The sequence below is a fragment of the Hymenobacter koreensis genome, from assembly GCF_039541855.1.
Classification (GTDB): Bacteria; Bacteroidota; Bacteroidia; order Cytophagales; family Hymenobacteraceae; genus Solirubrum; species Solirubrum koreensis.
In genome coordinates, this window is the sequence record NZ_BAABHA010000011.1 from 1 (window position 1) to 57,671 (window position 57,671).

Below are 57,671 nucleotides of genomic sequence, written 5' to 3' on the forward strand. Positions count from 1 at the left end.
CCCGGATGCTGACCCCGGCCAACCGCGTCGGGTTCCTCTTGCAGTGGGGCTACTTCCAGATTAGCCAGCGCTTCTACGTGGCCACCCGCTACCACGCGGCCGATATCGCCTATGTCGCCCAGCAGGTAGGCCTGGGGCCCGCCGACTTCGACCCGCTACGCTACGCCGATGCCCGGTACTACGCCCACCAGCAGCTCGTGTGCGAGCAACTGGGCATTGCGCGGTTCGACGCGGCAGCAGCCGACCGGCTCTACCAGGAAGCCGTGCGCCTGAGCAGCCAGCACCTCAAGCCGTCGGCGGTCTTCGACTACCTGGTGCTGTTTCTGCACGAGCACCGGCTGGAGCTGCCCACCTACAACACGCTGGCCGACCTGATCACGCGGGCCCTGCTCGCGTTTGAGAAACGGTTGCTCCACCGCTTGCAGCAGCACCTGCAGCCCGGCGAGCAGCGCTTGCTGGACCGGCTGCTGGCCGCCGACGACCCCGACGCCCGCGAGACGGACGCCGACCGCCGCTACCCGCTCACCTTTCTCAAGCGCATCCGCCAGGGCCTGCGGGCCGGGGAAATCCGCGAACGGGTCACCCATTTCGCCTCCCTGCGGCAGCTCTTTGAGCAGCTGCAGCCGCTCTGGCAGCGCCTGCGCCTCTCCGACCAGGCCATCACCTACTACGCCGAGTACGTGCTGCGGGCCCAGGCCGCGCAACTCTACCGCCGCGACGAGCGGCGCTACCTCTACCTGCTCAGCTTCGTGGTGCACCAGTACTACGAGTTGGGCGACGCCCTGGTCGATACGTTGCTGCACACCATGACCAGCGCCGCAAATCAATGCCGCGAGCAAGTCAAGGAGACGCTCTACCAGCAACGCACCGCCACGCAGCAGCTGACCAGCCAGGTCACGGGCCGGGGCTACCGGCACCTGCAGGCCCTGACCCAAATCCGCGCCCTGGTCGATGCCCCCGACGTACCGGCCGAGCAGAAGCTGGCCCGCATCGACGCGCTGCTGCAGCGCCACCAGGTCACGGCCGCGCAACTCAGCGAAGACCACCAGCACCTGGAGCAATTGCGCGTGGCCACCGAGCAGCAGGCCGGCGACGCCCTGTTTCACGAGGCGCTGGCCGCTGCCTCGTTGCGCCTGCAGGCCAAGCTCGGGGCGTTGGTCAAAGCCTTGGTCGTGGACGAGGCGACCAGCCGCGCCGACCTCTGGCGGGCCGTGCACTACTACCAGCAGCACGACGGGCACCTGGGCGCGCAGGTGCCGCTGGACTTTCTCTCGCTCACGCAACGCGCGTACGTGCTCGATGCGCAGGGCCGGCTGCGGACCTCCCTCTACAAAGCGCTATTGTTTCTGGAGATGGCCACGGCCGTCAAGTCCGGTCAACTCAACTTCACCTGCTGCTACCAGTACCGGGCCTTTGAGCACTACCTGCTGCCGGCCGCGCAGTGGGCCAAGCAGCGCGAGGCCTTGCTGGAGCAGGCGGGGCTGAGTGCCTGGCGCGATTTTGCCACGGTGCAGGCTACGCTCCAGGCGCAGCTGCAGGCCCAGTTTGCCGCCACGAACGCCCACCTGGGCGGGACCGACAACCCGCACGCGCACCGCACCCCGGCCGGGCGCTACCGCCTCACCACGCCCCGGCTGCCGGCCGAGCAACCGCGCCTGCCGGCCCACCTGTTTCCCCGCCACCGCGTGGTGCCCCTGCGCGAGGTGCTCACCAGCGTGGCCCGGCTCACCCAATTTGACACGGCCTTCGGCTCGCTGCCCAGCAAGCACGCCCGCACCCCGCCGCCCTTGTCGCAGCTGCTGGCCGCCCTGGTGGGGCTGGGCTGCAACCTGGGCCTGCGCCGCCTGGCCCAGGTCGCGCCCCAGGTGGACGAGACCGCCCTGCAGCGCCTGGCCAGCACCCATTTCACGCTCGACAACCTGCGCCAGGCCAACGAACTGATTCTAAACTTTACGCGCCAGCTGCGCCTGCGCGACGCCTTTCGGCTCTCCCCCGACGTGCTCCGCAGCAGCAGCGACGGGCAGAAATACGACCTGGCCGTGGACTCGCTTGGCGGCAGCGCCTCGTTCAAGTACTTCGGCAACCGCCGCGGCCTGACGGCCTACTCCTACGTGGACGAGACGCTGCTCGTCTTCGACTCGACCGTGTTCAGCGCCGCCGACCGCGAGGCCACGCACCTGCTGGATGGGCTGCTGCGCCACGCCGTGCGGCCCACCGACGTGCACAGCACCGACACGCACGGCTACACCGAAGTCATCTTCGCCGTGACCCGCATGCTGGGCATCGCCTACGAGCCGCGCATCCGCCAGCTCACCAACCAGCAGCTCTACAGCTGGGAGCCGGTGGCCGCCCATCGGCAGCTGGGGCAGACGCTGCTGCCCGACGCGCGCCTCGACCCCGAGCGCATCGCCCGGCACTGGGACGAGGTGCTGCGCCTGGTCGTCACCCTGAAGCTGCGCCACAGCGAGGCCTCGCGCCTGTTCGGCCGGCTCAACTCGTACGCCCGGCAGCACCCGCTCTACCGGGCCCTGAAGGAGCTGGGCCGGCTGGTCAAAACCGAATTCCTGCTGCGCTACGTCGACCAGGTCGAGCTGCGCCAGCGCATCCACAAGCAGCTCAACAAGGGCGAAAGCGCCCACCGGCTGGCCCACGCCGTCTGGCACGGGCGCAACCAGGAGTTTCACGCCGCTACCCGCTCCGAGCAACTGGTGGCCGAAACCTGCAAGCGCCTGCTGATGAACGCCATCGTCTGCTGGAATTACCTGCACCTTTCCCAGCACCTGGCCCGGCTACCGCCCGAACAGCAGGCCGCCACCCTGGCCACGCTCTCGCCATTCGCCGTGCTCTCCTACCGCCACCTGAACCTGCACGGCGAATACGACTTCTCCGACCAGCCCCTGCCGGCCGAAGCCCCGTTTGACATGGACCTGATTGCTGCCTGGCAGCCCCCAAGCAAACCCGCCTAGGCCCGAGTCGGAGGTTTTACCCTATTTGTTTAACAACACCCTAGGCGCGCCTGCAAGTGCTGCCACAGGGCTATCCAAGCGGGTGCCAGCACGGGCTTGCCCGCCGACACGTACGGGTCTGCCTCAAAGGCCAGCACGCCCGGCACTGTTTCGTGCAGCAGCTGGCTGCGCACAAGTCCCTGCAGCACCACGGGCCACGCGGCGGTCGGCACGCCGGGCACGGCCGCGGCTACAAACGCCCGCAGTTCCGGTTCCGGCAAGTAGTCGCGGCCGCGGAAGTGGCTGCGCAGCAGGGGCCAGGAGCGCAGCATGGACTCAAGGGGGGCGAGCGGAGAAGACATGCGGGCAGGGGCAAGCACCGGCAAAGGTACCCGACTACCACTTTACGGCTGCGGTTACAAAGAAGCTGCGCCCGTCCGAGGGCAGGATGCCGGGCCCGGGGTAGCCCGTGGCGCGGCGGGTGAAGTAGCGGGTGTTGGCCAGGTTGTTCACGCTGCCTTCCAGCTTGAGCCAGCGCCGCTCCCACGACACGGAAGCATCGAGTATCTGGTAGGCTGGTATCCGCCCAATGACTGCCAGGCTGGGGTCCGGGCGGGCGTCGTTCGGGCTGTTGGGGGCGTTGGTGGCCTCCGAATACTGGTCGGATAAGTAAGTGAACTGTACGGATGCTTTTAAGGGCCCAAAGCCGCTCTGCATTCCGGCTTTCAGATTGACGTTGGGCACAAACTCCACTTGCTTGCCCACCACTTCTTGATTCTTGCTCTGCGTGTAGCGGCTGCGTATCAGCGACACGTTGCCGAAGGCGGACCAGCGCCAGCGGCCCGGTTCGGCGCTCGGGCGCAGCACCTGCAGCACGTCGGCCTCGGCATACGACTCTACGCCCAGAATCAGGGCCCGGCCGATGTTGTCGCGGTAGCGAAACGGGCGGTCAAACCGGTCGTAGGTGCCGATTTCGCCGATGCGGTTGTTGTAGGCCAGGGCAAACAAGCTCACGTCGTAGGTCAGCCACTGGCCCTGCTCGCCGCGCAGCCCCAGGTCCGCCGAGTAACCGCGTTCGTCCTGCAGGTTGGGGTTGATGACGAGCGAGTTGTTGACGATCTGCATGTCGCCGAAAGTGATGGAGCGGTAGTTCTGCGTGGCGTTGGCGTAGAACTCGCGCTGCTCCACCGGCTTGTAGGAAGCTCCCAACCCCCCGATGACAAAAGAGCGCGTGCTCGTGCGCTGCTCGGCCGTGGTTTGCACGGCGGTGATGTTGCCGGCCAAGTCCCGCGACACGGTCTGGTAGGAGCCGTCCGCACAGGTACGGATGTACTCCAGGCGCAGACCGGGGGTAAGCGAAAAACGCTCCCCGAAATAGAAGATGTTCTCGGCGAAGGCGGCTGCGTTGTAGTTGGGAAAGCGGTAGTCCGACGAGGCCGACGGGGCGTTCAACCCTGCCCCCGGCTCCTCGAAGCGAAACTCCGCCCGGCGGCCGGCCGGGCCGGCACCCTGGAGGCTGTGGTTGTCGCCGCGGTAGAGGCGGGTGCCCACCAGCAATACGCCGCTGCGGGTGTTGCTTAAGCCGTAGCGGGTCAGAAAGCGAGCTTCCGCACCCGCGTTGCGGAAGTCGCCGGTGATGAGCTCGCGCTGCTGGGTGTCGGCATCGGGGCGCTCCACAAAGTTGGTGCGAAAGCCCAGGGCGTCGCGCGAAGCCAGCAGCCCGAACGTGGTCAAATTCAGGTTGGAGCGCGGGCTCAGCTTCCAGTCCGCCGAAAGATTGAACAGGTTCCAATCGACGGCAAACCAGTTGCGCGCCCGGTTGCTCTGCCGCGGGTTGTCGGCAAACTGCCGGTCGCTCAGCCCCCCCGGCTGCTGGGCCAAATAGTCCATGTGCGTGAGCTGGGCACCGATCTTGAAGTTCTCGGTGAACTGGTAGCGCAGGTCGGCGTAGGCCGTTTTGCTGGCAAACCCCGAGTTGGGCCGCCAGCCGTCCCCGCGCTTGTACTGGGCAAAGGCGTAGTAGCTGAGCTTCTTCACGGTGCCGCTCACGCTGTTAAACGAGTTGAAAAAGCCAAAGGAGCCCGCCGTCTGCCGCGACACCACCGACACGGTCTTGTCGGGTTCGGGCGTGCGCAACTCGAAGTTGAGCAGGCCGCCGAACTGGGTACCGTACTGCAGCGAAGCCGCCCCGCGCACGAGTTGGATGCGCTTGACGGCTTCAATGGGCGGGGTGTAGTAGCTCTCGGGGTAGCCCAGGGCATCGGCCGAGATGTCGTAGTTGTTTTGCCGCACGTTAAAGTTGCTGGTGCGGTTGGGGTCCAGGCCGCGGCCGCCGATGCTCAGCTGCAGACCGCCCTGGTCGCTTTCCCAGATGTTGAGCCCGGCCACCCGCGAGTATACCTGCCGGGCGTTGTTGGTGGCCAGGTTGGCCACTAGGTTGTCGGGCACGATGACCTCGGTTTTCTTGGCCGCAAAAATGGCCGTGCCTTCCACCTCGCGCAGACGCTGGGGGCCAAAGCGCGACTGGGGGGCCGCCACCACCACTTCCTGCAGCTGCCGCTCCCGGCGGGTCAGCGTGAACTCCTGTACGCTGCTTTCCGCTGTCACTTCAACTATAGCTTTGAAGGGTTCGTGGCCGATGGAGGAAAGCTGCAGCTGCTGCCGGCCGGGCGCGACCTTGGTCAAGGTAAAAAGGCCGGCCGAGTCGGTGCGGGCAATCAGGCGGGAGCCGCGTACGTACACCTCGCAGCCCACCACGGGCGCGTTGGTGCTGGCTTCGCGAACGCGGCCCTGCAGGCTCACTTGCTGGGCGATGGCGGAAAAGCCGGACAGCACACTTACGGCCAGGACGGCGCTAAAAACCGGTGATTTCATCGTCAAAAGGTAAAATCCAGGGCTTGGGCTGCAAGTCGTCTTTGACGCGGGCCAGGTCCACGGTGGGGTCGATAAAGCTTTTGCCCAGCCGCCCATTCAAGCTCACGTAGGCGTCGGCGTATACTTGGGGACGCTGCACCCCCTGCCCGGCGTAGTAGTCGCGCAGGTAATGGGCGAACTGCACCAGCATGTCGGGCTGGGTGCTCATCATCTTTTCCTGCAGCACGCTCAGGTGCGCGCGGTTGTCCACCTGCCGGATGCGGCCCGTCGCCCCGTCCACGACCTTGAACTGCACGTAGCCCATTTTCTCCATCAGCATCACCCGCCAAGAAAAGCGGTAGCCTTCCTCGGTCCAGAACAGCTCGTGGGGGTAGAGTAGGTAGCGGAAAGGCAAGACCAGCTGCACGGCAAAGAACACACCCAGGGTCAGCAGCAGTAGCTGCCGGCGGGCCGGGCCGTAGCGCAACGGCGTGGGGGAAAAGAGGGCCGTGGGGGACGAGCGCAGCAGCCCGCGCAACCGCTGCAGCACCCGCTCGTGCCACGCGCCCGGAAAGAACACCAGTGCCGCGACCATCATCACGTAGGGAAACATGCCGATGGGAAAGAGCACTGCCGTCAGCACGTGAAACACCACCACGGTAACGTAGGCCCAGGGCCGGGTGCGGCGGTAAAGCAAAAAGAAGGGCACCGTCAAATCATACAAGGCCCCAAACCAGCTGAAGGCATACGCCACCCATACCTGCCCCAGCAACGGGCCAATCAGCGGCAAGTCGTTTTTGGCTGGCAGCCAGATGCGCAGCGGCATGGCTTCCACCAGCCAGTCGGAGTTGAGCTTGGCCAGACCCGCGTACACGTAGACGATGCCCATGAGCAGGCGCAGCGCGTCTACCGTCCAGCGCGGCACCTCGCTGCGCCAGCGAGCGGGGTGCCGGTGCGTGTCGAGGGCAAAGTAGCGCCCGGCGGGCAGCAGGGCTAGCAGCAGCGCCGCCAGACTCACGAAATAGTAGTGGTTCAGGTAAGTGCTTTTGTCCATGAGCTCGATGTAGGTGAAGCTCACAAACAAGCCCAGGGCCGCCGTGCGGTACCAGTTGCCGATGGTTACCAGCAAGGCGCACAGCCCGCAGAAAGCAAACAGCCCGTAGGTGTAGCCGCCCAGGGGGCGCACCCACTCGAACCCATAATACGGGAAGAAGAACTTGGGCTGCAGGTAGAGCTCGTCTATCCAACCCTTGGCCCAGAAACGCACCACGCTGGCCAGCACCAGTAGGCCAAAGGCCATCCGGAACGTAGCCAGCGGGGCAGCTGGGGTGTAGGCGTGGAGGTAGCGCTGCAGCCGGCGGCTCTGCATTAGTCGCCGTCGTTGTCCACGTAGGTCACGGTCACGCTCAGGGCGGAGGTCATGTCGACCTTAATCAGGCGCACCGCCTTCTGCATCTCATTGTAAGATGCCACCGCGTCGGCATTGCGCGCCGTGATGGTGGCGTGCAAGTCGGGGCCGAGCGAGGCCAGCTGCTGGGCCGATACCCCAAACTGGGCGTTGATGATGCTGGTCAGGCTCTGGCCCGTGCGGCTGTCCTTGGCCCCCAGCGCATCCAGGTAGCTTTTTAGCGAGGGCTGGCCCGTACGGCCGGTGAAAAATTGCTGCACCGCGGCGTGAGCAGTGGTGGCCAGCTGCAGGGGCAGCGCGCCGCGCTGGTAGTAGGCTTCGATTTTGTCGGGCAGCGGCGCGCCGGTCATGGCCCCGGCCGGAATACCGATTTTGCCGGCCCGCAGGTAGCGCTCGTAGTACAAGGAATAAGCGTTGATGACCCGCGACAAGGACGAACTGGCGTCGGTGCCAGCGTTGTTGATGAAAGTGTCGCGGTAGGAGCCGTTCCACTGCGCGTACACCGTGCCGAAGGTCTGCTCCATCTTAGCCACCACGTCGGTCAGGTAACGGCGGTGATTAGCCGAGGAAGCGTATCGCTGCGCAATGGCCGCGTCGCCCGAGGCCACGCCGTTGAGCAGGTAATCCAAGGTCGGGAAACCCTGCTGGGGAATGGCGGTCGACAGCTCGAAGTCATACGAGCCGCTGGTGATGTTGCGGTTGATGCCCGTCACATCGGCCGGGTAGATGTTGAAGTGGTTGCGCAAGCTCACCTGCTCGGCGGGGCCGAACTCGTAGAGTTCTACCTTTTGCCATTCCACGTACGCGGCCTGCCAAGCCTGGCGCAGCTCTTCAAGCGTCGCCGGAGCGGGGGCGGCCGTAAACGCCGTGGTCTTGGCCTTGAGAACTACCAGCTTGTCGTTGAAGCGCTGATAAGCGGGCTTTACCAGGCTGTCGGCCCAGTGCGTGAGCAAGGCTTTGCGGTCAGGCTCCGTGCTGGGCTCGGGTGAATCGCCGGCGGGGTCTTTCCGGCAGCTGAACATGCCAACGGTGAGCAACAGCAGCGTCAGAGCAAACAGAAGGGACTTTTTCATGAAAAGCTGATTTCGTAGCGAAGGCCAACCCGCCTGGCAGCGGGGCTGACAAACGGGTTGGCCTAACGGTTTCGCCGGGTGGGCAGTTCCGGGTTACTGCAAATTGAACTTGGCTTTGATGGCGTTGATGGCCACGTCGGCTTGGGCGTTGGTCAGGCTCCAAGCGCCGTTGGTGCCGGCGGTCAAGGGATTCAGGACCCCATCGGAGAAAGCCGCGTCGGCGCCGTACTTGGTGCAGAATCGCAGCGAGTAGATAAAGCCAAGGCCTTCACCCAACGCGTGGGCTTTAACGGCCGGGTCCGAAGCCGCTTTCCAGTTGCTCAGGTACGACACGGCCGAGAGGGCAATGGTCTTTTCCAGCTCGGTTCGGATGATGGCGGCCTGGGCCTGCACGCCGGCGGCGTCGTTGTTGACGATGGCCGCGCGGCCCTTCAGAAAGGCCAGGTACACGCCGGGCGAAGCCGGGCCGTTCTTCTCGTTGAGGTAACCGGCCAGGAACCGCTCGCGGGGCGTCAGGCTGATGTCCGTGGTCATGATGGGGTTGCTCGTGAGGTAGCCGTACGCCAAATCCCAATTGTGCTCCAACTCCGAATACGCTTTGCCGTCCACCACTTTGCTGTTGTTGGCTTTCAGTGCGTTGTCGGTGAGCAACACGTTGCCAATCTGGTCAAGCAGCAGGGCGCCAAGGAGCGACTTGGCAATAACTTGATTCACTTCAATGCCTTTCTCGTCCACCAGGTAACGGCCGATGCGCCCGGCGGTGCCGGGGGCAGCCACTTGGTTAACCGACTGGCTGGCGGTGGCCAGCTTGGTGATTTGCCCATCGATGTAGGTGCGCACGGCCTCGGCCGGCGTGCCAGTGAGGGAAGCGGCCGTGGTGGCGCGCAGCGACAAGCCCGAGCCGTTCAGGCCAGCGCCGGTAAAGTAGCCGCCCGTGTTGGCGTACATACCGCGGAGCTTGGCTACGTCCAGGGTCTGTGGGGCGGCCGGCGGCGCCACCGCTACCAACGACATGTAAGTGTTAAACTCCGTGAACATGTCCAGCCGCTGGTTCGACGTACCCAGGTCTACCGTGCTCTGACCGCTGGCATCCTTGAAGGACTCGGTGTAGCGCGAGGTAGCCGTTAGGGTGCTGGCGTCCATCTTGGCGCGCAGGGTCGGCGCGGCTTCGTTGTCGTTCTTATCGCAGGATGCGAAACCAAAAGCAAGTGCAAGCAGCGCGACCGAAGCGTATTTAAAGGTCATGGGGTTGGGTGTGGAGCGAATGATAAGGCAAAGGTATTAGCTTATCTGTAATCATTCCAAATAGACTGAAAAGTTTTTTAGAACGCTTCTAAATGACTCAGGGTCGAGCCCTATAATTGGACGGGAGCGTTCTGCTGGAAAGCGCTGTCCCTCAGGCAGCCGGGAAGTACGCGGCGCTGGCTTTTTGCTCGTCTAAATACGGGGAGCTGTAACCGGCCTCGGACTTGTGCATAAAAAGTCCCGCGCCACCTTTTAGGCTGTCGATAATGGGCTCATACAGGTCCAGGGGCAAAGCCGGGCACCCTTGGCTGCGTCCCAGGCGCCCGGTTTGCTTAATGAAGTTTTCGCTGACGTAGTCCGCTCCGTGTACCACGATGGCGCGGGCCGCCGCGTTGGAATTAAACCCCTCGTCTAAGCCGCTAAGTCGCAGGGAGCGGCCGTGCTTGCCCACGTACGCCTCGCCGGCCACGTAGAAGCCCAAGCTGCTCATGTGACTGTTTACGGTGTTGGAGAAATGAGAGGCTTGCAATTGCCCGGATTGATTGCCGTGGGCCACCAGCGTACGATAGAGCACTTGGTTGGCGGAAACATCAAGCACCCACAGCCGCTTTTCGGTGGAAGGCAAGTCAAAGTCCACAATGGCCAGCCGCTGCCTAGGCACCAAGCCTTGCTGGCGTAGGTTTAGGTACCCGGTCATGGCTTGCTCGAACACCGCAAAACGCAAGCCCTGGGCCGCGTCCCCCAGCGCCCGGTAATGCTGGCGCAGCTGTGCATCCAAGCGCGGCACGTGCCCGGCCGAGTCCGGAAGTACGACCGGACGAGATGCCGAGGCAGAAACGGGCGTTTGCCTGGTAACCGGCTGCCGGCAGCCCACCAGCAGAAGGGTTATGAGGGTGAAGAAGGGCAGCGGCCAGCGCCGTCGTGAAATACGGGAAAGAGCCATGTGATCCGACAAGTAAATACGCCTCATGCGTCGGGCTGCTAATTCAAAAAGCACACCAAAGTAGGTGTGGCGACAGCCGTACCTCCTTGGAATAACCGCGCCGGATGTTAGACTTCCAGCACCGTTTACTCCGCCGACCCTTGCCTGGGTGTTTTGTCGCTCACGCGCAGGCCGCAGGCCTTGCGGCTGACGAAACTGCGAGCAACAGGCATAGCAGGACAAACAACGGCGCGTCGAGACCTGCAGGACCACCGCGTGAACTTCGGTCTTCCCGCATGAAAAGCGTAATTTGCCTGTTAATCAAGCTTCCACCCGCTGCCCACCCATCAATGATGTTCCCTCTTTTTAAGAATCGCTTTGCCCTCCTGCTAGCAGCCACGCTGGCCGGCTGTGGCAGTGCCGGCACGGAGCCTACGCCGCAGCCGGACGGCGGGCTCGTCGTGGAGTTGCAACACGTGGTGGGCAATGTGCCGCTGGCGCTGCACGAACGGTTTACCACGGAGGCCGCCGAGCCGTTCGTGCTCAGCCGCTTTGATTACTACCTCTCCAACCTGCAGCTGCGCCGGTCGGATGGCAGCCACTACGCACAGCCGGAGAGCTACCATCTAATCAAGGAAAGTGACCCCGCCAGCATGCGGCTTCCTCTCTTGGACGTGCCGCCCGGAGACTACACTCATCTGGTTATGACCGTCGGCGTGGACAGCGCCCGGAACGTGGCCGGTGCTCAAACAGGGGCCCTAGACCCCTTGAACGGCATGTTCTGGACCTGGAACTCGGGGTATATCTTTCTCAAAGCCGAGGGCTACGCGCCGCAGCCGGGCAGCACGAACCTGCCGTTCGCCCTGCACGTGGGGGGCTTTCAGGGGCAGGACAATTCCATCCGCCGCGTTGTGTTGCCGCTGCCGGGCGGCAGTGTTCAAGTCCGCAAGGGAATCGAGTCAGTGTTGCACGTGCAGGCCGACATACGCAAACTGTTTGCCGGCCCCCGACCCGTCGTCATGACGCAAGTAAACACGGCGGCCAGTACGCAGGTTGCTGATAATGTCGCCGCCGGCATGTTCCGCGCCGACGACCTGCATCAGCGCTGAAAGCAGATTGGCCACGTGCGAGACAAATCATTGGTTACCGCATTGCCCTATTGGTGATGTACGGAAAACACGATTCCGGCGGTCAACTCACCAATGAAGCGGCGTACGGTGGCCGCCTTGGGCGCTACATGACCCAAATGCCGCTCCTGTTCAGGGCCGCAGCGGGTATCGACTTGAGGACTCTTACTTGCATAACGATTGAATTACCATGCAGAGCTAATTTTGTCGACGTGCGGCGTTACATGTTTAGGGCCCCGACGCCGGCCGCGTTCAAGCAAGCTTCCTTGAAAGCTTCGGCGTAGGTAGGATGGGCGTGCGACATCATACCCACGTCCTCGGCCGCGGCGCGGAAGTGCATGACCCCCACGGCTTCGGCGATGATGTCGGCAATACGGGGCCCAATCATGTGTACGCCCAGGATTTCGTCGGTTTGCGCGTCGGTGAGCACCTTTACCAATCCCTCGGTGTCGCTCCCGGCCACGGCCCGGCCCGAAGCCGAATACGGGAAGGAGCCCGCTTTGTACGCTCGGCCCAGTTCCTGGAGTTGCTCTTCGGTGTAGCCCACGCCGGCCACTTCGGGCCAGGTATAGACCACGCCGGGGATGAGCAGGTAATTGAGGTGGGGCTTCTGACCGGCAATGCGCTCGGCGACGAACACGCCTTCGTCGGAGGCCTTGTGCGCCAGCATGGCGCCGCGCACCACATCGCCGATGGCCCAGATGCCGGGCACCGTCGTTTGGAGGTCCTCGTCGACTTTTACCCGCCCTTTCTCGTCCAGTTCCACCCCCGCCGCAGCTACGTTCAGCCCGTCGGTATAGGGGCGACGGCCTACCGAGACCAGGCAGTAGTCGCCCGCCAGTTGCAGGTCGGCCCCGCCGGCGGCCGGGGAGGCCGTCAGCTTCACGGTTGCTCCCTCGCGCGTCACGGCCGTGACCTTATGCGACAGGTAGAACTCCAGGCCCTGCTTTTTCAGGGAACGCAGCAGCTCCTTGCCCAGGGTGCGGTCCATGGTGGGAATGATGGCGTCGGTGTATTCCACCACCGACACCTTGCTGCCGAGGCGGGCGTACACCGAGCCCAACTCTAGGCCGATGACGCCGCCGCCCACGATAATCAGGTGCTGGGGCAACTCGCGCAGGGCCAGTGCCTCGGTGCTGGTGATGACGCGCTCCTTGTCCAGGGTGATGAAGGGCAGGCTGCTGGGCTTGGAGCCGGTAGCAATGATGATGTTCTTGGCCGTGAGTTGCTGCGGTTCCCCATTGCCCCCTTCCGCGGGCACGACCTGTACGGTAGCGGCGTCCACAAACGAGGCCACGCCGTGAATGACGTCCACTTTGTTTTTCCTCATTAGGAACACCACCCCGTCGCACACCTTTTTCACCACTTGGTCTTTGCGCGCCATCAAGCGGGGCAAATCGGCCCGCAGGTTATCGGCGTCGATGCCGTGCGCCGCAAACTGCTCCGTGGCCTTGTGGTAGAGTTCGGTGGATTCGAGAACCGCCTTGCTGGGAATGCAGCCCACGTTGAGGCAGGTGCCGCCCAGGGTGGGGTACTTTTCGATGAGGGCGGTTTTGAGGCCCAGCTGTCCGCAGCGCACGGCCGCAATGTAGCCGCCGGGGCCGGAGCCGATGATGAGAACGTCGTAAGCAGTAGCGGGCATGAACCGGAGCCAGTTAAAGGTGGGAAAGCAACCAGAAAGGTTTTACAAGTGGGTTTCGTGCTGGGCAAAGCCGCCGCGCTCCACCTGAATGGTGGCGTGCTGGATGGCAAACTTACTGGTCACGTAGGCGTGGGTTCGCGCCAGCACCTCGTCGTGCTGGGCCCCCTCGGCGAGCACCACGTGGGCGCTGAAGGCGTTAACGCCGGAGGTAAGCGACCAGGCGTGCAGGTCGTGCACGGCTGCCACCCCCGGCTCGGCCAGTAGGCCCTGGCGCAGGGTTTCCAGGTTTACCTCGGCCGGAGTCCCTTCCAGCAGCACGCCCACCGCTTCCTTGAGCAGCGTCCAGGTGCGGGGCAGAATGAACAGGCCGATGCCGGCCGAAAGCAGCGGGTCGGCGTAGTACCAGCCGGTGGTGAGCATGATGACGCCCGCCGCAATAACGCCGATGGAGGTGAGCATGTCCGAGAGCACTTCGAAGTAGGCGCCCTTCATGTTCAGGCTTTCGCTTTTGCCCTGGCGCAACAGGTACATGCAATACAGGTTGATGAGCAAGCCTACGCCGGCGACCCACAACATGCTGGTGCTTTCTACCTGGGGCGGGTCGAGAAAGCGGAAATAGGCTTCGTAGAGGATGTAGAGCGAAATCAGGATGAGCACCACCGCGTTGGTGAGCGCGGCCAGAATCTCGAAGCGGTAATAACCGTAGGTACGCTCGGGTGTGGCGGGCTTTTCGGCGAAGCGGATGGCCAACAGGGCCAGACCCACGCCGGCCACGTCGGTGAGCATGTGGCCGGCATCGGCCAGCAGGGCCAGACTGCCGGTCCAGAACCCGCCCACGACTTCAGCCACCAGGTAGGTTAGGGTTAGGAAAAACACAATGGTTAATTGCCGCTTGTTGCGTCCGGCGGCGCTGCCGCTCATGCCGTGGCTACTGCTCATGGGGTGTTGGGTAAAGAAGGGATATTACTTACTGCCATTCGGATGCGGCGCAACCCATCAAAAGGCAAGCTCGCGGCGCACGAGCCGTACCCACCGCCGCTGGCGCCACCAGTAGAACCCGGCGGCAAAGCCCGCTACCAGCGGCGTCAACAAGCCCGCATCAATGCTGACCTCGTCGGTATACACGGTTTGCCCGGCACCCAGTGGCCGCAGGGTGATGCGGTGGTCCCACACGCGGGCCAGCGGGCCGTGGCCGTTGTCGCGCAGCCGGTAACGGGCGGCATCCTGCGAAATCACAATCCACTGCGTGCCCAGGGGCAACCAGCCGCCCAGATACAGGCGCACCAGGTATTTGCCGTCCTGCCACGTTTGCGGCAGCTGCCGGGGTGCTACGGGCCGAAAGCGCAGCACGGGCCAGGCCACGTAAAACAGCAACCGGGGCTGGATAACGGCCTGCCAGACCTGCTCCGGTGGGCAGTTTAGCACAGTCGAGCGGTGGATGCGCACGCGCCTAGCGGGGGTGGGGTCCTTGACGCAGTTCCTCGGGCATTTTTTCTACCACCGACTTGTTTGCCGGGCGGGGGATGGTTACCGGGGGCACCGCAGCCAGCGGGGCGCCGCCCGGGGCCGGCGTGGCGTAGTCCATGCGCTGGATGCGCACCGCGTTGAGAATGGCCAGCAGGGCCACGCCCACGTCGGCAAACACGGCTTCCCACATGGTGGCCAGGCCCCCGGCGCCGAGGATGAGCACGATGCCCTTCACGATAAAGGCCAACCAGATGTTTTGCCACACCACCGTGTGTGTGGCGCGGGCAATGCGCCGGGCGGTGGCAATTTTGCTGGGGTGGTCGGTCTGAATCACCACGTCGGCGGTTTCGATGGTGGCGTCGGAGCCCAGGCCGCCCATGGCAATGCCCACATCGGCCAATGCCACCACGGGGGCATCGTTTACGCCGTCGCCCACAAAGGCCAGCTTGCGGCCCGCGTCCTTGTACTGCTGCACGTAGCGGGCCTTGTCTTCGGGCAGCAGGCCCCCGTGGGCCTCGTCGATGCCCAACTCCTTGGCCACGCGCTGGGTGATGCTGTCCTTGTCGCCGGAGAGCATGACCAGCTTGGTGATGCCGTCGGCCCGCAGCTCCTGCACCGTACGAACGGCGTCTTCCTTCGGCGCGTCGGCCACGGTCAGGTAACCGGCGTACTGGCCATCCACCGCCGCCACCACGATGCTGTCCACCACTTGGTCTACTTCAGGCGGGTAGGCCACGCTGAACTTGGTGAGCAGCTTGGTGTTGCCGGCCAGCACGTCGCGCCCGTCTACGCGGCCGCGCATGCCGTGGCCACTGATTTCCTCCACGTTTTCCACGGGTACCCCGACCGCGGCGGCGCCCGCGTGGAGCACGACGGCCTTGGCAATGGGATGGGTGGACTTGGTTTCGAGCGCGCCGACGAGGCGCAAGAGTTGCGGGGCATCAAGGCCGGCGGCCGTTTGCACCTGCTGCACGGCAAACACGCCCTGGGTGAGCGTGCCGGTCTTGTCCATGACCACCGTGTCGAGCTCGCGCATCTGGTCCAGGAAGTTGGAGCCCTTGAACAGGATGCCGTTTTTGGACGCCGCGCCGATGCCGCCGAAGTAGCCCAGCGGGATGCTGATGACCAGCGCGCAGGGGCAGGAAATGACCAGGAACACCAACGCCCGGTAGAGCCAGGTGCGAAACACGTAGTCGTCGACTACGAAAGCGGGCACCACTACTAACAGTACGGCCAGGGCCACCACGATGGGCGTGTAGACCTTGGCAAACTTGGTGATGAACTGCTGGGTCTTGGCTTTGCGGCCCACCGCGTCCTGCACCATGGCCAGGATTTTGGCCAGCTTGGTGTCCTGGTAGCCGGCCGTGACGGCCACCTGAATCAAAGATTCTAGGTTGACCATGCCGGCCAGCACCACGTCGCCAGCCTGCTTGGTCTGGGGCACGGACTCCCCGGTGAGGGCGGCCGTGTTAAACGACGCCGGGCCTTTGGTTAGCGTGCCGTCCAGGGCCACTTTCTCGCCGGGCTTGACCTCGATGGTGTCGCCAATCACCACCTGTTTGGGGTCCAGCACCAGCGGTTGCCCGTTGCGGATAACGGTGACTTCAGTGGCTTGGATTTCCAGCAGGGCACGGATGCTGCGCTTGGCGCGGTTCACGGCCGCGTCCTGGAACAGCTCGCCCACGGTGTAGAACAGCATCACAGCCACCCCTTCCGGGTACTCGCCGATGGCAAAGGCCCCGACAGTGGCGATGCTCATGAGCAGGAATTCGTTGAACACGTTACCCGAGGGGATGCTCTGGATGGCCGAGCGGATGACTTTCCAGCCCACCAGCAGGTAGGACACGCCGTACCAGAGCAGGCGCACGTACCCGGTAAACCAAGCTGCATCGTAGTAATCCAGGGCAATGCCGCCCAGCAGTAGCGCCAGGCTTACGCCGGGCCACAGGTACGGGTTGGCCCCCGCCGGGCCGTGGTCGTGGCCCCCGTCGCCGTGGTCGTGGCCGGCGTGAGCGTCGGCGGCGTTGCCGGCCAGGTCCACGACTTGTTTGCCGGCGGGGTGGTTGTGGCCGCGGTGGTCGTGGCCGGGCACGTCGTGGCCTTCGGGATTGGCGGCGGCCTCGGGGGTGAGCTGCCCGCGGGTCAGGGCGCCCACGTTTTCGAGCTGCACCTGCTTGGCGGTGTTCAGCTCCTCGTCGGTGTTCTGGGATGAAGGGTCAGGCATGAAAAGGCAAGTTTGAGCGTGAGAAAAGAGCACCGGTTACCAGTGCACGAAAAAGCCAGCCAGGCCCACCAGCACGAGCACCGCGCCGGTAACGCGGCGCTCGTGCCGGGCCAGCCGGTTAAAATTTAGCCGGCGAATACCGGTGTAGGCTGCGGCCACCAGCAGGCTCATGGCCGACACCGATACGAGCGTATACGTCGCCATGACCAGGGCCAAGGCCAGCGCGCCGCGGGCGCCGGCAGCCATGAAGAAGGTTTGGACTTCCACGCACGGCGCCAGAAACATGGTAGCGGCCAGGCCGAGGACGACCCGGCTGCGGGGCCGAACGGCAACCGGCCCCGGGTCGGGGTGGGTATGGCCCGGGCCGGAAAGGGCGTAGGCCATCCCGATGCCGATGAGCAGCAGCGGTGCTACCCAGCCGGTAAACTCTTGGAAGCGGGCCGCAAGCTTCCAGCCCAGCAGGCCCAGCGCCAGGCCCAGCAACAGGGTGCTGAGCACGTGCGCCAGGCCTGCGGCTAGCGTTACTCCCGCCGCCCGCCGCAGCGTCCACTGCTCGGCCCGCGCCACGGCCAGCACCGGCGCCCAGTGGTTGGGTATGGCGGCGTGAAGCAAGCTTAGCACAAGGGCACCGGTGAGCAAATCAAACATGGGCGGAAAGTGTCAGGTCAGGCACTGCCGGGTACGAGGGCAAACCTCGGCTGCTGGGCAATGCAATGCTATTGCATTGTTTCGGCAGCGGCGGCGCACCGCTCGCACAGGCCTTTCATCACCAGGCTGGTTTCCTGCACCTGGTAGGTGCTTGGCAAGGAAATGGGTGGTACGGCCACCGCGAGCAGGCAGCTGGTCTCGCGGCAGCGGGTGCAGAAGAAGTGCGCGTGCAGGTCCTGGTGGTGCTCCGGCGTGCAAGCCGGGTCACACAGGGCGTATTTAACCGCACCGCTGCCGCCCTCGACGCGGTGCACCAATCCTCGGTCGGTAAAGGTTTTCAGGGTGCGGTGCATCGTAATGCGGTCCGCGTGCCCCAACTGCTGCTCCACGTCGGCCAGGCTCAACGCGGCCGCCTGCCGGCGCAGCACGTCCAACACCAGCAGGCGCATGGGGGTGGGCGTGATCTGCTTGGCGAGTAAGGTGTTTTCCTGCGGGTGGGCCATACAAGTAAGCTAGAGAAGAGTAATCAGGAACGGGGCCAGAACAGGATGACTCCCAGGCCCAGCAGCATGATGGCCCCGCCTAACACGTCAAACCGGTCGGGCCGGAAGCCGTCGAAGTACCAGGCCCAGCCCACGGACATGAGGACAAACACGCCGCCGTACACGGCGTAGGTTTTGCCAAAAGAGGTGGGCTGCCACGTGGCCACCCAGCCGTATACCACGAGCAGCAGCGCCCCCAGCAGCCCCGTCCAGCCGGGGCGGTCCGCTTTCAGCCACTGCCACATCAGGTAGCCGCCGCCAATTTCGCACAGGCCGGCCAGCACAAACAGGGCCAAGGGTTGGAGGTAGCTCATGGTTCGGGGAAGATGGATACCGGAGGATGAGAGGCTGGATGCCTCAATGGCCTTCCTCTTCGGCATTTTTCATTTTGGCCAGCAGGGAATAAGCGCCGTCCGTCACGAAGGTGGTCGAGGCCGGCACGGACTCGGGCAAAGTAACTTCGGTGTAGCCGTCCTCGCTGCGGCCCGGCGTGACGGGCACCATGCGGAAGCGGCCGGCCGCTTCCACGGCGTAGGCGTAATACTTGCCTTCGAAGCGCACCAGGGCCGCGTCGGGCAAGGCCGCCGCGTCGGTGCGGCCGGTTTCGATGAGGGCCCGCACGTAGAGACCGGGCAGCAGGGCCGGGTCGTTTTCCTGGTCGAGGTGGCCGTGCACGCGCACGGTGCGGTCTTCGCCGATGGCTTTGCCCACCAAATACACGCGAGCCGTCCGCTCGCGGCGGGTGCCGGTGGAGTCGCTGGCCAGGGTGAAGCGGATCAGCTGCCCGTTTTGTACCCGGGCCACGTCGCGCTCGAACACCGTCAGCTCCACGTGCAGGTGCTCGGGGTCCACGATTTCAAACAAGGGCTCGGTGGCCGTTACGCTTTGGCCCACCGTCACGTTGACGGCGCGCACAAAGCCGGTCCGCGGGGCGCGCAGCGTGGCCGTGGGGGTAATAGCCCCGCCCACAGGTAGCCCGGCGATGCGCAGCTGCGCAGCCTGGGCGCTGGTTTGTACCTGCAGGGCTTCCACCTCGGCTTGGGCGCGCTGGAAGTTTTTGAGCGGGGCCACTTCCTGCTGGTAAAGCTCCCGCTGCCGGGCCAGCTCGGCGTTGGCAAACTTGAGGCGGCTGCGCAGCTCCAGGTACTCTTTCTGCAGGGTTACGAACTCGGGGTTGCGGATGACAGCGAGTGCCTCGCCCTTACGCACCCGGGTGCCTTGCAGCAGCTCGGTGCTCTGCACATAGCCACCCAGCGGGGCGGTGATGGAAACGGCGCTTTCCGGCGGCACGTCCAGCGTGCCGTTCACGGCCAGCCCGGCCCCCATCGGGCGGGTGGTCAGGGTGCCGGTTTTCAGGCCACCGGCCTGCTGCTCGGCGGGGGATAAGGTAACCACGTCGGTGGCTTCTTCCCCTTCGTGGGCTTCCCCACCGGCCGCCCCTGCTTCACCGGCATGCTCCCCGGCTTCGGTGGTGGCCTCGGCGTGGTCGGCGTCGACAGTTTCGTTTTGTTCTTTGCTGCAGCCGGCCAAGGTCAGGCTCAGCAGCAGCGCCAGGGTTGCTATGTTTTTCATGGTTGATGCGTCGCAAGCGGGGTTATTGGGCCGTACCGAGCAGGTAGTCCAGGTCGATAACGGTTTGGTTGTGCTGGAGCAGGGCGTCGAGGTAGGCCGTGCGCACGCCTAGGGCGCGCTCCAGGTTGAGCAGCAGCTCGGAGTAGGTGGTTTCGCCGGCCTTGTAAGCGAGCTGGCTCAGCCGCACAATAGTCGCGGCCTGGGGCAGAGCGGTCTGCTCGTAGAACTGCACCCGCCGCTGTTGCTCTTGCAGGCGCGCGCGCAGCTCGTCGAGTTGGGCAGCCGCCTCGGCCTGGTAACGCTGGTAGTTGGCCGAGGCAACCTGCTCCTGCAGCTTGGCGGCCTGCACGCGGGCGCGCTGGGCCCCGCGCAGCAGCGGAATGGCCACGCCGGCCTGCACGCTCTGGAACCGGTCCCCGGTGCCGTAGGCCTGGGTCTGTCCGTCCACCTCATAAGTGCCGCGCAGGGTCTGGTTGGTGTAGCCCACGTTTACCTGGGGCAAGCCCTGGGCCTGCTCGACCCGGGTTTCGGCTCGCCGCTCGGCGATTTGTTGCTGCAGCGTCCGCGCCTGGGGCGTCGCGGCCAAACGGCCGGTGTCGGGTAGAGCCACCGGAGCGGCCAAAGCCTGCAGCGTGCTGTCGGCCACCGTAACGGGCTGGGCAACCTGCAGCAGGGCTTGGAGCTGCCGTTGCGCCACCGCCAAATCGGTCCGGGCCTGCGCCAGCAGGTTCTGGGTTTCGCCCTGCTGGATGATGGCGTTGGCTGGCTCCAACCGGTTTACCTCCCCGGTTTTGAAGCGCAGCTGGGCAGAGCGTAGGAACTCGGCGTAGATGCTGTCCTGCCCGCGCAAGGTGCGCAGCCGGTGCCGGGCGTGCACGGCCTGCTCGTAGCTGCGGCGCACCTGCCGGCGCAGCTCGGCCTGCACCTGCGCCAACTGCTGCTCGCGGGTGGCAATCTGCGCCTGGCTCAGGCCCGCCTGGGCCCGGTAGTAGCCCGGCAAGGCCAGCGACTGGCCGATGCTGAGCACGTTGTCGGAAAGCGGGGAGTTTACTTGTCCGTAGTTGCCCAGGATGGTGGTGCGGCCCACGTCGAAAGCGGTGCGGCGCAGGGCCTGTTGGGCTTCCAGGGAGCGTTGCGCGGCCTGCACCGTGCCGTTGGCTTGCAAGGCCTGGCCGACCGCCTGGTTGGCGGTCAGCGGCGCCTGCGCCCGGGCAGCCGGAGTGCTGAGAAGCCCGCCGAGCACCAGCAGTACCAGTAAGGCCGTGGGCACGACCGGGCGAGGCTGGGGTTCCGGCTCCGTCCGGGGTTTGGCATTGCGCTCCGAAAGGGCGTAGAGCACCGGCAGCACCAGCAGGGTCAGTAGGGTAGCCGTGACCAGTCCGCCGATGACCACCGTGGCCAGGGGACGTTGCACCTCGGCACCCGCCGACTGCGACAGGGCCATGGGCAAAAAGCCCAGCGAGGCCACGGTGGCCGTCATCAGCACCGGGCGCAGGCGCACCTGCGTACCTTCCAGGATGCGCTGGTAGAGGTCCTGGTGGCCCTCGGCCTTGAGCTGGTTGAAGTAGCCGATGAGCACGATGCCGTTGAGCACGGCCACGCCGAAGAGGGCAATGAAGCCCACCCCCGCCGAGATGCTAAACGGCATGTCCCGCAGCCAGAGGGCCAGCACCCCGCCGATGGCCGAAAGCGGGATGGCCGTGAAAATCAGCACCGATTGCTTCAGGGAGCCAAAGGTGAAATACAGCAAGGTAAAAATAAGCCCCAGGGCCACCGGCACAGCGATGCCCAGGCGCTGGCTGGCTTCGCGCAGGTTCTCGAACTGGCCGCCGTAGGTGGTGTAGTAGCCCGGGGCGAACTTGATTTGCTGCTCTACCCGGCCCTGCAGCTCGGTGACGACGCTTTCCACGTCGCGGCCCCGCACGTTGAAGGCCACGGAAATGCGGCGCTTGGCGTCGTCGCGCTGAATCTGGTTGGGGCCTTCCTGCAGGTTGACCGCGGCCACCTGCTCCAGCGGGATTTGCTCGCCGGCCGGGGTGGCAATGAGCAGTTGCCGCACTTGGTTGATGTTCTGGCGCAGCTCGGGGGCTAGGCGCAGCACCACGTCGAAGCGCCGCTCCTGCTCGAATAGCTGCCCGGCGCTCTGGCCGGCAAAGGCCGTTTGCACCGTGCGGTTCACGTCCTCGGCGTTGAGGCCGAAGCGGGCCAGGCGGTTGCGGTCCAGCTTGACCACGATTTGGGGCAGGCCGGTGACCTGCTCCACGTACACGTCTTCGGCGCCTTCCACCCGCCGCACCAGGCGGGCGGCCTGCTCGGCATACGAGGCGAGCTGCAGCAGGTCTTCCCCGTAGATTTTGAGCACCACGTCCTGCTTGGCGCCGGAAATCAGTTCGTTGAAGCGCATCTGGATGGGCTGCTGGAAGCCAAACGTCACGCCCGGAATAACGCTCAGCGCTTCGGCCATTTTCTCGGCCAGCTCCTCGCGGTTGCTGGCCGAGGTCCACTTGTCCGGATCTTTTTCCAGGATGACCATCACGTCAGCCGCTTCCACCGGCATGGGGTCGGTGGGAATTTCGGCCGCGCCGATTTTGGCCACGACTTCCTGCACTTCGGGAAACCGCTGTTTGAGGATGGCGCCCGCCTGCAGGCTCCGGTCCACGGTGTAGCTCAGCGAGGAGCCGGTGAGCGTGCGCAACTCCACGGCAAAGTCGCCTTCCGAGAGTTGGGGAATGAATTCCCCGCCCAGGGTGCGAAACAGCAGCACGGAGCCTGCAAAGAGAACAACCGCCGAAGCGAGCACCACCGCCTTGCGCCGCAGCGCCCACTCCAACACGGGCCGGTAGCGGGCTTCGAGCCAGCCCATCATGCGGTCCGAGAAGTTGGGTTTGTGCGCAGTGTTGCGGCTCAAAGCCAGCGCCGACATCATGGGCACGTAGGTGAGCGAGAGGATAAAGGCGCCGACGATGGCAAAGGCCACGGTCTGGGCCATGGGCCGGAACATCTTGCCCTCGATGCCGACCAGGGCCAGCAGCGGCAGGTACACGATAAGAATGATGATTTCGCCAAAGGCCGCCGAAGAGCGGATTTTGGAGGCCGCCGTGTAGGTTTCCGCGTTCATCTGCTCGGTGCTGAGGCGGTTGCCCGGAACCTGCAGCTGCCCGCCGTGCAGGCGGTGCACGATGGCTTCGACGATGATGACGGCGCCGTCCACCACCAGGCCGAAGTCAATGGCCCCGAGCGAGAGCAGGTTGCCCGACACGCCGAACAGGCGCATCATGGCGATGGCAAAAAGCATGGCCAGCGGGATGACCGAAGCCACGACCAAGCCCGCCCGCCAGTTGCCCAGGAAGAGCACCAGCACGAAGAGTACGATCAGGGCGCCCTCAATCAGGTTGGTTTTGACGGTGCCGATGGCGCGGCCCACCAGTTCGGAGCGGTCCAGGTACACGTCGATGGTCACGCCCTCCGGCAAGGACTTGCGTACGGTTTCCATGCGCGCTTTCACGTCCTGGATAACGTCGTTGGCGTTGGCGCCCTTGAGCATGAGCACGATGCCCCCGGTGACTTCGCCTTCCCCGTTGCGGGTCATGGCACCGTAACGCACGGCCGAGCCCAGGCGCACGTCGGCCACGTCGCGCACCAGCACGGGCAGGCCGCCCTGGGTATTGCGCACGACGATGTTGCCCAGATCGGCGGCGTTCTCGGCCAAGCCTTCGGTGCGGATGAAGTAGGCGGTGGGCTTCTGGTCGAGGTAGGCCCCGCCGGCGTTCTGGTTGTTGCGCGACACGGCTTGAAAGACTTGGTCTACCGTCACGTTCAACGAGCGCAGGCGGGCCGGGTCCAGGGCAATTTCGTACTGCTTGAGCAAGCCTCCGAAGCTGGCCACGTCGGCTACGCCGGGCGTGCCCAGCAACTGGCGGCGCACAATCCAGTCCTGAATCGTGCGCAGCTCGCGGGCGTTGTACTTTTTCTCGAAGCCCGGCTTGGCGCGCACCAGATACTGGTAGATTTCGCCCAGGCCGGTGGTCACGGGCGCCAGCTCGGGCCGGCCGATGCCGTCGGGAATCTGGCTTTCGGCTTCGCGCAAGCGCTCGGCCACCTGCTGGCGGGCCCAATAGATGTCCACGTCGTCCTCGAAAACGATGGTGACCACCGAGAGGCCAAAGCGCGAGAACGAGCGCACCTCCTCGCGGTTGGGAATGGTAGCCAGGCTTTGTTCAATGGGAAAGGAGACGAGCCGCTCGATGTCGCCGGCGGCCAGCGAGGGAGCCACGGTGTAGACGACGACCTGGTTGGTGGTGATGTCGGGCACCGCGTCAATCGGCAGCCGGCTCAGGGAGTAGCCGCCCCAGGCCACCAGGGCCAGGGTCAGTATTCCAATGATGAGCTTGTTGTGAATGGAGAAATGGATGAGCCGGTCAAACATGCTGGCTGGGTAAGGCTAGAAATCCTGGGAAAGGGGGCCGCTCGGAGCGCCGGCGCGCTCGGTACGAGCCACGGCCGGGACGCGCAAAGGCGTCACGCATCCACGGGGGCGGGCACAGCAGCGTGCCCGCCCCCGCGAACGGAGCCGGTTGGAACAGGAAACTAGGCTTGGGGAGGCTGCCAGATGCTGCCGCTCCGTTCAGGAACGGGCGGGGGCGTGAGCCGGGCAAAGCGCGGTGCCGCCGCATACGCACCCCCTTGGGCAGGAAGCGCTACGACGGACCCCGAAGGCAAGGAGGTGCCGGCGCAGCAGTGGCACTGGCAGAGGGGCGAACACCAATCCGCTACGCCGTGGTCCGCCGTGTTGTGTTGCGGGGCCTCCACGTAGGTTTGCACGCCGTCAGCCGGCGTCGGCACCTCATCGGCACAGGGCAGGCAGGCCAGAATGGCCAGGTACAGCGCAAAAAAGACGGAAAAGAAGCGCATGGCGTGCGTTCGGAACGGTGCAAACATACGCAGCCGGCGGAGAAAGGATGTGCTTAAAGCACAATTCGCTGTTTTCTCGCACCACGACGGGCCGCACCCATCCGAGCCCTACCCGGACGGGGTATGACAAGCCCCCCGCGGCGAAGGCGCGGGGGGCTGCACGCCGTAACAACCGCTTGGTTGTGGGAATTGGTTTCGCTGGACTGGGTAGCGGCCGGGTACGCCTGCCCCCAAGTTTACACGCGGGCCCGCCCGCTGCAGCAGTCCGACGGTGGCAGCTCGGGGTTGGTTAAACCAAGCAAGAAAGAGAAAGAGCAGCAGGCCCCTGGCCAGAGGCGTTAGCTAATCAAGTAGTCTACGCCGGTAGCGGTTTAGAAATACGTGGAAAAGCCCAGCTGCACGGCGGCCGTGCGGGCAGGCGGGTTGCCCAGAAAGTCTCGGGCCCACTGGCGGCGGTAGTTGAGGCGGATAACCGTTTGGGCCGTGGGGCGCCAGCTCACGGCCGGCACCACGGCCAGGGTTTCGTCGCCAATGAGCCCGCCGGTTTCGGCGAACCGGTCGCGGTTCCAGTCCACGTATTCCAGGCGCAGGGCCGCGTTGAGCACCGCCTTGTCGAACCCGAAGATGGTACCCCGGAATACGGGCTGTACCAGGTCCACGAAGCCGCCGGCTTGGCGTTGGCCGTACTGCGGCGAGTAGGCATCGGGGATGTTCGCCCGCACCCAGGCCCATTCCCCGGTAACCACGGTGCGGGTTTGGGGTACGGTGGACGTAAGGTCCACCGCCCACACCTGCACGCCGCGCCGGCGGTCCAGCCGCAGCCCGTCGTCCTCGAACTTGTTGTACACCCCGCCCATGTAGGAAACGCCCACTTCGCCCACGCGCCGGTGGCGCAGGGCCGCCTTGCCGGTCAACAGGGGCACGCCGTTGAAGCTTTCTTCGAAACGGTCGGGGTTGAGCTTGCTGGCCGGCAGGTACGTGCGGTTCTGGGTATTGGAGATGATGTGGTCGTCGAACCCGTTGGTCAGGTAAGCCTCGTAGGCCACCACCCAGGTCGTGCCGAATTTCTTGCCGTACAGGCCCGCGCCGACGTTGCTCCAGGTGGCCGGCAGCAGCTGTGTGGCCGAGAGGGGCCGGTCCACGAACTCCCACTTCGGGCCGTCGTGGTTTTGGTTGAAGGCGCCGATGGGATTCATGACCACCCCGCCGCGCACGTTGAGCAAGGGGCTGAACTCAACGTCAACGGAGGCAAACTCGATGTTGATTTCCTTCGTGCCGTCCTCGAACTCGATTTCCGTCAGGAACCTGATGCGCTTGGCAATGCTGCTGGAGACGAACAGCGTGAGCCGCCGCATCTGGAACTGGTGGCCCTCGCTTACCCCGTCCGTGGCGGCGTACTGGTAGTTGGCTTCCACGTAGCCACCCAAGGCCACGGGCAGGCGCCCGGGCTGCACGAAGGGCCGGTTGTACACCGCGTCCATGTTCAGATGCAGGCGGCTCGTGTCGCGGGGCACCCGGCGCAGCAGCACGGGGTCAATCTGCGCCGCGGCGGGCAAGGCCCCGGCCAGCAGCAAGAGGGCAAGCAGGTGCTTCATGAGGTGGCCCGCAGGTCGATGAAGAGGTGCTGGGCGGCTACCTGCACCGGAAAGCGGCGCAGGTTCTGGTCGGCCGGGCCGTTGGTGACCACCCCGCGGTTGTCGTACTCGCTGCCGTGGGCCGGGCACTGCAGCGCCTGGCCGCTGACTTGCAGCTCGGCCCCGAGGTGGGCGCACTGCATCCACAGGGCCGCATACTCCGTGTCGCTGAAGCGGAACACGCAGATGGGGAAGTGCAGCGCCTCGTTGCGCACCACCACGTAGGGACGCAGCGCGCCGTCCGGGGCCAGAAATTCGCTCACCTCCAGCAGCAGCCCGTCCCGGTTCAGGGTGCCGGTGGCGTAACGGGTGGCGGCGCACCCCTGCAGCAAGGGGGCCAGCAGGGTGGCGCCCACGCAGGCGGCACAGCCGCGGCGCACAAAATCACGTCGGTCCATGAGGCTGGTCATCAGAGGCTTTGAAGAAAGCGCACGAGCTGGCGCTGCTGCTCGGCGGATAGGGAGTCAAACCGCTCGCGGCTGGGCTGGCCCTCGCCGCCGTGCTGGCGGATGGCGTCTTCGATGCTGCGCGCGCGTCCGTCGTGGAGCAGGAAGTAAGTGCCGCCTTGCGAGTTGGGCGACAGCCCCAGGCCCCAGAGCGCCGGCGTGCGCCACTCTGCGGGGGCAGCCGTGCCCTCCGTATAGCCGTCGTTGAGGCCCGGGCCCATGTCGTGCAGCAGCAGGTCCGTGTAGGGGCGCACCGTCTGGTGGGCCAGCGCCGCGATGGGCGAGGCACCGGTGGTCAGTTGGGGCGTGTGGCACTTGCCGCAGCCGATGCGCAGAAAGGCTTGCTCGCCGGCCAGCACATCCGGGTGGTTGGGTTCGCGTTGCACCGGGGCCTTGAGCATTTTCAGGTAGGCCACCACGTCGAGCACCGTCTGGTTGCTCACCTCCGGGTCGGCAAGCTGGCCGCTGTGCGCGTCCACGGCTTCGTAGCTGGACACGATGCCCATGTCTTGGTTGTAGGCCGCGGCCGTTTGGTGCAGCAAGTCGTAGGCCGCCGCTTTTTTGCCGTAGCGGCCGATGTAACGTCCCGCCTGCACCCTAGTCCCAGGACGTGCGGTGATGTAGCCCGGGGCACTGATCCAGTTGGGCCGGCCGCTGATGCCGTCGCCGTCGGCATCATTGGGATCGGCCAGGGCCAGCAGGGCCGCGTCCGGCACGGCGTCTAGGAACCCCAGGCCCGTGTTGGCCGGCGGTGTGAAACGGCTGTGGGCCGCGCCGGCCGGCAGCTGCTCGGGCTGGAAGCCGGGCAGGGCCCGGTGCTGGAGTTGGGGGCCGCCGCGCTGCAGAAAGAGGTTGCCGGTGCTGTCCACCTGCCCAAAGCGCGTGAGCGTGGTCGTCGGGTGGCCCTTGCCGTCGCCGGCGTGGCAGCTGCCGCAGCTGGCGGCCACGAACACCGGGCCCAGGCCGGTGCGGGAGGTAAAGACCTCGTCGTTAAACGCCACGTCCCCTCGCAGAAACTGCGCGTGTTGCTCGGGCGTGAGGCCCGCCACGGGTCCGTCGAGCACCGCGTCATCGGCGGGGGCTTGCGGAAAAATCAGCTCGCACGAGGCGAGCAGCAGCCACACCGCAGCCAGTCCGCTTAAGCGCATGCTGGGCTTGGACATGTGCGAGTCGAACTTCATGGGCGCAGCGTAAAGTTTTAGCAAAGAAACACTTTTTAGACTAGTCTAAAAATATTTTTAGCGTGACTTAATATGGATGGGTCTCATAGAGGGTTGGGTGGATGCGTTGGTGTTTATGGCCTCCCTTGGAGTTTGGTTGGACCGCTGAGCAAGGGTGGTGACGCGTGTTGGTTTAGCCGCGTTGGTCACAAAACGGGAAAGCCACCCGCCAACCACGCGCGGGCGGCCAACGGTCAGCCAGAACAGTCTTTTGCCACAGGGAGGACGCAAGGGTGCGCTCTTCCTCGCGGCGTTACTGCAGGCACCCCGCACAAATCCCAACATGTCTTCGGCTACGCAAGCGGCTCCCTGACAAGGGTTATACAGGAGCGTGTAAAAAGGGATTGAATGGTTGGTAAATGTCCAGCCCCCTTGCACCAGCTGATGGGCGTGGTGCAAGGGGGCTGGTTGGCTTGGCAGTACTGGCGTTAACTCCCTACCATACAGTCTCGGATGGAAGCCTACTACTCGCCTTTTTTATGCTTGTGAGGTTTTAAATCGGGGTGTTTCGGTCGGTTTTCCTCCGTGACCCGTCTTCTTCTGTCGGGGGTACCGTCTTCCTTGTTTGGTTTGGGGCCGGGTTTAATAGACATATTGATGCGTGGTTATTAGGGTTGAGATTTGGTTCAAGACCTAAAGAGCAGCAGGACTTGTCACTTTGGAAGGAATATATGAAAACTCACGACACCACGAAAACCGAACGCCCGGAGCGCTAGCCTGGATTGATGCCCAGATAACTCCTCCCTTGCGCCCCTGCAGCATAATGTAGAAAATGGACCTAGCCAGCGTCCGCACCCTTGAGTAGCAAGCCAACAGGAATAATGGCGGCTAAGCACAAGTCTAGGAGCGGTTGAAAACCAGGTGACCTGTATAGATTAGCGTAAACCCTGCATTTTCAGGAATAAGCCGCCCGGATTCTTAGTAGCCTTAATCTTGTCAGTCTTCAGCTTGTACACAAAAGCAAACAGGGCATCCACATGCTTCGCGGACTGCAGAATCTCCTGCACCAGTTTGGGCTCGGCAATGCCCAGCGTGTCGAGGTGCTTGCGCGCCAGCTGCACCTTGGCATCGTCAGCCTCCAGCTCGAAGGGAATGGGGAGCTGCTGGGGTACCTGGGTGTTGACGTAGAACTTGATGCTCTGGTAGGAGCGCCCTTTTTTCAGCAGTTCGTACTTGATGCGCAGGTCGGTGTGCTCGTTGATTTGGTTGGTGGCTACGTCAAGCACATACTTCTGCAGGGCTGAAATCTGGGCGTACTGCTCCGGCTCCTTGCCCGCCGGGTCCTTGAGCTTAAGCATGCCCTTGAACTCATCCAGGGAGTAGGTTTTGGTTTCCCCGATGTCCTTCCACTGCGAGGCCAGCTGGTAGATGCGCTTGGCGTACTTGCTCGACAAGCTGAACGCGGCCTGCAGGCGGTAGGAGGTGAAGTTGCTTTTCAGGTCAATCAGAAAGGGCCGCATGCGCTCGGATATCTCCAGCTCAATAGTGCCCTCGCCCTTGCGGTACAGCGCCGAGGCGAGCAGACTCACCTGTAGCAGGGTCTTGCCGTTCTCGATGTGGTAAACGCGGCTGTTGAGGTTCTCGGTGGATTCGAGCAGCTGCTTGTAGTTCCAGGTGCGGCCGGTCATCTCCATCAGCTCCTGCACCCGGATTTCATAGATGGTGCCGGCCTTGTCCTGCTTGGTGAGCTTGGAGAGCAGCGAAAAGACGATGTCCATCTCGCAGGCGCTCATCTCGTAGCGGGCCGTCGTCAGCGCGTTGTGCTGCCGTATTTCAATCGGGACGGTGGACTCGGGCGCGGCCATAGCTACTCTGGTAAGGGATACAGAACAAACATACGGCTTAAACCGGAAAGTAATAGAGACAAATTCAGTCTCTATCAACTTGCGAATTGCCGCTAAGCAGCCCGGCTTATAAAAGCTATTAGTTAGACTTATGAAACCTATTAGTTAGCCAAGCACGAGTGTTTTGCGAGACTTATAAAAGCTATTAGTTAGGCTTATAAAACCTGTTAGTTCAACCCTCCTGGAAACAGCTCAAAGCTTCTTCAGCGGCCCAAGTGACTTATGAAACCTATTAGTTAAGTCGCAAGACCGAACTAATAGACGTTTTTAAAAGACCTGTTAATAAGCTTATGAAAGCTATTACTTGCGCTTATAAAACCTATTACGCAGCTTATAAGACCTATTACTTCGCTTATGAAACCTATTAGCCCGCTTATGAAACCTATTACTAAAGCCACTTAAGTAACTGAGGTATAAAAAGTTGCGAGCCCTGCAAATACCTTAAATACTTAAAATACTCACAAACTTGTTGAAGCTGCAGTACAAAAGCTTATAAAGTGGTGGTTTAGGGCGAAATCCGAACGAAAACAACAAAAAAAGGGGTCTAAACAAGCACAAAACAGCATTGCACTTTTTAAAGATTTTTTTACCTTTTTCTGCTATTTAGAACATCCTTATATACCTCAAAGGTAGCTTGTAGACTCTGCTGAAAGCTATGATAGGGCTCATTAATAGTTTTCATAAGTGTCGTGAGAGGTTCTTGACAGCTTATCTGCGAACATCAGAAACAACCTATGGAGTAGCCTTGAACATAGTAGCAGTGCTAACAGTACGCTATTGGCTTATAAAACCTATTCTTTAGCAGAATTGGCGGCCTGCAGTTCCGCTGAGCAGGTAAGTGAACTAATAGGTTTTATAAGTCGAAATGCGAGGTAACAACACGTGGCAGCAGATTATGGAATACTAAAGGAGACCTTAGCGTGATACTGTCCGGTTTCCTTAGATTGCAACGGAGCGAGTGTAGGCGTGTCAGGGCTAACAAGCGGCTTCTACGTACCTCTGAAGAGCTGATGACTTAATCATCACCAATCTAGTGGAGGGTGAGCATGAATGGCTAACCTTAGGTGTAAGAACGAAGGTACGGAAGCTAAAAACGGGGAGCTAATCGGTTGCCAGCACTATAAAAATTGGTTTCCAAGATTGCCAGCGCCTTAGTCAACAAGCCGCGTGCTAATATGAGAACCCGAAAGCACTATCTTCGTTAGCATTCCGGCCGATGCTAGTCTCGTTAGGCAAGCACTGCTGTAGCCACTGTCCTGCCTATGTCGAAAATCGTACGACCATCCCATATTATTGGCGAGCGAGGCGTCAACGTCTTTGCGGATTATTGCAACCGGCACCAGCCCTATATCATCTGGCGCGAGGAAACCAAAAACGACTTTGGCATCGACGGCGAGGTGGAGTTGACCGAAGTGAACGAGGACGGCAAAATCAAGCCCACCTCCCAAACGCTCAAGGTCCAAATCAAATCCACGCAAAGCAGCGCCAGCTATATTCAGCAGGAGACCGACGAGTCATTTAGCTTTTTCCCCCGCGAGGAAGACCTGGAATACTGGAAGAATTACCGGGTGTATGGCTACGACGTGCTGCTCGTAGTCTTTGACGGCCGTGAGGGTGCTGACATTCTGTATTGCAAGAAAATAACCAACATCGACGAGGCGCTGGCCCGGCCCAAAGGCAAGCGCAAGTCGCAGCCCATCGTGTTTTCCAAAACTGAAAACCGGCTGGTTACCGGGCAACACGATTTCGACACCAAGTACCGGGCCTCCTTCAAAAGCCGCGTTAATTACCAAGCAGCTGAAGTGCTCGATACCAACATGTTTCCCTTCAAAGCGGTGCCACGCTGGCTCTATACCTACCCGACGCACTACAAAACCAAGAAGGACATTTTCAAGAACATTGCCAGCGGCGAAGCTCCCTACTTCGTTATCTACAATTCAGTCATTTACACGTTCGTGCCCATTGAGAAGGACTTCAAACCTTTCTATGAGCACGTGGTGTCGGAAGGACAAAAGCGCACCGAGCACCGATACACCGAAGTGGTGGATACGGCCACGCTACGCAACCACTTTGTGGAGCTGCTGAATGAATACCTGAAGGACTTCATGCGCAAGCGGGGCCTGTATTACCAGCGCGACTTCCGGCGCTACTACTTTTTCCTGCGCAAAGACCAGACAGAATATAAAGTGCCTTACCGCACCCGCCGCGCCGAAAAAGTGACTGAGAAAAAGGTGGTAGAATACTACGAATACGGCAAGGACAATTTCTTTCGGCACTTAGCTGTGGCCGTTAAGCCGCTGTTTATCGAAGACAAAGTCTATCTGATTGTCAGCCCCAAATACTACTTTACTTCCGATAGAACGGCCCCACTGGAGCCGGAAAAGACCACCAAGTTTACGAACTACCTCAATCGGAAAACCTTCAACGATGGGGTAGTCGACCAGCTGCATTTCTGGTGGCATCATTTGGCCCGGGGCTCGCACGAAGCCACCATTTTCGATGGGTCCACCATGAACCAGCCGTCCATTCTGTTGAGTCGGCCCATTGATTTTACCGTCTCCTTCGGTATTCCGCTCGATGGAGAAAAGGTAGCCCAGAAGAAAAAGGCCGGGTCAAAATCAGCCCCGGCCACTCCTTTGCCTAGCTTATTCGACAACCAATGACGCCGGAACTACTCCCCGAACCGCTGCTGGAATTCGGCAACGACCGCCTCAGCGAAGACCCCAAGCAGGGCATTGCAATTGGCAGCTTCTTCTCAACCAGCTCGCGCACGCACCGCTCCGAAATTCACTATGCCCTGTTGGGTACCAACTATAATATTGAGAAGGCGCAGGAGTGGATTAAACAGTTTGAGAACCCCATCGAGGCCTCTGATATCGAGGTAAAGATGAAAGGTAACCGAATTGAAGCCGGGCAAGTAGTGGACTACGACGACGAGGAAAGCCTGCTTTTCGGTGCCGACCCCGTAGGCGAGGAAGAACTGGACGACGAGGAAGAGGAGCCATCCAGCTTCAAGAATAAGCGCCTGAACCCCGATTTCCCCGGCTTCAACGCGGAGTCCATTTTCCAATGCGGTTTCGTGAATGACGCCGCCAACAACCGCAGCGTCAAGGAAGCTAAGATTCAGGCCATTCTGGATGATTCCGAGCTAACCAAGTTCGACCGGGTCGTTCGCATCTGCGACCTCTACAAAGAGCAGTACCGGGACTTGCTCGAAAACTCGATGTCTCCGCCCGATATCTGCTTCATTGTCATTCCGGCCGCTGTTTTCAAAAAACACTCGTCCATTCCCTACAAAGGCAACCTGTATTTCAACCTGCGCCGCTACCTGAAAGCCCAGCTGATTGTCATGCCAAAGGCCATTCCTGTGCAGATTATTCTGGAAGACACGATACTTAGCAAGAAGAAGTCGCTACAGGACCTATCCATGCAAGCCTGGAATTTTGTGGTGGCCAGCTACTACAAAAACGCCGGCACCCCCTGGACGCTGACCTTGCAGGATAAGCACACCTGCTTCATCGGAATCAGCTTCCACAAGGTGCTGAATTCCGACAATAACCTAGTGCGCTCCAGCATTGCGCAGGCCTTCAACTACGAGGGCAAAGGCATCGTCTTCATCGGCAAGAAATTCAAGTGGGATGCGGATAAAAACAACACCCCCGCGCCCCATTTAACCTACGACTACGCCAAAGCGCTCATTGAAGAGATTGTAGATAAGTACAAGAAGTTTAATCAGAATATAGCGCCTAACCGGATAGTCATTCACAAAACGACGGACTTCTGGACCTCTGCCCAGCACGAGGAATACGCGGAAGCCGAAGGCTTAAAAGACGGAATACGGGCGGCTCTAAACGACGACGTCACCATTGATTTAGTGACTATCAAGAGTGCCAATATTAAGCTGCTACGCCGCAAGGGCAGTTACCCCGTCATGCGCGGCACCCACCTGCCGCTGGACCGCCAAACCGGCATCCTATACACCACGGGCTACATTCCCTACTACGAAACCTTCCCTGGCCAATATGTGCCGCACCCGTTGGAGGTTTCGATTTTTGAAGGCGAGTCAACGCTAAAACGCGTCTGCACGGAAATCCTGGCTTTGACTAAGCTCAATTTTAACAACTGCAATTTCTTTGATAGCCTCCCGATTACACTGCGGTTTGCGCAGAAAGTAGGAGAGATTATTCAGTATGCTGAGGATGATGATATGCTGCCGGATAAATACTACTACTATATGTAGAGGAGAGCATTAGTCGTCATAAATGACGGCCTTGTGCAATTCTGCATAAACGTTTCCTACCGATTTTCTTTAGATACGATGGTTTGCTTGTCGCGTTTTCTCATAGCCCTGTAACATTAACCACCTTCTGATGTCAGCCTTTTCGGACGCATACCAACAATTTTGGCTCAAGGAGCAGATTAAAGAAGGGGAAACGGTGCTGCAAAAAGGCTTGCGTGAGAATCAAGTAGGAGCCGTTGGAGCTATTCTAGCCCACTTCAGTGTCCGAGACGACGCAGCGCTTGTAAGTATGCCAACGGGCACAGGCAAAACAGCGGTTATGATTGCTGCTTGCTATGCACTCCGGGCAAGCAAAGTACTGGTTGTGACGCCTAGCCAGATGGTTCGAAAGCAAATTGCGAAGCACTTCAAGCTTCGCAAGGATTTGATAGATAATGAGGTGTTGAGTCCAGATGCCCCAGAGCCACGGGTATATGAGTTGAAAAGTGTCATCCACAGCAAAGTGGAGTGGGACGAAATCTTAGAAAATAATGATGTGGTAGTGGGTATCCCAGGTACCCTCAATCAGATAGAGGAGTTGCCCCAGGTACTGGAAGCAAATGCTTTTGGTGTGGTGTTGGTCGATGAGGCCCATCATAGCCGAGCTAAGTCGTGGGCTTATTTACTAAACCATTTCTCACCAGCTAAGCGCATACTTGTTACTGCGACGGCCTTCCGGAATGATAAGAAAGACTTAAAGGCCCGCTTGGTCTACAACTACCCATTGAAATTAGCTTATGACCGGGGCCAATTCAGTAAGATTGAATATATACCGGTGGAAACGGCCGGGATTCAGGAACCTGCGGCGCGTGACTTGGCCATTGCCCAAAAGACCCAACAGGTATTTGAGGACCACAAGCAGTATGGCCACAAAATCATCATCCGCACTGATTCCCGGCCCCGTGCTGAACAATTAAAGCAGCTCTACGACTCCCAAACCGACCTCAAGTTGGTGCTCATCTACAGCAAGCTGGCCCAAGCCACAATAGATAAGCGCATGGAAAAACTAGAGCAAGGAGATGCCGATGGAGTAATCTGCGTGGACATGATGGGAGAAGGCTATGATTTCCCCCTCTTGAAAATAGCCGCGATTCACGCTCCACATAAATCATTGGCCATCACCCTTCAGTTTGTTGGGCGAATTAGCCGAACAAATGTAGAAGCGGCAAAAACAGCAAGGGTTATTGCAAGTACGCACGATTTTGAGATTGACAAAATCCAGCTGTTTAAAGACACTAGGGATTGGGCAGCTATTTTGCCGGAATTGCATCGCGCAAGAACTGACCGCACGGAAGATGAGCAACGCTTCTTCGACACATTGGAGGAAGTAACGCCACCCGATGACTCTTATGTGGTCGATACAGAAGAAGCCCTGATGCTGGATAACTCAGAGCTGATTCCCTTCTTTCACACCAAAATCTATCGGCTGATTCCCAAAAGCGTTGCGGAGGTAGAAGAAGACGAAGAAGCCCCTGACTTAGTCGATTTAAGCATCGTCCCCAACTTCAACGGTCTGGCCAACATGAGCCGGGTGATTTTACGGCATCACCATGTGAGCACAGAATATCGACTCGCAATATTTGTGCTGGGTGAATTGATAACGCCCGCTTGGTATGGTGCAGACGACAACTTAAAAGACGTTAAGAATAGCTTGCTTCTGGTTTATTACGATAAGCCAAACAACCTGCTTTATGTATGTTCCTCGCTAAAGGATAACGAGTTGTACAAAGAGTTGGCCTCAAGTTATGTAGTCGACAACATGGCATTTGCCGAGATTCTTTCCCTACCAATGCTGAAGCGCATACTTGCTGGCTGGGAAGGTTGCAAATTTTATAACATCGGCATGCGGAGCCGGAAAGCAAAAGGAAGCAACGAGTCCTATCGCCAGCTTTTAGGAGGCAGTACCCAAGAACTACTTACCCAAGCCGATGCCTTTAACTATACCAGAGGCCATTCCTTTGGTGCTGGTTTTGATTCCGTATTAAGTGAGGATATGCTACTCGGCATCAGCACTAGTTCCAAAGTGTGGTCTATCATAGATGGCAAAGTCCCGGAACTGCTCGATTGGCTCAACAAATTGAGTCGTAAGATTTCAGATGCCGAGATGGACAAACTAAAGTCGCCTCTTACCGAGCTTGATTGTGGTCGAGATATCAGCGAGTTCCCCATCAATGCAGATAACGCACTGGTGGCTGCCGACTGGGACGGGTCCATTTACAACCGGGAAACACGGGTCGCTTTCTTGGATGCGGATGATGAAGTTGTCGAAGAGGCCTTGCTCGTGGCCTGTGAAATCAACATATGCCGCGAGGAGTGTACGACAAATCAACTCGTTTTTTGTGTTCAACGAGGTCAGGCTTCGGCCAAAATAGGTTACCGTATTAAGCCTGATATCGCTTTCTATTACCTCGATTCATCACCCTGCAGGCTACACGAGACACGAGGTAACAACGTACTACGCCAGAAGAGCCTGTTTAGCTTGCTTACGGATGCACCAATCAACTTCTACTTTGAAGATTGGTCAAAGCTCGTGGGACGCACTTTAATGGACTTTAACCCAAGCCTTGACCTTATTCCTGAGGGTGCAATTCAGACCATCGGTTGGTCGGGCTTGAATGTGAACGTAAACCGAGAGTTTTACACGGCTGATGACATTACTGCCAATGCGCAGGCTGGAGATGCTAGGCTTTCAATTCACCAGTTCATTGAGCAAATGGTGATGCCAGATTATGATGTGGTCTACTATGACCATGCTTCACTGGAGGTAGCCGACATCTTAGCCTTTCGCCCCGATAGTATCAAGTTCTTTCACTGCAAAAAGCAAAGCGGAGATGAGCCTCGATGCTCCGTGGATGATATCTATGAGGTCTGTGGCCAAGCAGTAAAATCCGCGGTTTGGACAAACAAGAAAGTGTTGCTGAACCGGTTGGTGTACCGAAACAAAGAAGGCGATACGGGCAATAGGGTAAGAAAAGGGTCACTTGATAAGCTACGTGACATCCTGACGGGAATCAGTAACCCTAACCTAACGGTGGAAATTGTGATTGTGCAGCCAGGCCTAAAAACCACTAACCACTCAGGCACTCAGATAGAAGCTTATCAACGCATTAAGAAGCTGTTTTCAGGCGCACATGCATACTTGCAAACAGTGGGGTCTTGCTCGCTAACAGTGCTTGCTACCTAATGTATTCAGCAAAGTCAGAGGCGATAGCAATGACCGCAGGCATAACCCTCCAAGGCTTATTCCTTCTATGTGCCCGAAGGCTGCGCCGAGGACACCAGGATAGTGTCGCAATTAGCCTACCTACTTGATGCTAGTTGAGGTTAGCCTAATACTCAATCCTGAGTTCGACCCAGCCGGCATGCCAGGCCCCCGCTGGCTGCCATCTAGGCTGTTTCTTATAATTAGAAGCACGCGGTTAGGTGCCTCTAAGTTGCCTTCAATTAACTCAGAACCCTTACGGTGTACATCGGTCTTTTTGGCCCTGTAGACCTGCACCATGTAGCCGTCTTGTATTGCACGGTGGCACACACCCCGCATGTAAAAGGCATTGAATTCACCTTCCGCAAAGGTGGTAGCTGCGTTTTCGGGTACTTGGCGCGTTACCGCCCCGCGCTTCTCGTGGGTATTGAAGCACTGGTGTTGTTGGAGGGCAGCAGCTAAGGTAGCTTCGGTGCCACTTGTGACAGCTTCGCGAAGCAGCTGCGGGTAGAGCTTGAGGCCAGTTTCGTTGAAGCGCTTACTAAAGTTGAGTTGGCTGGATTTGATGGCCTGCTCAACTTCGAGGAGCATGTATTGACGGGTCCTTTCGTCGAGGTTCTCAAAATTAAACATGGTTGATACCCAGCTGGTAGTGTGCTGCAAATTGCGCATTAAGAAGTTGGCAATGCAATGGAAGCAATAGCGCGTACTGTTTTTAGCTATGGGTGCGAAGGGTAAGATAATGGCTTCGGGACCAATACCCAGAAATTAGTGAGGTAATCATCATGCAGGCAGCATTACATCGGAGCGTACACTACAGTCCTAAACTTTGGGCAGCGTTATAGGATACGACGTTGTTTAGTTGGGTGTACCGCTCAATCATGGCATCTGTTTTCTGCTTGGTTTGGTTCTTAATGGCCTTGTGGGATTGCCCGTTAAGCACGGCCACGGTCACAAAAGACACGCGAAGGGAGTGGGCCGAGTAGGCTGACCCGAGGCGCTTTTGCACCAGCTTGTTGATGGAGATGTCGGAGAGGCGCTTTAGTGAGGGTATGGCCATATGTCCTGGAGCCGCCCGCGGAATCTTCACAAACAGCGGCCCCGTGGTGCGGTCCAGCAGATTAAGCCAGGCCCGCAGGCAGCGCACTGGGCAGAAATCGGCGTTGGGCGCGTAGAAAATGGCCTTGTCCTCCACCGCCCCGTACTGGTTGGTCTTGCTTTTTGCCAAGTGCACGAGCAGGGCGCGCTCCGTGAACTCCAGCTGCTCGATGTTCAGGTCCACCAGCTCGGAGCGCCGGAAAGCCCCGGCGAAGCCGAGCAGCAGCAGCGCCCGGTCCCGCAGGCCAGCCGTCGTTTCCAAGTCGATGCGGCGGATAGCCTGCTTCAATTCCTCGACCGTGAAAGCCGGCGCCTGGTCCTGGCGTTTGCCCAGGGTGCGGGCAATACCTTCCATCACCGTGTTGAGCGCGTCGAGCGTAGCCGGGAGCCGGTGGCCGGCAAGCTGGTGAGCTTTGCGGATGGCAGCCAAGTGCCGCTTGATGGTGGCCAGCGCGTGCGGTCGGGTGAGTGGCTGTTGGCCTTTCTTTTTCTTCCCACGGTTCCCGCTTACGAGTTCGGATTTCTCGGTAGCCAAGTAAGCTACGTATTCAGTCAGCGTGTCCACGTCGGCCGGCATCGCTTGCAGTCCCTGCTGCTGGCAGAAGGCCACGTAGCTTTTCAGGTCCGAGGTGTAAGCGCGCTCCGTGTTGGCCGCACCCTGCAGGCCGGCTTCCAGGAAGCCGGCGACTTTGGCGGAAGCCCGGGCCAACTGAGCGCTGACCGACTGGTTGGAATCAGGTGACGGGACTAGAGAAAGGTCTTCGCTCATGGGTAGAGTTTAGGGAATCAAAGTGAGCGCGCCCGCATACCTTATATATAAGGTATCAGAACCGACTGAAACGCCTCGTTTTTGCCCTTCAAAGATAAGTTATGATAAGTAAAGATTATCATAACTTGTTTTCATAACTACCGAAACTCTGGTTAGGTATGAGAACTAAGACTTATTATATCTTATGCACCGCCTATGCTGGCCGGTCAGCTTCACCCAAAACGGTTTTTAGTTTTCGCAGGTCTGCTTTGATGCGCGGGACAATGCTCTTGCCGTGACAGTTTTTGTAGCGGTCGAGTCCCTGGCAAAGGCAACGCTTCTTGGGCGTACCGCCCATATAAATAAATCCCTGCAAAGCGTTTTTCAACGCCTCGTAATATTGGTGCAGCTCTAAGGCAGCGTCGGGCAGGTACATATGCATGTCGCTTTCCCGCGTTCCGTAGGCATGTATCTTGGAAAGCGTTTCGTTGACTCGAATGAAGTCGTCCACTATGGGGTTGCCGGTGATGTTGATTCGCACGTTGTCTGTGTCTTGGCCGGTGTACTCAAACCCTTCGTTGTCTGAAACGAATAGCGTGTGTTCGGCCTGCACTTCCGTTGGAGTAACGTCTACAAGCTCTTCCTCTTCATCTTCCCATACCGCGTGCCTCTCCGCTTCGCATAGGATAGTTGTTTTATGGATAGCCCATCCATAGTGAATCCTCCCGCCATCTCGCTTTACCTTTTCCTCAACATTGTGGAAGCAGTTTAGCATTTTGGCATAAGGCTCCGGCCTAATAGGTACCAACTCGGGTTCGAACTCAACCTTCAACTTGTCGAGTAGCCGGGTAACGAAAACGTCATCCTTGGCTGGGGTAGTGGAGTGTAGCATAAGCGTAAGTAGAAGGGAACAATGGGTGGAATTAGTCCACCAAAATACGCGGCCAGCTACTGACCAGCTTATTGGGCCGCTTTGATTAGTACTCAAGCATCTTGTTAGTACATTTACCGACCGCCCTCCTGCTTATTTTACTAGCAAAGTCCCTATGGCAAAACTTTACTTTCTGCAGCTTCTACTCCTTATTATAAGTTTCCCCGCCCTGGCCCAGCGACCCAAGCCCGCCGCGGTTTCGCTGCCGCCCGCCGATACGGTCTACTTCGACCGGGACTGGGAACGCACCGAAACGCTGGAGGAAGTTGCCTACGCTCGCATTGCCCGCCACGACGCGGCCGGCAAAACTGTAGGCACGGTGCGCGACTACTTCTACCCGTCTTGGAAAAAGCAGTGGGAAGGCAAGATGGCCAGCGAAGCCCCCGACAAGCCCACGGGACTGTGCTGCGGCTGGCACGAAAACGGCCAGGTCAGCTTCAAGGGCACGTACGTGAACGGCGTGCAGCAGTCCGACTTTCGCAGCTGGCGCGACGACGGCCGGGAAATCAAGTGCAAGTCTCTCATGCAGGAGGCGTTGCCGCTGAGCACCGCCTCGATTCACTGCAGCAACTGCATGCACATCAGCCGCAAGGTCTTCACCGTGGACATTCCCGAAGGCACGGTGGGCATCGTCTACAAGCTGGATGTGCGCGACGAAGGCCAGCCCCCGGTGTCGTGGTCCACAGCCCTGGCCCTGGCCGGCGTCGTCGGCACGGGCGGCATGTCCGCGCCCGCCCTGCTAACTACGGCTGCTACGGCTCTCACGAAGCAGGGCAACAATGCGCCGCCCACCGTGAGCACCAAATGCCACTGGTACATTACCCCCGACGAAACCTCAGCGCAGCAGTTTCTGGACACGAAAGGCTACATCAAGGACGTAAAGAACTGCTTGCGGGTAGCGTCCAACACCCCCCAGGAAACCCGGCCCATCAGCCTGCCACCCGGCATCCGGCGCTTGTATGTGTGCGTGAACAACGATAACTATACCACCGACGCAACCGCGACGCTGAGCGTAACGGCCCTGGTGCAGACCTGCAAGTAAAGCGTCGCTTTCCCTAACCAAGTTGCCCCCGTTTCACTGGTGGCTTGCTTAGGCAGCCGTGGGGGCCCGGCTGGTCGATACCGTGCCTGGAGCACAGCGCGGTAACAGGGCCCGTGACTAGATTATCAAGGCGGGGGGCTATTTTCTGCCAACTCACTTCCACCTCTTTCGCAGACGATGTGGGGTAATGCTGGGCAACTCGTTGCAGTAAACGCTCAAGCTCGGGGATGGACATGGCAAAGGAAAACAGGCTGGGCACCTAGATGGAAGCGGCGATACTGTAGGACGAAGAAAAAGCAGGGTTCGGGTTCTGTTTCTTGCTTACTACCTTACTCGCATCTGGTCTGTTAAGCGGTTGCTTGACAAGAAATTATGCAAGGTTGCTCCTGTTTTATGTAAGTATTCGGGCCGCCCTTAGTAGTGGAGCGTCAGGCCGGCACCCCACTTGTAGTCGCTGTCGTAGTTGGTGCTCAACGACACGTACTTGCTGACCATGTAGCGGAAGGCGACGTTGTACTCGCGGTCCGTATTCACCAGCAGGTCGGCGAAGAAGTTGTTGCTCAGCGGCAGGTCCGTGCGTTCCAGTTGCAGGCGCACCTTGCCGTTGCTGTCCAAGCGTAATTCCGAGCGCACGAGCAGCGGCAGCAGGTAGTACAGGCCCACGTCGAACACGCGCCGGTTGTTTTTGGTGTTCCGCTCGCCTTCCGCCAGCAGCGTGCGGTTGTTGCGGTAGTCGAAGCCCACGAAGGCGGCGAGAAACTGCCGGTTGTCGAGGTAGCGCAGCAGGTGGGTTTCGGTTTCGAAGTTGCCCTGGTAGTTCACGCGGCCCTCGAATTCCAGCGCGTGGCGGTTGTTGGAGAGGGTGGTTTCCAGAAACGACCCCTGCGAGTGCGCCATCAGGTCGGCCCAGAGGTAGGGCCGGTTGTCTTCCTTTTTCAGCTCCTTGTAGTCGGTGCGGGCGTACTGGTTCTGCGGGGTGCCCTCGTAGCTCACGATGCGGGCCATGCCGGCCATCATGTGGTAGAGGATGTGGCAGTGGAAAAACCAGTCCTGCTCCTCGTTGGCGTCAAACTCGATGGAGACCTTGCCCATGGACTGGATGTCGAAGGTGTGCTTCATCGGCGAGTAGGCGCCCTGGGCGTTGACCAACCGGAAAAAGTGCCCGTGCAGGTGCAGGGGGTGGCGCATCATGGTGGTGTTGGTGAAGGTCATGCGCACGTTCTCGCCCTTGCGGATGGGAATCTTGTCTGCCTGCGAGAGGGTCTTGTTGTCGAACGACCACACGTAGCGCAGCATGTTGCCGGTCAGGGTCAGGTTTATTTCCCGCCACTGCTTGGTCGAGTCCAGCGTGGTGGGGTTCAGGGCCCGCAGCATGTTGTAGTTGAAGTCGCCGGCGCTGCCGCCCATGCTGCCCATCCCGGCCATGCCCCCCATGTCCATGCCCGACATGCCGCCCATGTCCTGCATGGTGCCCATGCTTTTTCCGGCTTTTTCCTGGGCATTCGCGGGCCGGTTCTGCGGCGAGGGGGCCGTGGTAGCGGGCGCCGTGCCGTGCTGCATGTCCATGCCCGGCATCGGCGAGCCACTGGCTGGCTTCTGGCCCGACATGTCCATGCCTTTCATTTCCCCACCGCCCTGCTGCTTGGTCATGCCGGCCCCGCCCATGTCCATGCCGCTCATGTTGCCCATGCTGCCCATTTCGCGCATCATCTGGAAGTAGTTGATGCGGGGCAAGTCCGGCGCTTTCATCGGCTCACCCTCCCCGATGTAGGTGGAGGTGTAGCCCGTGATGTCGTTGGCCGTGGCCCGAAACTCGGCCGCGCCCATGGTGGGCACCGTGACCAGCAGGTCGTAGGTTTCGGCCGTGGCGATTTCGAGCTTGTTGACCGGGAAGGGCTCCACGTTGATGCCGTCGGCGGCAATCACCTGCATGGGGCCGCCGGCGTACTGCAGGAAAAAGTACGAGGAAGCGCTGCCGTTGATGACGCGCAGCCGCACCACCTCCCCGGGCTTAGCGTCTTTGAAATAGCCCTTTTCCTGTCCGTTGGTGAGGAATTTGTTGTAGTAGATGTCGGTCAGGTCCATGGCCGGCATGCGGCCCCACTCCTGCTTGAGCTTGTCCTTGAAGTAGCCGGCGGCCAGGGCCTCCCCGTAGCTCTGGGTGGCGCCCTTCTGTACGGCAAACCACTCGCCCGTGCGCTTGAGGTAGCGCAGCACTTCCTTGGATTGGTGGTCGGTCCAGTCGGAGAGCACCAGCACGTACTCCTTCATCTCGTAGGGAATCCGCTTGGGGTGGATGACGATGGAGCCGTACACGCCGTCTTGCTCCTGCAGCATGGTGTGGGAGTGGTACCAGTAAGTGCCGCTCTGAATCAGGGGGAACACGAACGTGTGGGTGCCGCCGGGCGCGACCGGGGCCGTGTTGAGGTAGGGCACGCCGTCCTGCTCGTTGGGCAGCAGGATGCCGTGCCAGTGAATGGAAGTTTCCATGTGCATCTGGTTGTGCACCCGAATCACCGCGGTGTCGCCCTCGTTGAAGGTGAGCGTAGGTGCCGGAATCTGGCCGTTGATGCCGATGGCCCGGCGGGTGCGACCGGTGAAGTTGACCAGGCGCTCGTCGACGTATAAGTCGTACTCCACCCTTTTGCCCACGTAGCCGGAGCGGGGCGTCACGATTTTGCCCTGCAACTCGGCGGCCGGGGGCGCTGACTGGGTCAGGTGGGGCTCGGTGCCCTTGCCCATGCGCATGCCCGGCATGCTCTGGGCCCAGGCGGGCAGGGTGGCCAGCAGCGCAGCCAGCAGAAAGATTACTCGCATCGTCACTTAGTTATTGCTTTTGGGTTGGGTGCGCGCCGGGTTGTTGTCCTCGAAGCGGTACTTGTCCATCGGGCTGGGCATAGCCATGCCCGGCATTGTCCCGGCGCCTTTCATATCCATGCCTTTTCCATCCTTGCTTTTCATGTCCATCCCCTTCATATCGCCCATGCCGGGCATGGACTCGCCCTTTTTCATGCCCGGCATTCCCGACATGTCGTTCGTTTGTTGGCGAGTTGCGCCGGGCTTTTGACCGCCGGCGGGCTGCATGCCGGGCATGTTCTCCATGCCCTTCATCGTGCCCATATTGCCCATGGCAGGCTGATTCCGGGACGTGTTTTTCGGGCGGGTGGGCCCCATGTCCATGCCCGGCATGTTGCCCATGTCCATTGGAGCAGGCTGCGCTTTGCGGCCGGGCGTTTGGGCAGAGGAGCGCGGCGTGCTCATGCCGGGCATGTTCATCCCCGGCATATCCGCCATGTTCCCCGGCCGCGCGGCCCTACTGGCCGGTGCCGGCTGCGATTGGCCGCCCCGCGGTTGATTGGGCATGTTCATGCCTTCCATCTGTTCCATGGGTTGACTGCGCTGGCCTGGCTGAGCGGCCTTGGGGTCCATGTTCATGCCCTCCATTCCGGGTTGGGCGTTGTCCGGCACCGTACCGGCTGGTTGGCGGGTCTCGTCGGTTGCGCCGGGTCCCTCGTTGTGGGCGTTCGCATCCGAAGTCGGCATGTCCATCCCGGTCATTGCTTCCTCCCCGCCGTGGCCGTGGCTTTTGTCGAGCAGGTTGCCCTTGGGACCCACGCCCTCTACGTACACCAGCTGCGCGCCCCGGTGCCCGGCCACGGAAAGCGCGCCGGCCGCGGCTACCGCGGCCACTAGCACCAGCACCTCGTAGGCCCGGCGCTGCACCTTAAAGTAAAATCCGATGCCGGCCAGTAGCAGCGTGATGCCCGAGAGCCAGGTGGTGTAGCTGGCAAACTGCTCGTGGGCCGCGAACACCGCCGCTGCCCGGGGCGACAAGCCCATAGGCAGGGCATGAAACACGGTGCTGGCCGCCACCGCCCCGGCAAAGCCCCCGGCCATTACCGCCAGCGCAATCCAGCGCACCTGGGGCCAGTCCTTGAATACCAGCAGGGCCTGCAACGCCGCGGCCAGCATAATAAGGACGATGGGTAGGTGCACCACCAGGGGGTGCAGATTGGGAAAATCTGAAAACATAGAGCCGAATTGAATGAGGCTGGTACACGGAAAAACCCCGGCTCACCGCAAGCAGCAGTGCCGGGGCAAATCCTGATGGGTGATGGAGAGGCCGCGCGGACCACTGGCCCGCGCCAGGTGGTCGTTGCTGTTCTCTGTGTTCTACCATACGTAGTCGGGCCGGAACAATGTTTATACGCCATGGGCCACCCAGTTGCATAATTTCAAGCACCACGGTAGCCGAAAAGGAGCCCCATTCTTGGCTGCAAGCCGTTCAATGAGTGCCAAAACGTAAAACGCCCGGCCATCAGGCCGGGCGTTTTACAGGAGCATCGGGTAGCTTACATAGCGGCGCAGCAGCCAAGGGCTCCCGCCGTGCAGGCCGGAGTGCCGGCCTGGGCGCAGTTTTGCACCAGCGGGCAATCGGGAGTGCCCTTCAGCGGGCAGTCAGCCGCGGTGGGTGGGGGGCTGGTGAAGCCAAACAGGGCGCCGCCGGAGAGCAGCGCCGCGGGGAGGCTTAACGAGCCACGGTCCGTACGCCGTGGGTAGCACTCATTAAAGTGTTTAGGCCTTGGTAGCCTTGAAGCCAGCATCTTCCACCAGCGCCAGTACCTGCTCTTCGGTGATGTCGCCGGTCACGGTGAGCACCTTGTTGGGGTTGGCTGTGTCGACTTGCCAGGTAGTGATGGCTTTCTCGCCGTTGAGGGTGGGCGTTACGGCTTTGATGCAGCCGCCGCAGTTGATGTTGGTGTTGAATTGGAGCGTTTTCATGGAAGTTGAGGGAGTGTCGCCCAAATCGGGCAGGTTCGGTTTAAGAACACCCAAAAATAGCGCGGGGTGCGCCGTTAGGGGTACAGAATTAGGCTTCAGGCTTGCATGATTTGTAGCCGCTATTTCACCAATAGCCCACCTGCCACGGTCGAGGACAGGCTTTAATGGTGGCTCATGCCCCCGATTAACAGGTGCTTGCCTACGACAAAGAGCAGCAATAGTACCAGCCCGGCGATTAGCAAATAGCGGCCCCAAAGCGTCGGCAGGGCAGTTGCCTGGCCGGCGGCCACGGCCTGGGTATGCGCCTGCTTTTGCAGCCGCCACTGGCCGATGCGCCCCCAGGGCTTGTACACCGAAATGGCCGTAGCTGCCAGCAAGACCACCAGGGCGGCTACCGCATCGGCCAGCAGCTGCAGGCGCAGCCCGCGCAGGTCAGTCGTGGAAAGGTCGGTTTTGGCGGCTACCTCGGCCAGGTAGGTAACGGGCTGCATGTGCAGCAGCAACAGCAGCGTGGCGCCCACCGTGAGCATCAGCTTGACCAGCACCCAGTAGTGCTTGAACAAGCCCCAGGGTGTGCCCAGAGCCTGCACCACGCCGGTGGCCAGTGAACCCAGGCTGGAGGGCACGATGACAAACCAGCCGCTCAACCCCATGGCCAGGTAAGCTGCCCGCACCAACTGCGGGTCCTCGCTGGTCAGGCCCGCGATGGCCAAAGCCAGAAAAGCGGCTACGGCCCCCAGCCAGCCCACGGAAAACGTGATGTGGGCGGTGAGCACGAATTTGCGTAGCGGCGGAGAGAAGGTCATCAGCTCGTACTAAAAGAATGGATAGCCGCCGACAAATCTACCCGCCTCCGGGCTGGGCAGTCGTACAGAATTGCGCCACAAGCTTGTTTAATTTCCGGTTGGCCACCCACGTAAAAGCCGGCCCGTACTGCTACAAGCCGGCTTTTCAGCAATAGATGTTCAATTAAGCCGTCACGCCGGCCAGGCAGGCTTCTTCGCACTGCTTGCAGGCCTCGGCGCACATGCGGCAATGGTCCATGTGCTGGGCGTGCTGGGCGCATTCCACGCCGCAGGCGTGACAGATTTGGGCACAGACCTGCAGCAGGTGCTGGGCGTGCTCGGAACCGCGGGCTACGTAGCGGGCCGTCAGGGCGCAGATGTCGGCGCAGTCGCGGTCGAGCTGAATACAGCGGGCCATCATCTTGACGTCCTGCTCTTGCAAACAGGCGGTGGCGCAATGCTCGCAGGCGGCGATGCAGGCGTTGAGGGCGGCGAGGAGGCTTTGGTTTTGAGCGTGCATGGGAAAAGGAATTAGGTGAACGAATACGGCGACCCAACCGGGCCACTGCCTAAGTATACCCTGCCTGGAACCCACGGTTTTACATATCATTCCCCTTTCCTTGCATGATTTGGGGCTTCCTCCGCTACTGTCGGAGCCACTCCCGCCCGCAGCAACCGGCGATACATGGAGGGCGAGCAGCGGTTCAGGCGGCGGAACTGGCCGGAGAAATGCGCCAGGCTGGCGTACCCCAGGCGCCGGGCCACGAGGCCCACGCTCAGGGAAGACGAGGCCAGCAACTCCTGGGCATAAGCCAGGCGCTGACTCAGGATGTAGCCCGCCAGCGTTTCCTCCCCGGCCAGGCGGGCAAAGGCCGCGCTGAGTTGCCCGTAAGTTAAGCCCAGCTCGCGGGCCACGGCCGGCCCGAAGGCCCGGTGCCGCAGGCTCTCACCCGGCTCGCGCAGCAAACGGTTTACCGCTACGCTCACCCGTTCCACCAGGGTCTGGTGGAAGGTTTCAAGCAGGGCAAACCGGGCTACTTCCAGCGTAGCCCGCAGGCGGGGCCAGTCCAGATCCTGGGCCGTGCCCGCTACCGTGGCCGCGCCCAGGCGCACGTCGAGCACCTCTAACCCCATTCCCTCCAACTCCTGCCGTACCACCCGGATACCACGCGGGCATACCATGTGCTTGATGTACAGCACAGTGGTGGGCGAAGCGGTATCGGAACGATTAGGCATCGGCAGTCGGAGTTAAGGCAGGTAGATGCCGCGTTGCCAGCACTCGGTGTAGTCGAGTACCATGTGCAGCAGAAAGCCCACGGCCCACACCCGGGTCCGGGCGGGCAATAGCAGCAGCACATAGCCGCCGATAGCCCAGTAGGTGTGAAAAGTGTGGAAGTTGATGCTGCAGCGATTTGGGTCGTAGAAGGGCGTGGCCCACAGGTGGTCCAGGTCGAGCAGCAGGGCACTGGCCAGCACCGCCCACACCCGCCGCCAGTGGGGGCGGTGGAAGGCCAGGGCATACAGCCCCGGCACCGAGATGTGCAGAAAGGCGTGCAGCATCGCTTAGCGGGTGGGCAGCACCGGATTTAAATCCGACGGCGGGGTGAGCGGCTGCGCGTCGAGTTCCTGCGGGTGGTCATCCAACCCCGTTTCCTGGTGGGAAGCGAAGTACTGCGCCAGCGCTTTTTCGCCCACCAGCCAGAAGACCACGGGCGTCACGATGATGTCGAGGAACGTGGAAGAAAGCAAACCGCCGAGAATGACGGTGGCCACCGGGTAGAGAATTTCCTTGCCCGGCGCGTCCTTGGCCAGCGTGAGCGGCACCAGGGCCAGCGCCGCCACCAGCGCCGTCATCAGCACGGGCACTAGGCGCTCCAGAGAGCCCCGCACAATCATGGGGATGCCAAACTTCTCGCCCTCGTGCTCCACCAGATGGATATAGTGCGAAATCATCATGATGCCGTTGCGCGAAGCGATGCCGGTGAGCGTGATAAAGCCCACGAGCGAGGCAATGCTGAACGTGCCCCCGGTGAGCAGCACGGCCACCACCGAGCCAATGAGGGCCAGCGGGATGTTGAGCATGATCTGCCCGACCATGAGCGAGGACTTGAAGTGGGAGAACAGCACGAGAAAAATACCCGCCAGCGAGAACAAGCTCAGCCAGAGAATCTTCTGCGAGGCCGATTGCTGGCTTTCGAACTGTCCGCCGTAGGTCAGGTAGTAGCCCGGCGGCAGCTTGACCTGCGAATTCACCTTGGCCTGTATCTCCTTGACGGTGGAGCCCAGGTCGCGCTCGGCCACGTTCAGCGAGATGGTGATGCGCCGCTGGGTGTTTTCGTGGTTGACGGTGTTGGGGCCCGGCTCGTAGACGATGTCCGCCACCTGGCTCACGGGTATCATCGCGCCGGTGGGGGTTTCGATGCGGGTCTGGCCGATGGCGGCGATGTCGTTGCGCTGCGCTTCCGGCAGCTTTACCACCAGGTCAAAGCGCTTCTGCCCGTCGAGCATCTGCGACACGACGGCTCCCTGAAACAGGGTTTCCAGGTCGCGCACCACTTCGCCGCGGGCCATGCCGTAGGCGCGCAGGGCATCGTCCTTGGGCCGAATCAGCAGCTGGGGAATCTGCACCTGCTTTTCGACCTGCAGGTCTACCACGCCGGGTACCGTGCTGGCCACCCCGCGCACTTCGTTGGCGTAGCGGCGCAGCTCCAGCAGGTCGTTGCCAAATACCTTGATGGCTACCTGCGCCCGCACGCCCGAGAGCAGGTGGTCGAGGCGGTGGGAAATGGGCTGGCCGATGTTCACGTTCACGCCGGTAATCAGGCTGAGCTTCTGACGCATGTCGGCCAGAATCTCATCCCGGCTGCGCATGGTTTTACCTTCCTTCTCCAGCTCCGCTTCGGTCTTAAAGGCTACCTCAATTTCCGAGTTGTTCACCGACTCGGCATGCTCATCCAGCTCGGCCCGGCCCGTACGGCGGGCGGTGTAGGCCACTTCCGGAATCTTGAGCATCTGCTGCTCGCCCAGCGTGCCCAGGCGGTTGGATTCGGCCAGCGAGGTGCCGGCCGGGGCCGAGAAGTTCACGGTCAGCGAGCCCTCGTTGAAGGGCGGCAGAAACTCGGTGCCGAAGAACGGAATCAGCGCCATAGCCGCTACGAACAGCGCCCCGGTTACCCCAAGTATGGCTTTGGGGTGCTGCAGGCCCCAGCCCAGCAGGCGCGTGTCCTTTTTCTTGAGCCAGCGCACCAAGGCTCCGTCGGTTTCGGGGTGGTCCATCTGCTTCATCTTGGGCAGCAGGTAGTAGCAGAGCACCGGCGTAATAGTGAGCGACACGAAGAGCGAGGCCACGATGCTGGTGATGTAGGCAATGCCCAGCGGGGCGAAAATGCGGCCTTCCATACCTTCCAGCGCAAACAGCGGCAGAAATACCAGCACCACGATGATGGTGGCGTACACGATGGAGTTACGCACTTCCGAGGAGGCGGCATAGATGACCTTGAGCACCGGCTGTGGATTGGCCTTGTGCTTGTTTTCGCGCAGGCGCCGGTACACGTTTTCCACGTCCACGATGGCGTCGTCGACCAGCTCGCCGATGGCAATGGCCAGGCCGCCCAGCGTCATGGTATTGATGCTGATGCCCACGAAGCGAAACACCAGCGCCGTGACCAGCAGCGAGAGGGGAATGGCCACCAGCGAAATAAAGGTGGTGCGCACGTTCAGCAGGAAGGCAAACAGCACGATGACCACCAGAATGGCTCCGTCGCGCAGGGCCTCTTCCACGTTGGTAATGGACGAGTTGATAAACTCCGACTGCTTGAACAGGCGCGTGTTTACCTGCACGTCCTTTGGCAATGAGGGCTTGAGCTCCACCAGGGCTTTTTCCACGGCCTCGGTCAGGCCCACCGTGGCCGCGCCGGGCTGCTTCTCAATGCTCAGAATCACGGCGGGCTGGCCGTTTACGCTGCCGTCGCCGCGCTTGAATCGGGCTCCAAACTCCACCTTCGCTATATCGGCCACCCGGATGGGCGACTGGTCGCGGTAGCCCACGATGATGTTCTCGATATCCTGCACCGAGCGCAGCCGGCCCAGGTTGCGGATAAGTACCTCGGAGCCGTTGCGGTCGAAAAAGTTGCCGGTGGTGTTCAGGTTGGACTGGCGCAGCGCTTCTTCCACTTGGTTCACGGTCAGCCCCGTGGCGTTCAGGCGCGGCATGTCGAGCAGCACCTGATACTGCAGGTTGTCGCCCCCAATGGGAATCACCTGGGCCACGCCGGGGATGCTGAGCAGGCGCTGGCGAACGGTGTAGTTGGCCAGGGTGCGCAAATCGGCCGCGTTGGTTTCCTTGCCGCCCGACAGCCCCACCAGCATTATCTGCCCCATAACCGAGGAGATGGGGCCCAGCACCGGCGTAATGCCCTCCGGCAGCTGCTCGCCGGTGGTTTGCAGCTTTTCTGAGACTATCTGCCGGGCCGTGAAAATGTCGGTGCCGTAGTCGAACTCCACGAACACCATGCCCAGGCCAATGGCCGAGTTGGAGCGCACCGCCGACACACCCGTGGCCCCGTTCAGAGCCGTTTCCACGGGCAGCGTCACCAGGGCCTCCACTTCCTCCGGGGCCATGCCCGGGGCCTCCAGAAACACCGTCACCCGGGGGCGGTCGAGGTCGGGCAGCACGTCTACGGGCAGCTGGTTCGCGGTATAGCTGCCGGCAATAAGGAGGCCCACGGCAAAGGCCAGCATGAGCAGGCGGTTCTGCAGGGCAAAGCGAATTATCTTGTCAAGCATCGGTTGTTAGCGCAAAGGGGAAGAAGCGAGAGCGGCCGGATGGGTCCCCTCTCCTTCCGGAATTGGCAGCGAGTGGGCAGTCGCCCAGGTTCGCCGGACAGCTTATTTTTTGATGCGGGGCGTGCGGGCCGAGGAGTGGGTGCTCATGATTTGCCACTGCCCGGCGGCGTTCTTGCGCAGCACCGAAGTGGCCACCCCGCGTCGCACAATGGGGGCCTTGGCTTCCTTGTCCTGAGGGCCTTTTTTGAGGTTAATGGTGTAGGTGTAGGTTTCCGTCGCGAAGGCGTAGGGGCCGTCTACCTGCACGGCGGCTTTGTAGTCGCTGAAGGTGAAAGCGCTGAATTCCTTGAGCTCCGGCCCCAGGTGGTGCTCGGCGTAGTGCCGGTAGGTGCCTTCCACCCCACCCGACTCAAACACCTGGGAGTTGGCCGTGAACAAACGGTGCGTGCCCGTGGTGTCGAGCTTTTGCACGGCCTGCTGGTACTTGGTCAGCACCGCTTTCACCGCAGTCTCGTCGGCGGCGGAGCTGGCGGCCGGGGCCGTCTGGGCCTGCGCTGCCACAGCAGTGAGAGAAAGGGTGGCGGTCAGCGCCGCGTGAGCAAAGAGGTTTTTCATGGGGAGGATTGAAGCAGCCACCGCTATGCGGGACTTATTGGTTGAGGTAAATGGACTTGAGCTGGTAAGTGCCGGTGGTGACCACCCGGTCGTTTTCGTTGACCTGGCCCTGCACCAGCACCGTTTGCTGGCCGTTCACGGCCCCGGGCTGCACAAAGCGAATCTTGAACCGCTCGGGCTCGGTGTGCACAAAGACCACGGGCTTGCCGTTGAGGTCGGTGATAGCCGAGGTGGGCACCACCAGCTGCGGGGTGCCCCCGCCGGTCTGGCCGACCACCTGCACGTTCACGGCCTGGCCGGCGCGGTAGGCGCTGCCTTCCTGGGCATCGAGCTCCAGCACCAGCTGACGGGCCTGGTTCACGGGGTTCACCACGTTGCTGAACACCACGAGACTGGCGGGTACGCCGGCCTGGCCCTGCAAGCCTTCTACCCGAAACCGGGCGCCGGGCGTCACCTTGGCCAGGTCCTGGGCAAATACCTGGGCTTCTACCCGCAGCTTGCCGGGGTTGATGACGCGAAACAGCTCGTCGCCCTGGTTGACTTGCTGTCCGACGGCGAGATTAAACACGTCCACCGTGCCGCTCACGGGCGAGGTGATGGACACGCGGCGCTGGCCTGCCTGCCCATTCTGGATGCTGGCGTTCTGGCGGGCCTGGCGCAGGCGCAGCTCGGCGGCCACCACGTCTTTGCGGGCGGCGATGTCGGCAATGCTCTGCAGACGGGCGTAGTCCTGCTGGGCGGCGCGCAGCTCGGCCTGGGCGTTGGCCCGCTCAGTGCTGAGGCCGATCTGCTGGGTGGCGTCGAGGGTTTGCTCGATGACGGCCAGGGTTTGCCCGGCCCGCACGGGCTGGCCCACCTGGGCGGTCAAGCTCACGATGCGCCCGGTTTGGGGCACCACCACGCGGCCTTCACCGCCGGCTGCGGCCGATACCGTGCCGTAGAGCGTGGCCCGGCTGTAGGTGGTGGAGTACGCGGCCAAGTTGGTGCGCACCTCGAACAGGAACTGGCTTTCCTTGGGCAGCAGTACTTCGTCGGTCGAGGCCACGCCGGTGCTGGCCTTGGCCTCGCCGCCGTGGTCTTCGCCCCCGTGGGCCTGCACCAGACCCGGGGGAGGGAGCAGCACCGTCAGGACCAGTCCCGCGGCGGCCGTGGCCGCCAGGAATTTATGCTTGGTTTTCATATTGGGGTAGCATTAAGGGAAGGGGGCGCGGCGGCTGGCGGTCAACGCCTGCTCCGAGGTTTGCAGCACGGGCTCTAATGGCTGACGCCGGCGGCGCAGGAGCAGGGCCGTAAGGCCAATGCCGAGCACAAAGGCCCCGACTAAGGCCAGGATGGTTTTCCAGGACGAGAAAAGCGAAGTAGCCGCAGCGGGAGCCGCAGCCGCCACGGGCAGCTTCTCGCCTACCTTAATGCCGTCGAGCAGCAGCAGGTCGGCCGTTTCGCCGGCCACGACGTTGAGGGCAAAGCTGTAGGCCTTGTTGGCCGGGAACTGGCCTTCCACCAGGTACACGCCCGGCTCCTGCTCGGTCACTGCCCATTTCAGGTTGGCATCTTCGGGGTTGGTGAGCGTGAGCTTGGCCCCTTTGATGGGAGCATTGGTGGCGTAGTCGGAGAGGAACAGGCGCAAATCGGCGGGCTTGCCCCCTTCCAGGGGCTCGTAGCGCAGCAGCGCTTCGAACTGTTCCGAGAGCGCAGCCACCGAAAACGACGTCGCGCCCGCGGCCGTGCCCGCTTTGGGTCCGTCGCCGTGGTCCTCGCCCCCGTGGGCGTAGGCCGTACCGCAAAGCAGCAGGCCCAGCAGCAAAATCAGGAGTTGTTTCATGATGGTTGACGGTTATTCGCCCCGCAGGTAGTTAAGCTCGACCAAAGCCTGGCGGTAGTCGCGGATGGTGGTCAGGTAGGTATTCTGGATGGCAAAGGCCTGGTTTAAGCTCAAAATGAGCTGCAGGTAACTCACTTCCCCGGCCCGGAACAGGCGCTGGGACTGGCTGATGATGGCACGCGACTGGGGTAGGCCGGTTTGCTCGTAGTAACCCAGCGAGGCGGAAAACTTGCGCGAGTCGGCCAGCGCCTGCTGGTACTGGGTGCTCAGTTCCAGGCGCTGGGCCTGCAGCTGGTAGCTGGCGGCCTGGGAGCGGGCCGTGGCCGCCTGCAGCTGCGAGCGGTACGTCCAGAACCAGATGGGAACCGACACGCCAAACTGGAAGCGGTACTTCAAAGCCGAGTTCTCAAACGCTTGGTTCTGATAGCCCACCGTTAACGCCGGCGTGCGGCGGGCCCGCACCAAACTGATGCCCGACTGGCTCAGGGCCACGTTCTGGGTGGCAGCGGCCAGCGTGGGGCTGCGTATTAGGGCGGCACTGTCTTCGGCCGGCAGCCCGCTGAGCAGGGTCGTACCGGTTTGGGCCAGCTCCGCGCCGGTGCGGCTCAGGTCGGTGCTGGTAGCCAGGACTTCGCTAGGGCGACCGAGCAGCAAACCCAAACGGCGCTGGGCGGCCTGCCGGTCGGCGGTGGCCTGCTGCAGCAGCACGGTCACCTGCCGGGCTTCGGCGTCGGTGCTGATGCGCTGCAGCGAGGTGACTTCACCAGCCGTGAACAGGCGCTCGGTGGCCAGGCGCAGCGCCCGAAACAGGCTGTCTTGGTACGTGAGCTGCCGCACCTGCGCCTCCGTGAACTGCAGGCTCAGGTAGGCCAGGCGCGTGTCGCGCAGCACGCTGGCCCGGCTCACGTCGCGGTTGCGTTCGGCCAGGGTGATGCCGGCCTGTGCTACCCGCCGCTGCTGGCGGTAGACGTTGGGCAGGTCGATGGTTTGCACCACGCCCGGGGCCCACATCTCGCCCGTGGGGGCCGAGAACAGAAAGTCCGGGTTGGCCGGCGCAAACGAGCCGCGCTTGAGGGCGCGCTGCTCCTCGATTTCGCGGTCCGCCTGGCGCAGCCGCGGGTGCTGGCGCATTGTCTGGGCTTCGGCGCTGTCCAAACTGACGACGGTTTGCGCCCAGGTCCTTTCCCGCCCTAACCCAAGAAGCAGCACGGCTAGTACCAGCAGCCCAAAGGCCCTGCTATTTATTTTCAAAGACTTCATACAAACAGGTTATAACCAGTCAGTGGGCCGCCTGCCGTTGCAGCAGCAAGCGGCCCAGACGGAGGGTAGCCAGACGCGAAGCGCCTGGTACATGGGCTCCGCCTACGACTTTTTCACGAGGGCCATGCCGCACTTGGGGCAGCTGCCGGGCTTGTCGCTGGCGCTACCCTCGCAGTTCATCGGGCAGGTGTAGGCCGCAGACACGGCCTTGGTGGATTTCGCCGCCTTGTCGAGCTTCTCAAAGCGGGCGCTGAGCGAGCTGCCGTTGGCTTTCAGGCTCACGATGGCCGTGCGCAGGGTGGTGCCGGCGGGCACAGCGGCCACGAAATGGTCGCCGGTGGGGGTCAACTTCACGGAGCTGGTTTTGCCCGCCGTGCTCAGCAGCATGGCCGTGCCGGTGGAGCGGTCCAGGGGCAAGGCCTTTTCGTTGGCGTCGAGCAGGTACACGTGTACTTCGCTGGCTTGCTGCACCAGCTCGATGTGGTACTTGCCAGCCGTGCGCACGATGCCGCCGTGGGGTGATTTGTGGGCGTGGGATTCGCCGGCGGCCTGGTGGCCGTGGGCGGCGGTGCCGGGCTTGTGGCTGTGCTGGGCCTGCGAGGCCAGGGGCACCAGGGCGAAAAGAGCAGCGGCAATAAAGGAGATTCTTACAATCTTCATGGAGAATGGATAAAAAGGTATGGGGTGGGTAAAGGGCAGGCTGCATGGCGCCGGTCGGCGCCGCGCAGCCTGCCGGTGAATTACATCTTGTCGGCGTTCCGGGCGTGCCAGGCTTTGAAATCGGCGATTTCCTTCTGCTGGGTGTCGACCATGTGCTGGGCCAGTTCCTTGAGCTTGGTGTCCTTGCCGTGGGCCAGCTCGGCCTTGGCCATGTCCATGGCGCTTTGGTGGTGCACCGTCATCATCATGTTGAAGTTCATGTCGGGGTTGGCCACCGTCTTGGGCATGTTGTTCATCATGTTGTCCATCGACGTTTTCATCTGGGCGGTGAAGGGGTCGTTCGGGTCCTGCGGCTTGTAGTTGGTCGGGGCGTTGTCAAGCCGGGTAGCGAAGGCTTCGAGCTCGGCGATTTCCTTTTGCTGGTCGGCTTTGATTTTCTCGGCCATCTGGCGCATGGTGGCGTCCTTGCCGTCGCGCAGCTGGATGTCGGCCATCGCCACGGCCCCGCGGTGGTGCTCCATCATGTGGTGGGCAAAGTCGTGGTCCACGTTGCCCTTCATTTTCATGGCTTCCATCTTCTGCATCATCTCGTTCATGGCCACTAGCTGCGGCGAGTCACCGCCCGTGGCACCGGACGAATGGTCCATGCCGGCCATGTCACCCGCGGCCGAGTCTGCCGGGGCGGTTGTTTCGGTGGTGGCCGTCGTATCAGCGGCCTTGTCGCTGTTGCAGCTGGCCGTCAGCAGGGAGCCCGAGCAGAGGGCAGCGAGGTAAAAAGCGGACTTTTTCATGGGGTTTGGTTGGGGTTAGTGGAAAAAGGAAATGAGGCGGTTAGTAGAAGGCGCTAGGCCTTCACGTTGATAGTGAAGTCGCCGGTGTGAATCTTCCCGCCGTGGTTGAACTGCAGGAAGACACGGTAGAGGCCGGGCTTTTCGAAGTTGGTGTTGAAGCCAATGTTGGGACCCTTGTCGGCCTGGTCGTTGGGGTGCACGTGCAGGTACTGCTCGGTGTCCTCGCTGATGACCACCACGTGGCCGAGCGCCCCGAGGTAGTTCTCCAGGTTCGTGACGGGCTGCCCGCCCTGCGTAATGTTGATTTTCATGCCCAGCAGCTGGCCCACTTTCAGGTCTTTGTCAAAGGAGAGCGTGGCCTGGTAGCCGTCCTTGTCCGACTGCATGTCGTCGTTCTTGAACTTGACCGGCGCATACGCCGCACCCTTCACGGTGAGGGGCTGGCGGCCCAGCTGGTGGCCCGAGCCGGTGGGCGTGTAGTCCTGAAACAGCACGTAGTCGCCGCCTTTCGGGAAAGTGTACTGCACTTTATAGTCACCGGCGGCGGTGTACTCGGGGTGCTCGTGGTAAAACTGGCCCAGGTCTTTGGAGACGATGATGAGGTGAATTTTCTTCTCGTGCACCACATCCAGGGGCACAGGAGCCGAACCCTTACCCGTTTCCACGGGCGTAAAGGCCAGCGTGGTGGGCTGCCCGGCGGTTACCTCCGTGGGGGTGGGCACCAGTTTCATCTCGTAGGTTTTGCCGTTGGCTACTTTGTCGTTGTGCTCCAGGTTCATGCCGCACTTGGGGCACTTGTCGCCCTCCTTAGTGCTGGTCACCTCGGGGTGCATGGGGCAGGCGTAGGTGTGGCCCCCGCCGTGTTCGGCGGTGCCTTCGGCCGGGCCGTTGGTGGGCGTCGTGACGGTGTTGGTGGCGCTGCTGGACTCCGTTTCGGAAGAGCAGCTAACAGTGGTAAGCAGGCTGGCCAAAGCCAGCAGGGAAAGCGGTAAGCGGTACATAAGATGGGAATGGGGGTTGAACATGGAGCAGCTCAGCGGGAGAGCGGCCCGGGGCTCCGGCGTGGGGGTTAGGCCTGCCACTGCTGCCAGAGCGCGAAGCCCAGCACGGCGGCCACCACGGCGTAGAGCAGGTAGGAAAGCAGGCGG

At 61.4% G+C, this 57,671-nt stretch carries 45 protein-coding genes (1 of these 45 running past the window's edge); 6 read left to right on the forward strand and 39 right to left on the reverse strand.

The genetic code is table 11. The features are described 5' to 3' along the window. The coding region (locus ABD903_RS17440; protein WP_345226444.1) for a Tn3 family transposase at positions 1-2,966 on the forward strand (2,966 nt) is incomplete at its 5' end. Positions 2,967-2,995: 29 nt separating this feature from the next. On the opposite strand, the gene ABD903_RS17445 is transcribed toward ABD903_RS17440, so the two are convergent. The 6 genes from ABD903_RS17445 to ABD903_RS17470 all read right to left on the reverse strand — a co-directional run bounded on the left by ABD903_RS17445 (position 2,996) and on the right by ABD903_RS17470 (position 10,467). Beyond that, positions 2,996-3,307 carry a hypothetical protein gene (locus ABD903_RS17445; protein ID WP_345226445.1) on the reverse strand — a complete coding sequence of 104 codons (312 nt, stop codon included), beginning with the start codon at positions 3,305-3,307 and terminating at the stop codon, positions 2,996-2,998. A 34-nt stretch (positions 3,308-3,341) separates the two neighbouring features. Further along, positions 3,342-5,819, reverse strand: coding sequence for a TonB-dependent receptor domain-containing protein (locus ABD903_RS17450; RefSeq protein WP_345226447.1), 2,478 nt, complete (start codon positions 5,817-5,819; stop codon positions 3,342-3,344). After that, a complete protein-coding gene (locus tag ABD903_RS17455) occupies positions 5,800-7,167 on the reverse strand; it encodes an HTTM domain-containing protein (RefSeq protein WP_345226449.1) in 1,368 nt (455 codons plus the stop codon). Before ABD903_RS17455 ends, ABD903_RS17450 begins: the two co-directional genes overlap by 20 nt. After that, positions 7,167-8,279, reverse strand: a complete 1,113-nt coding sequence (locus ABD903_RS17460; RefSeq protein WP_345226451.1) for an imelysin family protein — start codon at positions 8,277-8,279, stop codon at positions 7,167-7,169. The genes ABD903_RS17455 and ABD903_RS17460 overlap by 1 nt, the downstream gene beginning before the upstream one ends. 93 nt (positions 8,280-8,372) lie before the next feature. Then, on the reverse strand, positions 8,373-9,524 hold the full coding sequence (locus ABD903_RS17465) for a DUF4856 domain-containing protein (protein WP_345226452.1): 1,152 nt from the start codon (positions 9,522-9,524) through the stop codon (positions 8,373-8,375). A gap of 151 nt (positions 9,525-9,675) precedes the next feature. Next, the gene (locus tag ABD903_RS17470) at positions 9,676-10,467 is read right to left on the reverse strand and encodes a murein L,D-transpeptidase catalytic domain family protein (RefSeq protein ID WP_345226454.1); all 792 of its coding nucleotides are present in this window, start codon (positions 10,465-10,467) and stop codon (positions 9,676-9,678) included. 329 nt (positions 10,468-10,796) lie between these two features. On the opposite strand from ABD903_RS17470, the gene ABD903_RS17475 reads away from it, so the two are divergent. Continuing rightward, the gene (locus tag ABD903_RS17475; RefSeq protein ID WP_345226456.1) at positions 10,797-11,555 is read left to right on the forward strand and encodes an MbnP family protein; all 759 of its coding nucleotides are present in this window, start codon (positions 10,797-10,799) and stop codon (positions 11,553-11,555) included. 238 nt (positions 11,556-11,793) lie between these two features. Here ABD903_RS17475 and lpdA read toward each other — a convergent pair whose 3' ends face one another. From lpdA to ABD903_RS17545, 14 genes are all read right to left on the reverse strand, one after another. Further along, positions 11,794-13,215, reverse strand: coding sequence for a dihydrolipoyl dehydrogenase (gene lpdA / locus ABD903_RS17480; RefSeq protein ID WP_345226457.1), 1,422 nt, complete (start codon positions 13,213-13,215; stop codon positions 11,794-11,796). 42 nt (positions 13,216-13,257) lie between these two features. Then, a complete protein-coding gene (locus ABD903_RS17485) occupies positions 13,258-14,154 on the reverse strand; it encodes a cation diffusion facilitator family transporter (protein WP_111480554.1) in 897 nt (298 codons plus the stop codon). 57 nt (positions 14,155-14,211) lie between these two features. Next, on the reverse strand, positions 14,212-14,661 hold the full coding sequence (locus ABD903_RS17490; RefSeq protein WP_345226461.1) for an SRPBCC family protein: 450 nt from the start codon (positions 14,659-14,661) through the stop codon (positions 14,212-14,214). Between the two features lie 4 nt (positions 14,662-14,665). Then, positions 14,666-16,906, reverse strand: a complete 2,241-nt coding sequence (locus ABD903_RS17495; RefSeq protein ID WP_345226463.1) for a heavy metal translocating P-type ATPase — start codon at positions 16,904-16,906, stop codon at positions 14,666-14,668. A 36-nt stretch (positions 16,907-16,942) separates the two neighbouring features. Then, on the reverse strand, positions 16,943-17,554 hold the full coding sequence (locus tag ABD903_RS17500) for a hypothetical protein (protein WP_345226464.1): 612 nt from the start codon (positions 17,552-17,554) through the stop codon (positions 16,943-16,945). A 68-nt stretch (positions 17,555-17,622) separates the two neighbouring features. Then, positions 17,623-18,057, reverse strand: coding sequence for a Fur family transcriptional regulator (locus ABD903_RS17505; RefSeq protein ID WP_345226466.1), 435 nt, complete (start codon positions 18,055-18,057; stop codon positions 17,623-17,625). A gap of 23 nt (positions 18,058-18,080) precedes the next feature. Then, positions 18,081-18,410: a YnfA family protein gene (locus ABD903_RS17510; protein ID WP_111480549.1), complete on the reverse strand. Its 330-nt coding sequence runs from the start codon at positions 18,408-18,410 to the stop codon at positions 18,081-18,083. Positions 18,411-18,453: 43 nt separating this feature from the next. Next, positions 18,454-19,668 (reverse strand): efflux RND transporter periplasmic adaptor subunit, encoded by a 1,215-nt coding sequence (locus ABD903_RS17515; protein WP_345226471.1) that lies wholly within the window; start codon positions 19,666-19,668, stop codon positions 18,454-18,456. Between the two features lie 22 nt (positions 19,669-19,690). After that, on the reverse strand, positions 19,691-24,094 hold the full coding sequence (locus ABD903_RS17520) for a CusA/CzcA family heavy metal efflux RND transporter (RefSeq protein WP_345226473.1): 4,404 nt from the start codon (positions 24,092-24,094) through the stop codon (positions 19,691-19,693). A 161-nt stretch (positions 24,095-24,255) separates the two neighbouring features. Next, complete coding sequence (locus ABD903_RS17525) at positions 24,256-24,579, reverse strand: DUF6660 family protein (RefSeq protein ID WP_345226475.1); 324 nt, start codon at positions 24,577-24,579, stop codon at positions 24,256-24,258. 371 nt (positions 24,580-24,950) lie between these two features. Next, complete coding sequence (locus ABD903_RS17530) at positions 24,951-26,174, reverse strand: hypothetical protein (RefSeq protein ID WP_345226476.1); 1,224 nt, start codon at positions 26,172-26,174, stop codon at positions 24,951-24,953. Next, positions 26,171-26,623, reverse strand: coding sequence for a QcrA and Rieske domain-containing protein (locus tag ABD903_RS17535; protein ID WP_111480544.1), 453 nt, complete (start codon positions 26,621-26,623; stop codon positions 26,171-26,173). Before ABD903_RS17535 ends, ABD903_RS17530 begins: the two co-directional genes overlap by 4 nt. Beyond that, complete coding sequence (locus ABD903_RS17540) at positions 26,623-27,840, reverse strand: di-heme oxidoredictase family protein (protein WP_345226480.1); 1,218 nt, start codon at positions 27,838-27,840, stop codon at positions 26,623-26,625. Before ABD903_RS17540 ends, ABD903_RS17535 begins: the two co-directional genes overlap by 1 nt. A gap of 914 nt (positions 27,841-28,754) precedes the next feature. Continuing rightward, entirely contained in the window at positions 28,755-29,684 is a 930-nt protein-coding gene (locus ABD903_RS17545; RefSeq protein ID WP_345226481.1) for a replication initiation protein, read from the reverse strand. A gap of 1,301 nt (positions 29,685-30,985) precedes the next feature. Between ABD903_RS17545 and ABD903_RS17550 the strand changes: the two genes are divergently transcribed. The 3 genes from ABD903_RS17550 (at position 30,986) to ABD903_RS17560 (ending at position 37,186) form a co-directional block, all read left to right on the forward strand. Next, positions 30,986-32,386 carry a DUF4365 domain-containing protein gene (locus ABD903_RS17550; RefSeq protein WP_345226483.1) on the forward strand — a complete coding sequence of 467 codons (1,401 nt, stop codon included), beginning with the start codon at positions 30,986-30,988 and terminating at the stop codon, positions 32,384-32,386. After that, complete coding sequence (locus ABD903_RS17555) at positions 32,383-33,963, forward strand: argonaute/piwi family protein (RefSeq protein ID WP_345226485.1); 1,581 nt, start codon at positions 32,383-32,385, stop codon at positions 33,961-33,963. Before ABD903_RS17550 ends, ABD903_RS17555 begins: the two co-directional genes overlap by 4 nt. 130 nt (positions 33,964-34,093) lie before the next feature. Next, a complete protein-coding gene (locus tag ABD903_RS17560) occupies positions 34,094-37,186 on the forward strand; it encodes a DEAD/DEAH box helicase (protein ID WP_345226487.1) in 3,093 nt (1,030 codons plus the stop codon). A gap of 120 nt (positions 37,187-37,306) precedes the next feature. On the opposite strand, the gene ABD903_RS17565 is transcribed toward ABD903_RS17560, so the two are convergent. The 3 genes from ABD903_RS17565 to ABD903_RS17575 all read right to left on the reverse strand — a co-directional run bounded on the left by ABD903_RS17565 (position 37,307) and on the right by ABD903_RS17575 (position 39,942). Then, a complete protein-coding gene (locus ABD903_RS17565; RefSeq protein WP_345226489.1) occupies positions 37,307-37,876 on the reverse strand; it encodes a hypothetical protein in 570 nt (189 codons plus the stop codon). 142 nt (positions 37,877-38,018) lie between these two features. Next, positions 38,019-39,071 (reverse strand): site-specific integrase, encoded by a 1,053-nt coding sequence (locus ABD903_RS17570; protein WP_345226491.1) that lies wholly within the window; start codon positions 39,069-39,071, stop codon positions 38,019-38,021. A 193-nt stretch (positions 39,072-39,264) separates the two neighbouring features. After that, positions 39,265-39,942, reverse strand: coding sequence for a hypothetical protein (locus ABD903_RS17575; RefSeq protein WP_345226492.1), 678 nt, complete (start codon positions 39,940-39,942; stop codon positions 39,265-39,267). A 154-nt stretch (positions 39,943-40,096) separates the two neighbouring features. Between ABD903_RS17575 and ABD903_RS17580 the strand changes: the two genes are divergently transcribed. Continuing rightward, the gene (locus tag ABD903_RS17580; protein WP_345226494.1) at positions 40,097-41,023 is read left to right on the forward strand and encodes a toxin-antitoxin system YwqK family antitoxin; all 927 of its coding nucleotides are present in this window, start codon (positions 40,097-40,099) and stop codon (positions 41,021-41,023) included. Between the two features lie 414 nt (positions 41,024-41,437). Here the strand turns inward: ABD903_RS17580 and ABD903_RS17585 are convergent, their stop codons facing one another. From ABD903_RS17585 to ABD903_RS17660, 16 genes are all read right to left on the reverse strand, one after another. Further along, a complete protein-coding gene (locus ABD903_RS17585; RefSeq protein ID WP_345226495.1) occupies positions 41,438-43,840 on the reverse strand; it encodes a multicopper oxidase domain-containing protein in 2,403 nt (800 codons plus the stop codon). 6 nt (positions 43,841-43,846) lie between these two features. Beyond that, the gene (locus ABD903_RS17590; RefSeq protein ID WP_345226497.1) at positions 43,847-45,055 is read right to left on the reverse strand and encodes a DUF2231 domain-containing protein; all 1,209 of its coding nucleotides are present in this window, start codon (positions 45,053-45,055) and stop codon (positions 43,847-43,849) included. A gap of 543 nt (positions 45,056-45,598) precedes the next feature. Next, positions 45,599-45,805 carry a heavy-metal-associated domain-containing protein gene (locus ABD903_RS17595; protein ID WP_345226498.1) on the reverse strand — a complete coding sequence of 69 codons (207 nt, stop codon included), beginning with the start codon at positions 45,803-45,805 and terminating at the stop codon, positions 45,599-45,601. A 161-nt stretch (positions 45,806-45,966) separates the two neighbouring features. Then, on the reverse strand, positions 45,967-46,611 hold the full coding sequence (locus ABD903_RS17600; protein WP_345226500.1) for a hypothetical protein: 645 nt from the start codon (positions 46,609-46,611) through the stop codon (positions 45,967-45,969). 163 nt (positions 46,612-46,774) lie between these two features. Continuing rightward, the gene (locus ABD903_RS17605; protein ID WP_345226502.1) at positions 46,775-47,110 is read right to left on the reverse strand and encodes a four-helix bundle copper-binding protein; all 336 of its coding nucleotides are present in this window, start codon (positions 47,108-47,110) and stop codon (positions 46,775-46,777) included. 86 nt (positions 47,111-47,196) lie between these two features. Next, entirely contained in the window at positions 47,197-47,826 is a 630-nt protein-coding gene (locus tag ABD903_RS17610) for a helix-turn-helix transcriptional regulator (RefSeq protein ID WP_345226504.1), read from the reverse strand. Between the two features lie 12 nt (positions 47,827-47,838). Beyond that, complete coding sequence (locus ABD903_RS17615; protein WP_345226505.1) at positions 47,839-48,150, reverse strand: DUF6122 family protein; 312 nt, start codon at positions 48,148-48,150, stop codon at positions 47,839-47,841. A gap of 3 nt (positions 48,151-48,153) precedes the next feature. Then, positions 48,154-51,375, reverse strand: a complete 3,222-nt coding sequence (locus ABD903_RS17620) for an efflux RND transporter permease subunit (protein WP_345226506.1) — start codon at positions 51,373-51,375, stop codon at positions 48,154-48,156. Between the two features lie 102 nt (positions 51,376-51,477). Then, entirely contained in the window at positions 51,478-51,990 is a 513-nt protein-coding gene (locus ABD903_RS17625; protein WP_345226508.1) for a YybH family protein, read from the reverse strand. A 34-nt stretch (positions 51,991-52,024) separates the two neighbouring features. Beyond that, the gene (locus ABD903_RS17630; RefSeq protein WP_345226509.1) at positions 52,025-53,170 is read right to left on the reverse strand and encodes an efflux RND transporter periplasmic adaptor subunit; all 1,146 of its coding nucleotides are present in this window, start codon (positions 53,168-53,170) and stop codon (positions 52,025-52,027) included. A 12-nt stretch (positions 53,171-53,182) separates the two neighbouring features. Then, positions 53,183-53,812 carry a hypothetical protein gene (locus ABD903_RS17635; RefSeq protein WP_345226511.1) on the reverse strand — a complete coding sequence of 210 codons (630 nt, stop codon included), beginning with the start codon at positions 53,810-53,812 and terminating at the stop codon, positions 53,183-53,185. Positions 53,813-53,824: 12 nt separating this feature from the next. After that, positions 53,825-55,072, reverse strand: a complete 1,248-nt coding sequence (locus tag ABD903_RS17640) for a TolC family protein (RefSeq protein WP_345226512.1) — start codon at positions 55,070-55,072, stop codon at positions 53,825-53,827. Positions 55,073-55,174: 102 nt separating this feature from the next. Further along, positions 55,175-55,732, reverse strand: a complete 558-nt coding sequence (locus ABD903_RS17645; protein WP_345226514.1) for a heavy metal-binding domain-containing protein — start codon at positions 55,730-55,732, stop codon at positions 55,175-55,177. An 80-nt stretch (positions 55,733-55,812) separates the two neighbouring features. Continuing rightward, positions 55,813-56,523, reverse strand: coding sequence for a DUF305 domain-containing protein (locus ABD903_RS17650; RefSeq protein ID WP_345226516.1), 711 nt, complete (start codon positions 56,521-56,523; stop codon positions 55,813-55,815). 53 nt (positions 56,524-56,576) lie between these two features. Continuing rightward, a complete protein-coding gene (locus ABD903_RS17655) occupies positions 56,577-57,524 on the reverse strand; it encodes a heavy metal-binding domain-containing protein (protein WP_345226518.1) in 948 nt (315 codons plus the stop codon). A 68-nt stretch (positions 57,525-57,592) separates the two neighbouring features. After that, a protein-coding gene (locus tag ABD903_RS17660) for a hypothetical protein (protein ID WP_345226519.1) crosses the window boundary here: on the reverse strand, positions 57,593-57,671 show its 3' portion. The gene runs 53 nt beyond the window's last position; the window shows 79 of its 132 coding nt (coding positions 54-132); the start codon falls outside the window, past its right edge; the stop codon is at positions 57,593-57,595.

Excerpts from the sequence above, each read along its gene's own strand:
- ABD903_RS17445 (WP_345226445.1), bottom strand. The coding sequence starts at position 3,307 with ATGTCTTCTCCGCTCGCCCCCCTTGAGTCCATGCTGCGCTCCTGGCCC.
- ABD903_RS17450 (WP_345226447.1), bottom strand. The coding sequence starts at position 5,819 with ATGAAATCACCGGTTTTTAGCGCCGTCCTGGCCGTAAGTGTGCTGTCC.
- ABD903_RS17455 (WP_345226449.1), bottom strand. The coding sequence starts at position 7,167 with ATGCAGAGCCGCCGGCTGCAGCGCTACCTCCACGCCTACACCCCAGCT.
- ABD903_RS17460 (WP_345226451.1), bottom strand. The coding sequence starts at position 8,279 with ATGAAAAAGTCCCTTCTGTTTGCTCTGACGCTGCTGTTGCTCACCGTT.
- ABD903_RS17465 (WP_345226452.1), bottom strand. The coding sequence starts at position 9,524 with ATGACCTTTAAATACGCTTCGGTCGCGCTGCTTGCACTTGCTTTTGGT.
- ABD903_RS17470 (WP_345226454.1), bottom strand. The coding sequence starts at position 10,467 with ATGGCTCTTTCCCGTATTTCACGACGGCGCTGGCCGCTGCCCTTCTTC.
- ABD903_RS17475 (WP_345226456.1), top strand. The coding sequence starts at position 10,797 with ATGATGTTCCCTCTTTTTAAGAATCGCTTTGCCCTCCTGCTAGCAGCC.
- lpdA (WP_345226457.1), bottom strand. The coding sequence starts at position 13,215 with ATGCCCGCTACTGCTTACGACGTTCTCATCATCGGCTCCGGCCCCGGC.
- ABD903_RS17485 (WP_111480554.1), bottom strand. The coding sequence starts at position 14,154 with ATGAGCAGTAGCCACGGCATGAGCGGCAGCGCCGCCGGACGCAACAAG.
- ABD903_RS17495 (WP_345226463.1), bottom strand. The coding sequence starts at position 16,906 with ATGCCTGACCCTTCATCCCAGAACACCGACGAGGAGCTGAACACCGCC.
- ABD903_RS17500 (WP_345226464.1), bottom strand. The coding sequence starts at position 17,554 with ATGTTTGATTTGCTCACCGGTGCCCTTGTGCTAAGCTTGCTTCACGCC.
- ABD903_RS17505 (WP_345226466.1), bottom strand. The coding sequence starts at position 18,057 with ATGGCCCACCCGCAGGAAAACACCTTACTCGCCAAGCAGATCACGCCC.
- ABD903_RS17510 (WP_111480549.1), bottom strand. The coding sequence starts at position 18,410 with ATGAGCTACCTCCAACCCTTGGCCCTGTTTGTGCTGGCCGGCCTGTGC.
- ABD903_RS17515 (WP_345226471.1), bottom strand. The coding sequence starts at position 19,668 with ATGAAAAACATAGCAACCCTGGCGCTGCTGCTGAGCCTGACCTTGGCC.
- ABD903_RS17520 (WP_345226473.1), bottom strand. The coding sequence starts at position 24,094 with ATGTTTGACCGGCTCATCCATTTCTCCATTCACAACAAGCTCATCATT.
- ABD903_RS17525 (WP_345226475.1), bottom strand. The coding sequence starts at position 24,579 with ATGCGCTTCTTTTCCGTCTTTTTTGCGCTGTACCTGGCCATTCTGGCC.
- ABD903_RS17530 (WP_345226476.1), bottom strand. The coding sequence starts at position 26,174 with ATGAAGCACCTGCTTGCCCTCTTGCTGCTGGCCGGGGCCTTGCCCGCC.
- ABD903_RS17535 (WP_111480544.1), bottom strand. The coding sequence starts at position 26,623 with ATGACCAGCCTCATGGACCGACGTGATTTTGTGCGCCGCGGCTGTGCC.
- ABD903_RS17540 (WP_345226480.1), bottom strand. The coding sequence starts at position 27,840 with ATGAAGTTCGACTCGCACATGTCCAAGCCCAGCATGCGCTTAAGCGGA.
- ABD903_RS17545 (WP_345226481.1), bottom strand. The coding sequence starts at position 29,684 with ATGGCCGCGCCCGAGTCCACCGTCCCGATTGAAATACGGCAGCACAAC.
- ABD903_RS17550 (WP_345226483.1), top strand. The coding sequence starts at position 30,986 with ATGTCGAAAATCGTACGACCATCCCATATTATTGGCGAGCGAGGCGTC.
- ABD903_RS17555 (WP_345226485.1), top strand. The coding sequence starts at position 32,383 with ATGACGCCGGAACTACTCCCCGAACCGCTGCTGGAATTCGGCAACGAC.
- ABD903_RS17560 (WP_345226487.1), top strand. The coding sequence starts at position 34,094 with ATGTCAGCCTTTTCGGACGCATACCAACAATTTTGGCTCAAGGAGCAG.
- ABD903_RS17565 (WP_345226489.1), bottom strand. The coding sequence starts at position 37,876 with ATGCGCAATTTGCAGCACACTACCAGCTGGGTATCAACCATGTTTAAT.
- ABD903_RS17570 (WP_345226491.1), bottom strand. The coding sequence starts at position 39,071 with ATGAGCGAAGACCTTTCTCTAGTCCCGTCACCTGATTCCAACCAGTCG.
- ABD903_RS17575 (WP_345226492.1), bottom strand. The coding sequence starts at position 39,942 with ATGCTACACTCCACTACCCCAGCCAAGGATGACGTTTTCGTTACCCGG.
- ABD903_RS17580 (WP_345226494.1), top strand. The coding sequence starts at position 40,097 with ATGGCAAAACTTTACTTTCTGCAGCTTCTACTCCTTATTATAAGTTTC.
- ABD903_RS17585 (WP_345226495.1), bottom strand. The coding sequence starts at position 43,840 with ATGCGAGTAATCTTTCTGCTGGCTGCGCTGCTGGCCACCCTGCCCGCC.
- ABD903_RS17590 (WP_345226497.1), bottom strand. The coding sequence starts at position 45,055 with ATGTTTTCAGATTTTCCCAATCTGCACCCCCTGGTGGTGCACCTACCC.
- ABD903_RS17595 (WP_345226498.1), bottom strand. The coding sequence starts at position 45,805 with ATGAAAACGCTCCAATTCAACACCAACATCAACTGCGGCGGCTGCATC.
- ABD903_RS17600 (WP_345226500.1), bottom strand. The coding sequence starts at position 46,611 with ATGACCTTCTCTCCGCCGCTACGCAAATTCGTGCTCACCGCCCACATC.
- ABD903_RS17605 (WP_345226502.1), bottom strand. The coding sequence starts at position 47,110 with ATGCACGCTCAAAACCAAAGCCTCCTCGCCGCCCTCAACGCCTGCATC.
- ABD903_RS17610 (WP_345226504.1), bottom strand. The coding sequence starts at position 47,826 with ATGCCTAATCGTTCCGATACCGCTTCGCCCACCACTGTGCTGTACATC.
- ABD903_RS17615 (WP_345226505.1), bottom strand. The coding sequence starts at position 48,150 with ATGCTGCACGCCTTTCTGCACATCTCGGTGCCGGGGCTGTATGCCCTG.
- ABD903_RS17620 (WP_345226506.1), bottom strand. The coding sequence starts at position 51,375 with ATGCTTGACAAGATAATTCGCTTTGCCCTGCAGAACCGCCTGCTCATG.
- ABD903_RS17625 (WP_345226508.1), bottom strand. The coding sequence starts at position 51,990 with ATGAAAAACCTCTTTGCTCACGCGGCGCTGACCGCCACCCTTTCTCTC.
- ABD903_RS17630 (WP_345226509.1), bottom strand. The coding sequence starts at position 53,170 with ATGAAAACCAAGCATAAATTCCTGGCGGCCACGGCCGCCGCGGGACTG.
- ABD903_RS17635 (WP_345226511.1), bottom strand. The coding sequence starts at position 53,812 with ATGAAACAACTCCTGATTTTGCTGCTGGGCCTGCTGCTTTGCGGTACG.
- ABD903_RS17640 (WP_345226512.1), bottom strand. The coding sequence starts at position 55,072 with ATGAAGTCTTTGAAAATAAATAGCAGGGCCTTTGGGCTGCTGGTACTA.
- ABD903_RS17645 (WP_345226514.1), bottom strand. The coding sequence starts at position 55,732 with ATGAAGATTGTAAGAATCTCCTTTATTGCCGCTGCTCTTTTCGCCCTG.
- ABD903_RS17650 (WP_345226516.1), bottom strand. The coding sequence starts at position 56,523 with ATGAAAAAGTCCGCTTTTTACCTCGCTGCCCTCTGCTCGGGCTCCCTG.
- ABD903_RS17655 (WP_345226518.1), bottom strand. The coding sequence starts at position 57,524 with ATGTACCGCTTACCGCTTTCCCTGCTGGCTTTGGCCAGCCTGCTTACC.